The 57,671-nt window shown below is 61.1% G+C and carries 44 protein-coding genes and 5 pseudogenes (1 of these 49 running past the window's edge); 25 read left to right on the forward strand and 24 right to left on the reverse strand.

Going from position 1 to position 57,671, the window contains the following annotated elements; translation table 11 throughout:
- Positions 1 to 21 precede the first annotated feature (21 nt).
- Positions 22 to 177 (forward strand): hypothetical protein, encoded by a 156-nt coding sequence (locus ACFWAY_RS21875; RefSeq protein WP_378512176.1) that lies wholly within the window; start codon positions 22 to 24, stop codon positions 175 to 177.
- 386 nt (positions 178 to 563) lie between these two features.
- Positions 564 to 806 (forward strand): annotated as a pseudogene (locus tag ACFWAY_RS21880) (SDR family mycofactocin-dependent oxidoreductase); the annotation flags it as partial.
- A 321-nt stretch (positions 807 to 1,127) separates the two neighbouring features.
- Here ACFWAY_RS21880 and ACFWAY_RS21885 read toward each other — a convergent pair.
- Both ACFWAY_RS21885 and ACFWAY_RS21890 read right to left on the reverse strand, forming a co-directional pair.
- Positions 1,128 to 1,295 (reverse strand): hypothetical protein, encoded by a 168-nt coding sequence (locus ACFWAY_RS21885; RefSeq protein ID WP_378512098.1) that lies wholly within the window; start codon positions 1,293 to 1,295, stop codon positions 1,128 to 1,130.
- A 414-nt stretch (positions 1,296 to 1,709) separates the two neighbouring features.
- Positions 1,710 to 2,783: an alkene reductase gene (locus tag ACFWAY_RS21890; RefSeq protein ID WP_378512099.1), complete on the reverse strand. Its 1,074-nt coding sequence runs from the start codon at positions 2,781 to 2,783 to the stop codon at positions 1,710 to 1,712.
- Positions 2,784 to 3,664: 881 nt separating this feature from the next.
- Here ACFWAY_RS21890 and ACFWAY_RS21895 point away from each other — a divergent pair.
- Complete coding sequence (locus ACFWAY_RS21895) at positions 3,665 to 3,868, forward strand: SDR family NAD(P)-dependent oxidoreductase (protein WP_378512100.1); 204 nt, start codon at positions 3,665 to 3,667, stop codon at positions 3,866 to 3,868.
- Positions 3,869 to 5,184: 1,316 nt separating this feature from the next.
- On the opposite strand, the gene ACFWAY_RS21900 is transcribed toward ACFWAY_RS21895, so the two are convergent.
- The 3 genes from ACFWAY_RS21900 to ACFWAY_RS21910 form a co-directional block, all read right to left on the reverse strand.
- Complete coding sequence (locus ACFWAY_RS21900; protein ID WP_378512101.1) at positions 5,185 to 5,457, reverse strand: DUF3263 domain-containing protein; 273 nt, start codon at positions 5,455 to 5,457, stop codon at positions 5,185 to 5,187.
- A gap of 157 nt (positions 5,458 to 5,614) precedes the next feature.
- On the reverse strand, positions 5,615 to 6,202 hold the full coding sequence (locus ACFWAY_RS21905; protein ID WP_378512102.1) for a hypothetical protein: 588 nt from the start codon (positions 6,200 to 6,202) through the stop codon (positions 5,615 to 5,617).
- Positions 6,203 to 6,777: 575 nt separating this feature from the next.
- Entirely contained in the window at positions 6,778 to 7,851 is a 1,074-nt protein-coding gene (locus ACFWAY_RS21910; protein WP_378512103.1) for a carbon-nitrogen hydrolase family protein, read from the reverse strand.
- A gap of 857 nt (positions 7,852 to 8,708) precedes the next feature.
- On the opposite strand from ACFWAY_RS21910, the gene ACFWAY_RS21915 reads away from it, so the two are divergent.
- On the forward strand, positions 8,709 to 10,178 hold the full coding sequence (locus ACFWAY_RS21915) for an APC family permease (RefSeq protein WP_378512104.1): 1,470 nt from the start codon (positions 8,709 to 8,711) through the stop codon (positions 10,176 to 10,178).
- Positions 10,179 to 10,492: 314 nt separating this feature from the next.
- Here the strand turns inward: ACFWAY_RS21915 and ACFWAY_RS21920 are convergent.
- From ACFWAY_RS21920 to ACFWAY_RS21930, 3 pseudogenes are all read right to left on the reverse strand, one after another.
- Positions 10,493 to 11,094, reverse strand: a pseudogene (locus ACFWAY_RS21920) (transposase); the annotation flags it as partial.
- A gap of 40 nt (positions 11,095 to 11,134) precedes the next feature.
- Positions 11,135 to 11,470 (reverse strand): annotated as a pseudogene (locus ACFWAY_RS21925) (transposase); the annotation flags it as partial.
- 91 nt (positions 11,471 to 11,561) lie between these two features.
- Positions 11,562 to 11,990 (reverse strand): annotated as a pseudogene (locus tag ACFWAY_RS21930) (transposase); the annotation flags it as partial.
- A 170-nt stretch (positions 11,991 to 12,160) separates the two neighbouring features.
- Here ACFWAY_RS21930 and ACFWAY_RS21935 point away from each other — a divergent pair.
- The 3 genes from ACFWAY_RS21935 (at position 12,161) to ACFWAY_RS21945 (ending at position 15,441) form a co-directional block, all read left to right on the forward strand.
- The gene (locus ACFWAY_RS21935; RefSeq protein WP_378512105.1) at positions 12,161 to 13,453 is read left to right on the forward strand and encodes a cytochrome P450; all 1,293 of its coding nucleotides are present in this window, start codon (positions 12,161 to 12,163) and stop codon (positions 13,451 to 13,453) included.
- Entirely contained in the window at positions 13,450 to 13,656 is a 207-nt protein-coding gene (locus ACFWAY_RS21940; RefSeq protein ID WP_378512106.1) for a ferredoxin, read from the forward strand. Before ACFWAY_RS21935 ends, ACFWAY_RS21940 begins: the two co-directional genes overlap by 4 nt.
- 99 nt (positions 13,657 to 13,755) lie before the next feature.
- Positions 13,756 to 15,441 carry an FAD-dependent oxidoreductase gene (locus tag ACFWAY_RS21945; protein WP_378512107.1) on the forward strand — a complete coding sequence of 562 codons (1,686 nt, stop codon included), beginning with the start codon at positions 13,756 to 13,758 and terminating at the stop codon, positions 15,439 to 15,441.
- Positions 15,442 to 17,664: 2,223 nt separating this feature from the next.
- On the opposite strand, the gene ACFWAY_RS21950 is transcribed toward ACFWAY_RS21945, so the two are convergent.
- Entirely contained in the window at positions 17,665 to 17,853 is a 189-nt protein-coding gene (locus ACFWAY_RS21950) for a GMC oxidoreductase (protein ID WP_378512177.1), read from the reverse strand.
- 789 nt (positions 17,854 to 18,642) lie between these two features.
- Between ACFWAY_RS21950 and ACFWAY_RS21955 the strand changes: the two genes are divergently transcribed.
- Both ACFWAY_RS21955 and ACFWAY_RS21960 read left to right on the forward strand, forming a co-directional pair.
- Positions 18,643 to 19,062 (forward strand): HIT family protein, encoded by a 420-nt coding sequence (locus ACFWAY_RS21955; RefSeq protein WP_378512108.1) that lies wholly within the window; start codon positions 18,643 to 18,645, stop codon positions 19,060 to 19,062.
- A 750-nt stretch (positions 19,063 to 19,812) separates the two neighbouring features.
- Positions 19,813 to 20,331 carry a TetR/AcrR family transcriptional regulator gene (locus tag ACFWAY_RS21960; RefSeq protein WP_378512109.1) on the forward strand — a complete coding sequence of 173 codons (519 nt, stop codon included), beginning with the start codon at positions 19,813 to 19,815 and terminating at the stop codon, positions 20,329 to 20,331.
- A gap of 281 nt (positions 20,332 to 20,612) precedes the next feature.
- Here the strand turns inward: ACFWAY_RS21960 and ACFWAY_RS21965 are convergent, their stop codons facing one another.
- From ACFWAY_RS21965 to ACFWAY_RS21975, 3 genes are all read right to left on the reverse strand, one after another.
- Positions 20,613 to 22,265, reverse strand: a complete 1,653-nt coding sequence (locus ACFWAY_RS21965; protein ID WP_378512178.1) for an AMP-binding protein — start codon at positions 22,263 to 22,265, stop codon at positions 20,613 to 20,615.
- A gap of 51 nt (positions 22,266 to 22,316) precedes the next feature.
- A complete protein-coding gene (locus ACFWAY_RS21970) occupies positions 22,317 to 22,934 on the reverse strand; it encodes a LysR family transcriptional regulator (RefSeq protein WP_378512110.1) in 618 nt (205 codons plus the stop codon).
- 304 nt (positions 22,935 to 23,238) lie between these two features.
- A complete protein-coding gene (locus ACFWAY_RS21975; RefSeq protein ID WP_378512111.1) occupies positions 23,239 to 24,705 on the reverse strand; it encodes an NAD-dependent succinate-semialdehyde dehydrogenase in 1,467 nt (488 codons plus the stop codon).
- 453 nt (positions 24,706 to 25,158) lie between these two features.
- Between ACFWAY_RS21975 and ACFWAY_RS21980 the strand changes: the two genes are divergently transcribed.
- From ACFWAY_RS21980 to ACFWAY_RS22025, 10 genes are all read left to right on the forward strand, one after another.
- On the forward strand, positions 25,159 to 25,722 hold the full coding sequence (locus tag ACFWAY_RS21980) for a MaoC family dehydratase N-terminal domain-containing protein (protein WP_378512112.1): 564 nt from the start codon (positions 25,159 to 25,161) through the stop codon (positions 25,720 to 25,722).
- Positions 25,723 to 25,739: 17 nt separating this feature from the next.
- Positions 25,740 to 26,213 (forward strand): MaoC/PaaZ C-terminal domain-containing protein, encoded by a 474-nt coding sequence (locus ACFWAY_RS21985; RefSeq protein ID WP_378512113.1) that lies wholly within the window; start codon positions 25,740 to 25,742, stop codon positions 26,211 to 26,213.
- A 748-nt stretch (positions 26,214 to 26,961) separates the two neighbouring features.
- Positions 26,962 to 29,115 (forward strand): acetate--CoA ligase family protein, encoded by a 2,154-nt coding sequence (locus tag ACFWAY_RS21990; protein WP_378512114.1) that lies wholly within the window; start codon positions 26,962 to 26,964, stop codon positions 29,113 to 29,115.
- A 103-nt stretch (positions 29,116 to 29,218) separates the two neighbouring features.
- Positions 29,219 to 30,205, forward strand: coding sequence for an acyl-CoA dehydrogenase family protein (locus tag ACFWAY_RS21995; protein WP_378512115.1), 987 nt, complete (start codon positions 29,219 to 29,221; stop codon positions 30,203 to 30,205).
- A 1-nt stretch (position 30,206) separates the two neighbouring features.
- A complete protein-coding gene (locus tag ACFWAY_RS22000; protein ID WP_378512116.1) occupies positions 30,207 to 31,349 on the forward strand; it encodes an acyl-CoA dehydrogenase family protein in 1,143 nt (380 codons plus the stop codon).
- A gap of 59 nt (positions 31,350 to 31,408) precedes the next feature.
- The gene (locus ACFWAY_RS22005) at positions 31,409 to 32,326 is read left to right on the forward strand and encodes a VOC family protein (protein WP_378512117.1); all 918 of its coding nucleotides are present in this window, start codon (positions 31,409 to 31,411) and stop codon (positions 32,324 to 32,326) included.
- A gap of 111 nt (positions 32,327 to 32,437) precedes the next feature.
- Positions 32,438 to 33,880: an MFS transporter gene (locus tag ACFWAY_RS22010; RefSeq protein WP_378512118.1), complete on the forward strand. Its 1,443-nt coding sequence runs from the start codon at positions 32,438 to 32,440 to the stop codon at positions 33,878 to 33,880.
- 4 nt (positions 33,881 to 33,884) lie between these two features.
- Positions 33,885 to 34,754: a 3-hydroxyacyl-CoA dehydrogenase family protein gene (locus ACFWAY_RS22015; RefSeq protein WP_378512119.1), complete on the forward strand. Its 870-nt coding sequence runs from the start codon at positions 33,885 to 33,887 to the stop codon at positions 34,752 to 34,754.
- Entirely contained in the window at positions 34,751 to 36,217 is a 1,467-nt protein-coding gene (locus ACFWAY_RS22020; RefSeq protein WP_378512120.1) for a carboxyl transferase domain-containing protein, read from the forward strand. The genes ACFWAY_RS22015 and ACFWAY_RS22020 overlap by 4 nt, the downstream gene beginning before the upstream one ends.
- Positions 36,217 to 37,455: an NAD(P)/FAD-dependent oxidoreductase gene (locus ACFWAY_RS22025; RefSeq protein WP_378512121.1), complete on the forward strand. Its 1,239-nt coding sequence runs from the start codon at positions 36,217 to 36,219 to the stop codon at positions 37,453 to 37,455. The genes ACFWAY_RS22020 and ACFWAY_RS22025 overlap by 1 nt, the downstream gene beginning before the upstream one ends.
- 474 nt (positions 37,456 to 37,929) lie before the next feature.
- Here the strand turns inward: ACFWAY_RS22025 and ACFWAY_RS22030 are convergent, their stop codons facing one another.
- The 8 genes and pseudogenes from ACFWAY_RS22030 to hxlB all read right to left on the reverse strand — a co-directional run bounded on the left by ACFWAY_RS22030 (position 37,930) and on the right by hxlB (position 48,332).
- Positions 37,930 to 39,507 (reverse strand): GMC family oxidoreductase, encoded by a 1,578-nt coding sequence (locus ACFWAY_RS22030; RefSeq protein ID WP_378512122.1) that lies wholly within the window; start codon positions 39,505 to 39,507, stop codon positions 37,930 to 37,932.
- Between the two features lie 227 nt (positions 39,508 to 39,734).
- Complete coding sequence (locus ACFWAY_RS22035; protein WP_378512179.1) at positions 39,735 to 43,007, reverse strand: protein kinase; 3,273 nt, start codon at positions 43,005 to 43,007, stop codon at positions 39,735 to 39,737.
- 427 nt (positions 43,008 to 43,434) lie between these two features.
- Positions 43,435 to 43,816 (reverse strand): annotated as a pseudogene (locus ACFWAY_RS22040) (chlorite dismutase family protein); the annotation flags it as partial.
- 106 nt (positions 43,817 to 43,922) lie between these two features.
- The gene (locus ACFWAY_RS22045) at positions 43,923 to 44,129 is read right to left on the reverse strand and encodes a hypothetical protein (RefSeq protein WP_378512182.1); all 207 of its coding nucleotides are present in this window, start codon (positions 44,127 to 44,129) and stop codon (positions 43,923 to 43,925) included.
- Positions 44,130 to 44,305: 176 nt separating this feature from the next.
- Entirely contained in the window at positions 44,306 to 45,985 is a 1,680-nt protein-coding gene (gene pgi / locus ACFWAY_RS22050; RefSeq protein WP_378512123.1) for a glucose-6-phosphate isomerase, read from the reverse strand.
- Positions 45,986 to 45,988: 3 nt separating this feature from the next.
- Positions 45,989 to 46,888 (reverse strand): phosphogluconate dehydrogenase (NAD(+)-dependent, decarboxylating), encoded by a 900-nt coding sequence (gnd, locus tag ACFWAY_RS22055; RefSeq protein WP_378512124.1) that lies wholly within the window; start codon positions 46,886 to 46,888, stop codon positions 45,989 to 45,991.
- A 184-nt stretch (positions 46,889 to 47,072) separates the two neighbouring features.
- Positions 47,073 to 47,702: a 3-hexulose-6-phosphate synthase gene (gene hxlA / locus ACFWAY_RS22060; protein WP_378512125.1), complete on the reverse strand. Its 630-nt coding sequence runs from the start codon at positions 47,700 to 47,702 to the stop codon at positions 47,073 to 47,075.
- 48 nt (positions 47,703 to 47,750) lie between these two features.
- Positions 47,751 to 48,332, reverse strand: coding sequence for a 6-phospho-3-hexuloisomerase (gene hxlB / locus ACFWAY_RS22065; protein ID WP_378512126.1), 582 nt, complete (start codon positions 48,330 to 48,332; stop codon positions 47,751 to 47,753).
- 189 nt (positions 48,333 to 48,521) lie between these two features.
- On the opposite strand from hxlB, the gene ACFWAY_RS22070 reads away from it, so the two are divergent.
- A complete protein-coding gene (locus ACFWAY_RS22070; RefSeq protein ID WP_378512180.1) occupies positions 48,522 to 49,763 on the forward strand; it encodes a LuxR C-terminal-related transcriptional regulator in 1,242 nt (413 codons plus the stop codon).
- A gap of 16 nt (positions 49,764 to 49,779) precedes the next feature.
- Here ACFWAY_RS22070 and zwf read toward each other — a convergent pair whose 3' ends face one another.
- Together zwf and ACFWAY_RS22080 are read right to left on the reverse strand one after the other, a co-directional pair.
- Positions 49,780 to 51,321 carry a glucose-6-phosphate dehydrogenase gene (gene zwf / locus ACFWAY_RS22075; protein WP_378512181.1) on the reverse strand — a complete coding sequence of 514 codons (1,542 nt, stop codon included), beginning with the start codon at positions 51,319 to 51,321 and terminating at the stop codon, positions 49,780 to 49,782.
- A 698-nt stretch (positions 51,322 to 52,019) separates the two neighbouring features.
- Entirely contained in the window at positions 52,020 to 52,319 is a 300-nt protein-coding gene (locus ACFWAY_RS22080) for a hypothetical protein (protein ID WP_378512127.1), read from the reverse strand.
- Positions 52,320 to 53,388: 1,069 nt separating this feature from the next.
- Between ACFWAY_RS22080 and ACFWAY_RS22085 the strand changes: the two genes are divergently transcribed.
- The 4 genes from ACFWAY_RS22085 (at position 53,389) to ACFWAY_RS22100 (ending at position 55,373) form a co-directional block, all read left to right on the forward strand.
- Positions 53,389 to 53,601 carry a hypothetical protein gene (locus ACFWAY_RS22085; protein ID WP_378512128.1) on the forward strand — a complete coding sequence of 71 codons (213 nt, stop codon included), beginning with the start codon at positions 53,389 to 53,391 and terminating at the stop codon, positions 53,599 to 53,601.
- Between the two features lie 160 nt (positions 53,602 to 53,761).
- Positions 53,762 to 54,202, forward strand: a complete 441-nt coding sequence (locus tag ACFWAY_RS22090) for a hypothetical protein (protein ID WP_378512129.1) — start codon at positions 53,762 to 53,764, stop codon at positions 54,200 to 54,202.
- 224 nt (positions 54,203 to 54,426) lie between these two features.
- Complete coding sequence (locus tag ACFWAY_RS22095) at positions 54,427 to 55,002, forward strand: DUF2510 domain-containing protein (RefSeq protein ID WP_378512130.1); 576 nt, start codon at positions 54,427 to 54,429, stop codon at positions 55,000 to 55,002.
- An 8-nt stretch (positions 55,003 to 55,010) separates the two neighbouring features.
- The gene (locus ACFWAY_RS22100) at positions 55,011 to 55,373 is read left to right on the forward strand and encodes a hypothetical protein (protein WP_378512131.1); all 363 of its coding nucleotides are present in this window, start codon (positions 55,011 to 55,013) and stop codon (positions 55,371 to 55,373) included.
- A 146-nt stretch (positions 55,374 to 55,519) separates the two neighbouring features.
- Here ACFWAY_RS22100 and ACFWAY_RS22105 read toward each other — a convergent pair whose 3' ends face one another.
- A complete protein-coding gene (locus tag ACFWAY_RS22105; RefSeq protein WP_378512132.1) occupies positions 55,520 to 56,257 on the reverse strand; it encodes a hypothetical protein in 738 nt (245 codons plus the stop codon).
- 126 nt (positions 56,258 to 56,383) lie between these two features.
- Complete coding sequence (locus ACFWAY_RS22110; protein ID WP_378512133.1) at positions 56,384 to 56,758, reverse strand: VOC family protein; 375 nt, start codon at positions 56,756 to 56,758, stop codon at positions 56,384 to 56,386.
- A 348-nt stretch (positions 56,759 to 57,106) separates the two neighbouring features.
- On the opposite strand from ACFWAY_RS22110, the gene ACFWAY_RS22115 reads away from it, so the two are divergent.
- On the forward strand, positions 57,107 to 57,671 hold the 5' portion of the coding sequence (locus ACFWAY_RS22115) for an Lrp/AsnC family transcriptional regulator (protein WP_378512134.1). 422 nt of this gene lie beyond the right edge of the window; 565 of the gene's 987 nt are visible here — the first part of the coding sequence; its start codon is at positions 57,107 to 57,109; its stop codon lies off the right edge, out of view.

The following is a 57,671-nucleotide window of genomic DNA, read 5'->3' on the forward strand; positions in this document are numbered from 1 at the left end:
GCCAAGGAGACCGGCGCCGACATCCTCGATGCCAAACTGCAGACGTACTCGATTTTGGCGCAGGGTGCGCACGTGTCGTCCTGGTACAAACCCGGAGGCCCCAAGTCCCTCGACAAGGTCGTCAAGGCCTACATCACGATGGCGTTGCGGCAGCTCGGTGTCGCAAACGCCGGCTGACCTGCCCCTCTCTCCCCGTTCGGCCCGCACCTATGGCACCCAATCCGGGGTGCGGGATGGCAACTCTGGTGACACCACTCAACGAATCCCCGGAGGCGATGGTCTCCGGGGATCGACTGTGCGCTGCGCAATGCATCCCTGCGATATCGCCCAATGTTTGGGTAATGTCTTGGCGGAAAATGCTTCCCGCCTCGGATCGATGACTCAGCGAAGGTCTTGTGCCGCGGCGCTGCACGCTGGGAGGGACCCTCATTCTCACTCGACGCACCTGGTCGACATTTGCAGCCGTGCATATCACACCCCAATTAAACAAACGCACGTACGTTTGTTGGTCCACTACTCCGCCGACATCGGCAGGGACGTACATCGAGAGATTGGGAAACTCAATGAGCCGTTTGGAGGGCAAGGTCGCCCTGATCACCGGGGCCGCACGTGGCCAGGGGCGGTCGCACGCACTGGGACTGGCCAGGGAAGGCGCTGACATCATCGCAATCGACATCGCAGACCAGATCGATAGTGTTCCGTACCCGATGGCCTCGCTCGATGACCTGAAGGAAACGGCGCGGCTGGTCGAGGAGCTGGGCCGCCGAGTGGTCATCGCCCAGGGCGAGGTGCGTAACGTGCAGCAGCCGGACGTGCACGGGAATGGTGATGCCCATCGCACGCCGGCTGACGATCCGTCAGGTGCTCGCCGTGCGTCCGTCCGAAGATCCGCCGGCCCGCAGTAGTCGACGTCCTCGGGGCGCTCCCCACCGGCCCCAAGCGGTAGTCGTCCGCCGACGTCGGTGGAGGTGTCCCGACGTCGCGGCCAGCGCCCTGGGGTATGGAATCCGTGGAAACCGCAGTCGTGGTTCGCGGTCCGCCGTCGTTGACCGCTGTCGCGTTGAAAAAAGAGATCCCGGACCGTCACTGACGGTCCGGGATCGAAGGGGCAGGCGGAAGGTGCGCCGTCAGAGAGACATTCCGCCGACGATGGGCAGAACCACGCCGGTGGTCCAGTCGTCTTCGAGCGCGAAGCGGGCGATCCACCTGGCGGCGTCGACGGGGTCGCCGCCACGGCGCAGCGGGATCATGGCCGCGCGCTCACGCAGTAGTTTCGACTTTTGCTCGGTGCTCATCCCCGCCGTCCGGTAGATCGCGGTGGGGGTCGAGGAGGGACGACGGAATTGACCCGGACACCGCGCCACAGCCGCCTTGGAGGCCGCGTAAGGCAGAAATGCTGACCCAGGGCTCCTGATACACCATTTGCCGCCCCCGCATCCGCGCAGCAGGCACAAACCGACAGTGTCCGCGTGCTGGGACGATCGTGTTGTCCAGGAGCACTTCACGCGCCGGTCTGGTTTTCCTCGAGGTGCGAGAGAAGTCCGAAATGCTGGGACATCCCGTACCTCACCTTCACGTCGATGGCGAGCTCAACTAACCGTGCGTCACTGCACACACCGAGCGGCGTGTACGACCACCGGCGGGGCCGGCTTCCCGCGCAACCCGCGCAGCCGGTCGGAAGATTTCCAGCCCGGCTCCGCCGTCTCGCGCTAGCCGACGGCGCTGTCCGACCACTCCGGGTAGTCGATGTAACCCTTGTCACCGCCCGAGTAGAAGGTGTCGAGATCGGGCATGGTCAGTTCGAGGCCATCGCGCATGCGACGCACCAAGTCCGGATTGGAGATGAAGTACCGGCCGAATGCGATCAGGTCGCCGCCGCGCGCCAACCACCGATCGGCATTCGCCTTGTCGACGAAGTCTGCACTTCCGACGATTGCAGGATTCACGATCAGTGGGCCAATCCAGATTTCCCGGATCCGATCGTTGATATCCTCCGATGCAGTCTCGAGAATGTGGAGGTACGCCAATCCCAGCGGATTCAGGGAGCTGAGAAGCGTCGCGTAGAGGCTTTCAGGATCGCTTTCGTTCATGTCGTGGAACTTTCCGCCGGGAGAGAACCTGATCCCCACCCGGTCGGCGCCGATGGCAGCGCTGACGGCGGTAGCGACCTCGACCGCGAAGCGTGCCCGGTTTTCGTTGGAGCCGCCGTACCGGTCCGTGCGCTGATTGCTGCTGTCCGACAGGAACTGCTGGATCAGGTAGCCGTTGGCGCCGTGGATCTCGACACCGTCGAAGCCGGCGGCGATCGCGCGCTCGGCCGACGCGACAAACACGTTGACCTGCTCCTGAATCTGCTCGACGGTCATCTCCACTGGAGTGACGAACGCCAGCCGACCACCCGAGTTGAAGATGGTGCCCTGGGCGGCGATGGGCGAGGCTCCGAGTGGCTGCATTCCGTTGATCTCCGGGTGCCCCACGCGTCCACCGTGCATGAGCTGGGCGAAGATCCGACCGCCGGCATCGTGAACAGCCTGCGTGATCGGGCGCCAGGCTGCCTCCTGCTCGTCGTTGTAGAGACCGGGAATGTTCGGCTCGGACTGTCCCTGCTTCGACGGCGAGATGCCCTCGCTCACGATGAGCCCCGCGCTGGCGCGTTGCGCGTAGTAGAGCGCGGCACTCCCGGATGGCAGTCCCGTCTCGGAGGCGCGAACCCGCGTCATGGGTGCCATGACTACTCGATTCGTCAGCTCGAGTGAACCCAATTTGTATGTCTCGAACAACATGACCTGAGGTCTCCTTACTGTGGGGATGTTTGTCCGCCGGGTCGTTGCCCGGCTCGCATCGGCACCGCGCGAAGCCCGTCGGATGGCTCGTAGTCGATTGCGGTATCGGTGCTGTCTGTCTCGCATTGAATCGGTGCTGCACTCGTCGGCCGAGCCCGAGAGCTCAGCAGCCACATCGGCGCCACGAGCTCCGGCGTTGTGCTTGTCGTGGCCTCTTCGAGTTCTTGTAGGACGAATCGATGAGCGCCGCTGGTGCTCACGTGAGGTTGATGTCTCGATTGAATTCTTCTGCTGACACCGAGGGCGATCGATCTCTGATCGAAGTCCCCCTCCAAAGCAACAAACGTACGTACGTTCATAAGTATTAGTGTGAGGTTGCCATGTGTCAACCCTCACAGGGCAGCGCACGGTCGACCCGTGTCAAAGGCTGTGGCGACAAGGTGCGATCCGGCTGCCTCGGGAAGTTCCGCGTGGTGCGCCGGTGCGATCGGCCGACTGTGGGGAATCGGCAGTGCTGTGAGTGGAAAGGGTCTGCGGGCGGGCGGGCGGGCCGTCGTCGGCAGTTCGTTCTTGGCGCCAAGGCTCTTGCGCCACCGCAAACCGTGATATACGCTCCATGCGACAAACGAGCGTTTGTAGGCGCGTCGACACGTTCCTTACACGTACCAGTCGTCCTGACGCATCGTTCGCATCGTCGAACGCCTGGGTCGTGGTCAATGGCGCTGGATTCTTGAGACCCGCATTGTTCGAGGACCTTACGGTGGCAAACATCGAGGGAATCAGCGACGTGCACCTCCAAGCCGCGTTCTTTGTGACGCAGCCGGCTTGGCGGGTGGTGAAGCGCAACGGCTATGCAAGGGTGATCTTGACTAGGGTCGAGCGTGGGCATGCTCGGGCAGGGCGCCAACAGCAATTATTGTGCGGCCAAGGGCGGAATCTTCGGGCTGACTCGCGCACTTGCGCTGGAAGGAACGTACCGCGGCATTGAAGTCTATCTCGTATTTCCTTATGCTCCAACGATAACCGTTACGGATAGCCCCATCCGGTATCAACGCGCAGCGGGATCGGTTCGGCTGCACCTATGACGGCAGACTCGCGGAGCGACGGACGGCGGAGTCTTTGGCACCGTTGGTCACCTACCTGGGCAGCCGGCAGTGCGCCTTGACGGTGAAATCTTCTCTGCGTGTGCCGGGGGAGGGTACACCGGGGTCGTCGTGGGAATCGACGGGGTGGATGGCACGCGATGTCGAATGTGATTCCCCAGTATGATCTCCGAGCATTTTGCCGAGATCAGAAGTACTGAATCATTCAGCGAACCCGCGAGCATGTTTGCCGAGTTCGCAGCGGTCTCTCGCGCACTGTAGGTCAACATTCAGAACCAGGCGGCTCGATACCCGCAGCAAACGTCGAGCGTGAGCCGGCCTCGCCCTTCGCAGTCGGCAGCAGCTTCACCACACTCACCGTGGCTGCGTCGCTGCACTGATTCATTTTCACGCGGCGCGACCTGTAGCGGCTCAGAGGATTGAGTGCTGGTTGCAGACAGAACGATGACAAGTCACACCCACCCGCTCCGAATCCGGCTCGAATCCCACGTCAATAGGTATCCGGCAACACCCTCGAGTTGCTCGCGCAGCGCGGAGTTCGACAGTCGGAACTGCCGTAGTTCACGGATCCCGGACTCACGGGCGACTCGGTTTGATCGATCGTCACAGCGCTGCTGGGGCGTCGCGGCCTGGTTGGGCTCAGTGGCGAACTACCGGGTGTCGTCGCACTGGAGCGACCCTGTCGTTCCTGACGGTAGCTCTCCGTCGAGCACATGATTGAGGTGCCCTCGTCGGCCATATCACTTGTAGCCTGGCCGCTAAGGCCGCTCACGAGGGCCGTCCACCGAGGCATAGTTCGGGGCTGGTCCCAGAGTTCAACACAAGGTCGGTGGCCAACACCGCTCCGCGACTGCACTCGACTGGACGAGCAATTACTCTTCGGAGGCGCGCCTCTGTGCGCGTGAGATCGGTGTTCGTTCTGGCAGCGAGAGGTATCTGGACGCATCACCACTATCGATCTTTACGTTGACGACCAGTGCTGACTGACGGTTGCGACGGAGAATTAGCCGCGCATGTCTACCCGCCGGCGTAGTGCTGCCCCGCCGACTATCTTGGCATTCTGAAGCAATGATCGGATGCGGCGTCGGGCGCGTTCAGCCGTTCCAACCGAAACACCTCCCACTATTGCACCCGACGGTCCGCCCGAAGCCGCTGTTCTGGGGAGAAATGACACAGATGCAAGCGACTGCGCTGCAGAGGATGATGCCTGATGCGTTCTTGATTGCGTCGAACCGTGCGCGCGGTCCGTTCGGTTTGACGCTGCCCAGTCTGCGAGATTTGTTGGTGTTCTATGCAATCTAGTCTCCGTGGTGCTGTGCCCCATTTATTGCCGCACGTGGGAGCTCGGTGTGCTCTAGTTGTAGCTTGGAATGCTTGTTTCGGTGGTCGACGAATCGCTTTTCGGAGGGGGATAGGAAGCCCGGGCCTGAAGCTTCGACGATCCGCGCAAGCTTCCAGTAGAAGCGCGATGGAGTCATGCCAAATTTCACCAGGATGTCTTCACTTCTTGGCCCGCCGTAAGGTATCCATAGGCGAGCGAAGTCGACGATGTCCTTGTCTTCCAAATTCATTTGGTCCTCACAATCGTGGTGTCAATCGGCGTTAGCGTCAAGGCTTCGAAGGCTGAAGGCGGTGGGTTCGTTCTTATCCACCCTGAGTCTTCGGCTGCAATCTCTACAATCGACCTGCCTTGTTGTGTCGAGTGGTGGGATCGCTGGATTGACTTCGTTAGGATCCTGGCGTTTCTTCCGCAGCGGTCGGTGCATTGATTGCGTTGAAGAACTGAATGCCGCTTGCGATCGCGACGGGACCGCCGATAAGGATCGTTCCGACGACTGCACCGATCGCGCCTCCGGCCGCGCCAGTGACCAGACAGCCACCGAGGAACCCGGGGACCGCGAGTGTGCCGATCGTCGGAATACCGACCGCGGACCCAATCAGGGCACCTCCTGCAATACAGCCGATTCCCGCGCCGATCGCGGTGCCGATGAGACTCCCGAGCCCCATTCCGAGCGCGACTTCAGTGCCGAAATTGATCACAGCCCCGCTGAACTCCAAGGATTGGACGTCGATAGCGACCTGGCTCAGCTGAAGCTCCGGGTACCTCGATATTGTTGCGGAGCTAGGGTCTGTCGCGGGTGTCAGCGTTGCCGAGTTGCCGTCGATCAGTGCGGCAATGGGCCAGTCCCGTCCATCGCGCTGGTAGGTCAGAGGGAAGCCGGCAACAAGGTTCCCGGACGGGTCCAGGACCTGGAACTGATCTCCCTGCGTCGTCAGTGTTCCGACGTCGGTGGTCAGTACAATAGATCGATCCACAACACTGGCCGAATAGTGGATACCCGGCAAGACTTCAGTACTGCGGGTCGCACTGCTAGGTGCGTCGACCCGGACGGGAGTCGCAACTGCTGGCCCGCTCGTGATCGCACAGGTGGCAACGAGCAGTGCCGATGTCGCGGCAAGTTGTCTGATTCTCATGGGTCGATCTCCCTCATTGGAGTGCGTGGTGCTCTGTGTGCTTGGGATCACTTCTCCGCGATTGAGCCAAGATCCGCACCAAGGGTCGTGTAATCGACATCCACGTTGCCGCGATGAAGTTCGCATTGCCACTGCTGCGTGAGTTGGTGCTTCACGGTGCCTACAAGCCCTCACAGACGGTCCGACGGCGCGAATTATTCACCGTGGCCCGTGGCCCTATAGCTCGGACGCGGGAGTTGATACGTGAACCTGCTGTCGCGGCATGAGGGAATGAAGCCTGTGAGATAGGTCGTTCAGAAGTGCACTAATGACTCTCCACCCACTGGTGGTCTGCCCATCGCACCCCGTGCCGTCGGGGGGCATACCTCGAAGCAGACGAGGTATGCCGCTGACGGCACGGGGTGCGATGGGCAGATCTACACCGTGTTGTCTGCCCGTTCATAGTTCGGCGCCGGCTTTTCATTGGTCTCTCTAGCAGGTGCCGAGATCGGGAAGACAGGCGTTCCCTCGTCATGCCATAGTGGCTTACGGTCAACGTGAAGTTGGAAGACCTCCGGTCGAGAGTAGTGGCCACCGGAGTCAACCGAAACCTTGAGTAGATCGATATCAGCGAGATCGATCTCTGCCACAAGCAGTTTGTCTTCAACGCCCTTGTAGGGTCCCGCCACGTAGGAACTAAAAGGCGAGACGATCAGCGATTGGCCGCCTCCGAGAGCGAGACTCTTCTGCGGTCCAAGGTTGGTTTCGAGCCATTCCAGACAAGTCTCGTCGACGGAATTGCCCGCGCTGATCACAAAGCTCTGTGTGCTGACGGCGTGGGCCCTGACCATCACGTCGATTTGCATATCAACGAGCGATTCGGGCGCGGCGTTGTCATCGCCTTCCCATGCCGCGTTTCCCAGCGAGGCCAGACCAGGCCAAGAGGCGGCGTGGATCTGCTCACCCTGCGTTGCGAGCGACTGACGTGCAGGACTCATCGTGTGTTCCCAGCAGATAAGACCGCCGATGCGTCCGAGATTGGAGTCGTAGACGTTTAGCGTCGCGCCACCGCCCTGTCCCCAGATTGTTCGTTCGCCAAAGGTAGGCTGCAACTTGCGATGTACTCCGAGCAGGGTTCCATCATTGTCGATGAATACCTGGCTATTGAAGAGGGTGTGCGTGCCTCGCAGCCGTTCACAGATACCGAGAACTACAGAGGTACCGGCTTTAGCTGCTGCAATCTGAACACGCTGAATCTCAGGGCCGGGAACTTCGATGGCAGCTTTCGCGTAGAGTGCGTCTGCTCCCATCTGTTCGATAAGTGGGTAGAGATTGATCCAGTACGGATACCCGGGAACGAAGGTTTCTGGGAACACGAGCAGTTCGACGTTCTGGTCAGCAGCTTCACCGATCAACGCCACAACCTTATCGATGGTCGCTTCGGTGTTCATAAAGACCGGAGCGGCGTGGACCGCCGCCACGATCCGCTTTGTTGAAACCGCAACTGGCACAGTAGTTTCCTTCCACTCAGGTAACAATTGCCCACAAGATTTGTCGCGCTGGACTGGAGATGCCCCGGAGGGGCACTATCGGCTGTGAAGCGAACGAGCGCCAACCAGGCCCGGAGCTCTCGATCTGAGTGCAATGCGTACATTCGAACGCATCGCAAACGGTAGGAGCGACCGCCAAAGGTGTCAAGGATCCGGCGCCACTCATCGCCAAATCGAGTAAAACGCTGTGTTCCCAGGTCGGTGCCGGAATTGTTCATGACCTCATCACGTCGGCGGCAGCAAAATTTCAGCCAGTACACCGTCACTCCCGTGAGCCTTGGTGCCCATCGGTCAGGACTCGGCCTCAGCTCGTTCGAGGTGCGAGTACCCCTCCTGGCTGGCGCCAAAGTCTGGATCCGACTCGATTCACAGCCAATCGAGATAATTCGCCCACTGCCGGTGGCCTGGCTAACCGGATACCTTCATCATGTGGTGAACATTAGGTTGAGGCACCCACCAGACACTGAGAAGGTCGGAGTATTTCGGATCAACTAACCGTAACGACACCCGACAGCTCAGAATATGCAGCGCGTGAAACCATACTGGGTCGCTTGATAACGGAGTGCTACACACTCGGACGGCGTGGGGAGGCACGGTCCCGATCGGGTCCCACATCGTCGAAACCTGCCAGCCTCCAGCGTACCTGACAGACGCTCGCATGACCGGCTCCGGTCCAGCAGGCTTCGTACCCAATGTTCCATTGAATTGGCTACCCCCGTGCCGACTACTCCTGGCGGGAAAACTAGATCAGCTGCTGCATCCAGACTAGCGACATCTCGCGCACCAATCTTGAAACAAGTTGATGGGCATAGAGAGGAATGAAACTTGTGAGCAAAGAAGAGCTGTCTAAGACCCCGCAGGTAGCGGTCAGCCTGAGCGGGACGCTGGAACGTGAACATTTAAGTCTGGCCAAGGTGACGTTGCTGGGACTCGCTGGCTTACAGCTGGCACCGAGCATCTCTGTGATTGGGGCAATCTTAATTATCTACTCCGGCAACGGTGCCTGGCTGTCATTGCTGATCGCACTGACGAGTGCGCTGTGTTTGAGCGCAGCAGTCAATGTGTTCGCTCGTCGCTACGTGGTTACCGGCTCGTTGATGTCTTATGTCGGGTTTGCGCTGGGGAACCGCGCACGTCGACTCACTGCCGCCTCTTATCTGGTCGGATACGTCGTTGCCGTCGCAGCAGGTATCGCGGCCATCGTCGTGTTCACTAGTAGTTTTCTCGTGAGTGTTGGATTCGACTTCGGCGCAGGTGGTGTGGTTCAGTCGGCTACTGCAGTTGTGGTTGCTTTCGCTGCCGGCGGACTGGCCTATCGTGGGCTCGATACCTCCATCAGGGTGACTGCGTTTCTATTCCTGCTTTGCCTGCCATTCGTCGCGGTGGTCATCGTAGCGGCGGCGTGGAAGGGAGGTATCAGCCTTGTTCCCCAGTTCAGGTTGCAGGATACGACGCCTGCGGGAGTAATCGGCGGCGCTGTAGTCGCGATGTCAGCCTTTGTCGGTTTCGACGGGCTCGCGACCCTCGCGGCCGAAACCAAGGAACCCAAGCGCACTGTGCCTCGCTTGATTTTGCTGGTCCTCGGAATCGTTGGCGTGGTCTATATCGTCGCAGCGTTGGTCCAGGTCGGTCCGCTGTCCGCAGAGCTGGATCAAATAACTGCAGGAGTGTCACCAACTGCGGTCATGGCGGCGATTGGCGGAGTTTCCTTCCTGCAGAAACCGACTGACCTTCTCCTTGCCGGCGCAACCTTCGCTGGGTTGGTTGCTCTCATGAACTACGGTTCTCGCATCATCGCAACTGCAGCCGCGGACGGACTTCTCCCACGACGCGCCGCACGCATACATCCGCGGTTCCATTCCCCCACGGGCGCGACGATCATACTTACTGTCGCCGCTACAGCGGTCCTCGTGCTACTTCAAGTAGTCGCGAGCGCATCACCGCTCGAGTCATCGACATACCTGTACATCTTGTTCTCGTACTATTGGGTTCTGCCATATGTTCTGATCGCGATCGGAGCGATCGTGATACTAGTGCGAGAGGGACGCCGCAACGTGCTCGTTCCCGGCGTCATCGTTGTCGGGGCAGCGACATTCGTCGTCCTCTTCGTGTATGGCATTGCGAATAGTTCGGGCGGAGTCCTTGGCGCGCTACCGTACGTTGCGATCGGCACAACTGTCTTGTTGTTTGGCGTTCTCTCGTTTGCCGACCGCGGAAGAGCGTCGGATGAGCTGCCGGGGGACGTTGACGGCGACAGACGTTCCGAACTCTCACTCGCCGACGACTGATCGATGGCGGTCCACCGTTGGAGGCATTGCACCGCCTCGCCGTCAAGGATCATGTGCGAACTGCGGATGGCGGCGACGTCGAACACGCTGCGGAGATGACCTTTGACGGCTACGTGTCGAACCCATACATGTCAGCACGCACGACTAGTCTGGCGTGTCCATAGGTCACGACCGAATCTACCGGTGGCTGCGTGGAGATGCCTGCTTGATCGTCTCCCGGCTCATACTCGCGGATCAACCCAGCCGTGAGAGATGCGGGGTGCCGTAAGAAGTCCTCTCTTGGAGTACCTGTTCGGGGGTCCCTATTGTTCCTGTCATGCTGCTGTGGTGAGCGGTGCCCGGCAGAGTTCCTTGTTCTTCAGCATGGCGTTGAGAACGTCGCAGCGGCGTCGGGCGAGGCAGATCAGAGCCGCGTCATGTATCTTCTTCTCGTCCCGTTTTGTCGTAGTAGGCGCGACTGGTGGGGTCGTGGAGGGCGGCGAAGGCGGACAGGAACGGGGCACGTCCCAAGTTTCTTGTTCCCGGATCGGGCCGGGTGCTCACCACGGATCGAAGAGCCCGATTTGGGGGTGACCGGTGCGATGCCGGCGTAGGCCGCCAGATGAGCGGCGGAGCCGTCGCCGACCTCGATCAGGATCCGAGCTGCTGCCGAAGACGCCGATGCCGGCCGTCGAGGTCAGGACTGGGGAAAGAGGGTGGTCATCGAGCGCCCTCTCCACGTCCTCGGCGACCGCTTTCCGTTGCTGAAGAGTCTCTTTCAGGGTGTCGGCGAGTTTGGGGAGGATGGTCTCGGCGGCCTGGGTACCGGGCACAACCACGGTCTGCTCGTCGAGGGCGGCACGGATGTCGGAGGCCAGTCGGGTGCCCATGCGGGTGCGTGCTTGACTGCCATCGCGGTGAGTTTGCGCTTGCCGGCGGAACTCTCTATTCAGCCGATCCTGTGGATCGTTGCTCCAGATCTGCCGCCAGATCTGTTTCGAAAGCCCAGTGAAGGCGAGGAGATCGGCCCGCGCAGCGTCGGAGTAATCGGAAACCTTCGGTAGCTTGCTCCAGCAATGCACCGATTTCTCGATCATATTGGGCATGAACCGAATCAGCGTCCGGCTGGTCGGCAGCAGGGTCCTGGCCTGCCCCTGCGAGCGGGTGGTACCCCCAGGCCACGAACTCTTCGGGGTCCGGGCCATCAGGTTGGTGGCGTGCTGGGGTACGGCACCGCTGCCAGGTCGCCCCGGGCGGGTGGCACCGACCTCCGACGCGAGGCCAACGTGCGCGTCGGAGGTCACCAACCGCACTCCGGACAGACCGCGGGCGACCAGCGACCGGAAGAACGCCAGCCAGTCGGCGCCGTCCTTCGGACGAGGCCACGTCCAGGCCCAGTACCTCCGGGTAGCCCTCGGCGTTCACGCCGACCGCGACCAACGCGTGCACGTTCACCACCCAGCAGTTCTCCCCGACCTTGAGGAAGAGGGTGTCGGCGGCGAAGAACGTGTACGGTCCCGCATCCAATGGTCGGCTCCGGAACGCCTCCACCTGGGAGTCGAGGTCCTTGGCTATCGCTCTGACCTGTGACTTCGACAGGGAGGTGATGCCGAGCGAGTCGACGAGCTTCTCCGTCTGCCGCGTCGAGAAGTCGAGCAGATAGCAGGTGGCGGCCACCGAGGTCGGGGCTCGTTCGGCGCGCTTGCTGCGCTGCAGCGACCAACCCGGAAAGTACGAACCCGACCGGAGCCTCTTCGATTGCGATGTCGAGAGTGCCGGGGGGCGAAGTCCCGGTGGCGGTGCCCGTACTCGCTCGCTAGGACCGAGTTTCATCAGACAGGTGAATGGGGTAGTACCCAGACTGATTCGTTGCTCCCGTGCGGAGTACGAGTAGTGACCACTCTTACGCAATTTGATGGTAAGTCAGTGCAATCGTTGACAGGTACCTGAGCTAACCCATAGCGTCGTCGATGCGTTCAGATGTACGCATAGAGAGGGATTGGATGAATATGCCACAGACTTACCGCACGCCCACGGCGTCTGAGATTGACCTCTCGGATCCACAGCTGTGGCAGAGCCCCCGCGCTACTCAGCACGAAGTCTTTGCCGTGTTGAGGAACGAACTACCGATCTCAAGGCACAAGCCACCAACGCCGTGGGCGCCTGCCGAGTACCCTCCCGGCCCCTACTGGGCGGTTACTCGCCATGAGGACATTCAGGCGATCACCAGTGATGTGGCGACGTTCAGCAACGAGCGTGGCACCGCGTTCGCGATGGACGGCGTACCGTTGATCAACAACCAGCTCCAAGATGGATTCCTAGCGAGTGACCCTCCGCGTCATTCCAAGATGCGCCGGATAGTGTCGAAGGCCTTCACTCCCAAGGTCATGAAGAACATCGAGGGTTGGATCGAGGAGCAGGCTCGCGGTGTCGTCAGTGCTGTAGCCGATCGAGGAGAGTGCGACTTCCATCATGAGATCAGCGCACCCTTCTCTTTTGGAGTCATCTGCGACATGGTCGGGGCGCCAGTAGCGGACCGTGCGTGGATCGCCAGAACCGGCAATCTTATGGGTTTCAGCGGCGATATCGAGTATCAACCGTCCACCTACGTAACGGAACTGGTTGAGAGTGTCGTGACCCTGTCTGCCTTTGGCGCCGACCTCTCGCGCTCGCGGCGGAAGTCAGGCGGCGGCGACGACTTGCTGGGGTCTCTGATCGAGGCAGAAGTCGATGGTGAACGTCTGTCGGACGAAGAGATCGGTTCCCTCTTTTATCTGCTGCTTTCTGCGGGAACGGAGACTACAGCTGCGACAGCAGCGCATGGTATGCATGCGCTGACTACCTTTCCCGACGAGCGCCGGCGCTGGCAGTCCAACTTTGAGGGCCTCTCACGCACCGCCGTTGAGGAGATCCTTCGGTGGGGCTCCGCAGTACAGGCGTTTCGGCGTACTGCCGTCACCGACACGACAATCGGTGGGCAAGAGATCGCGGCTGGCGACACGGTTTGTCTGTTCTTCGTCTCGTCCAACTTCGACGAGACCGTGTTCGACGATCCGCTACGATTCGACCTGGGACGGAAGGACAATCCGCATCACACCTTTGGGGCGCGGGGGATCCACTACTGTCTGGGAAATGTGCTGTCCCGCACCGAGTTGAAGATCTTGTACCGCGAGTTGTTCCAACAGCTACCTGATCTTCGGATGACCGGGGATCCTGTGCTTCTGGATTCTCCAGTGTTTGCTACGTTCCGCTCGGCGCCCTGCGCGTTCACCCCCGTCAAGGCAGGGGCGAAATGAACGAACGGACAGATCTCGTAGGGATCGCAATCGACGGCAACAGGTGCGTTGGGATGGGCATCTGCGAGATGCTAGCACCCGACGCTGCCGTCATCGAGGATGATGGAATCGCCTACCCCACTGGCTCGGAAGTTCAGTCTTCGCTCGCGAAAGACATGCGTGACAACTGTCCGAGTGGCGCCATCTCCATCCTATCGGACTAGTCGTGATGGTTTCGGTCCTGCACACGGTGCGCTGGGGAGTTTACGCAATCTGCGGGCGGGGTGGCTTCGCGTTTGAATTCAGGGACAAGTGAGTAGAGAATGGCCTATGTAATAACACAAGCATGCTGCAATGATGCGTCTTGCGTCAGCGTGTGCCCAGTAAACTGTATTCACCCCACCCCCGATGAGGCTCCGTTCATGCGAACGGAGATGCTGTATATCGATCCAGAAGCCTGCATCGACTGCTCCCAATGCGTCTACGCGTGCCCGGTTGACGCGATCCGATCAGAAGACGACCTCGACGATGAGACGATGCCGTACTTGGAAATCAATGCGGCATACTACGAGAAGCATCCCATCGAACTTGGCACTCCTCTGAAGCGTCCCGCGAAGAAGAACTTCGACTATACGACCTTGCGTGTCGCCATCGTCGGGTCTGGCCCTGCCGCAAGCTATGCCGCGATAGAACTTTTGGGCCACCGCGGAGTCCAGGTCAACATGTTCGAGCGTCTCTTGACCCCCTACGGTCTTGTCAGGTTTGGCGTTGCCCCCGATCATCCCGGCACGAAAGCAGTGACCGAGGTGTTTCAGTTGTTGGGGGATGAGCCTGGATTTCGCTTGAATCTTGGCATCGAGGTTGGCAAGCACCTGACCCACGACGAACTACTTGCACATCATCACGCAGTAATTTATGCAGTTGGAGCGCCTGGGGATAGGCGCCTTGGGGTCGAGGGGGAAGATCTTCCTGGATCCCACGCTGCGACGGAATTTGTTGCTTGGTACAACGGTCACCCCGACTTCGCAGATCGCCGGTTCGACCTGTCACACGAACGAGCGGTTATCGTCGGGAATGGAAACGTCGCGCTCGACGTCGCCCGTATCTTGGTGACCGATCCAGACGAACTCCATCGGACCGACATGGCAGATCATGCAGTCGAGGCCCTGCGAAAGAGCAAGGTTCGCGAAGTGGTCGTGTTGGGACGACGCGGTCCGGCGCAAGCTGCATATACTAACCCTGAGTTCATCGCGCTCACGAATCTTGATGGCGTCGATATTGTTATCGATCCAGCAGATGCGGAACTCGATGAGCACAGTAGAGCACTAATCGACTCTGATGCTATCGAACCGTCGGTACGTATAAAGGCTGAACTTGCCGAGAGCGTCGCGGCAACTTCAACGACCGGAAAAGCTAAGCGAATTGTGTTCCGCTATATGGCATCTCCCGTCGCTGTGGTCGGAGACGAATGTGTCAACGGTCTGCGGATAGCGCGAAACACGCTCAGCGCGGGGCCGGCCGGGATGCTACTTGCCACCCCCGGCAGCGAAACCGAGATCGTCGAAACAGGTTTGGTACTGAGATCCATCGGCTACCGCGGCAATGCCACAGTGGACCTACCCTTCGACGACTCTCTCGGCATCATTCCTAATGAGGGAGGGCGTGTGGTCGACCCGGCAACTGGAGCCGCATTGAAGGGCGTGTACACCGCCGGCTGGATCAAGCGCGGCCCCTCGGGTGTGATCGGTACAAACAAAAAATGCGCGTCCGACACTGTCGCACGAATTCTGGAAGACTTCGAGAACAGCAGGCTCGACGTGCCGATCTCCAGCGCTGAGGATCTCGAGGCCATCGTTACCACACGGAATCCGGACGTTCTCAACTTTGCGGGATGGACCAAGATTGACGTGGCCGAGAAGGCGAACGGTGAGCTGAGAGGCCGTCCACGCCTCAAGTTCACTGACATCGAGAGCATGCTGGCGGCCGCTCGTGCGAACGCGTCTGACTGAGCCGGTCCGGAACGACCACTTCACGCCAAGATTCAGAGCGCCAACCGTCGCCGATCGTACCTACCTCGTGAGCATGCCACCGCATTGCCGGACTCAACGGGGTTCATCGCGACAAGGACGAGTGCGTTGTCTCACGGAGACGACCTCACTGAGAAGAGGAACCGGCGAAGCTGAGAGGGCTTCGCTTGTGACGAAGGCGATCAGAAGATAGTGATCACCTTCGTCACCTGAAGGGACGCCGCAATCACTGTGAATCCTGGTGCTGCAGAAACGCACACCCGCACTGCGATATCCACAGCCTGTTCCACGCCAACAGCACAACGCACAGAATCATCTGGCGACCTCTGTGTTTGCGGTGCGCCCGAGCCTGCATCGAAGGTGGAGAGACACATTCACATGCTCGCGACATATCAGACAGGCGCGGACTCGACCCGAAACGACTGTTCGGCTCCAACTGCAGACTGCAGGAGCCTCTGAGGTTGGCTGTTCCTATACCACTCAATCAGCTCGCGAGTAGAGACTTCTCCTAGCAGAACTCACGGTTTGGCACGACAGCGCCACCTTCACCGGCAAAGCTTGAGTCATGCCGAGTTCAGGCCCCCTGATCGAAGGAGCTAATTTCCCCGATCGCCCTCGAAGGAAGTCTTAGTGTTCGTACAAGGCGATCAGTTGGCCGAGCGTCGAAGGTGTCAGTTCGTGTGCCAGCCCGGCGTATCAGATCTCATGTATCTACGACGAGGATTCTGGGTGATCGTTCCGAATCTTCCCGCACAAGGCATAGTGCGATTACCGCGCTGGGGGAGTAGAATTCATCCGTGCCAGAGGTTGTGTTTATCCGACCGAAGGCACCTCCGACCGGCGAATCCCCGTCACCCTCACGACTTTCTGATCGGGTGAGCCAACAGGAAGTGGGAGGAGCCCCACCAGATAGCACCGCGGCACGATTGGCGGCGTGCTGCGTGAAGGCCAGGTTCAAAGAGTGGACGTGGATCTAGAATGCATCTGAGGGGCGGCGTGGCGCCGGTCAGTGGCGGCGGTCAGGACTGTGCATCCTGGCCGCCGCACCCAGATCCTGATCGAAACTGGATGCGAAGGGAATTCGCGCTAAGTAGCGCTCGCTGATCTTGGTCTGAGGGGCCTGTCCAGAAGGTCAGTCACAACCGCATGGGGCGAGAGGGTGGGGAACGCGGACCTCCACTGCGACACGGGTCCGTACTCGTGGAACTCGTCGACCCACCAGCCGGACGGCTGTTCGCTCCCCGGAGAGGTCACATACTGCCCGTGCGGTCGTCTCGACAGCAGTACTTCGTCTTATGGCACAACCATGGACAGCGCGAACTCGTATCGCGTGGGATTGAGATGGAGACAACTTACTTACTGCAACTCCGTGATGACAGCACGAGCGCCGTCGAAATTTCGCCTCTCGATCGCCAGATTTGAGGTCGTGTGAGGGCTATGGGGTGCGTCGATCTATCCATCCATCGAAGGTCGGGAAGCCGCGTCGATGTTCAGAATCCATGCCGTATTCTCGTCCAACGACCCGACGCACCCCTCTTGGCAGCACCAGATCGCCGTGAGCTTGAGGGTGCTACGGCACCTGTCGATCGGAAAGCAAATAGAGGCAGTCGCTGAGGATACTGGGGATAAGTGAAAGTGCAGTTAAGTTCGACGTCGCGGGTATTTTGGGTAAGCTCGACGTATTGTCATGCGGCGAAGCCGGTTCGGTGGGAGCGAAGTGGGGATCAAAGAGAGTTCCACACTTTTCAGTGATGTCACGACGCTCACAACGCTTCTGCGCAAGATTCGAGCGTCTGCGAGAGCAGACGTTCGCGCACGCTGTTTCTTCAGAGATCTACTGCGATGACGAACCTCCCGATCTCAATGTGAAAGCGGGGTAACGCACTCGGTGCCGGCCTCGCTACTGGAGTTTTCGGAAATCGAGGCTGTGGCTGTTGTGTCCGCTTTCGATCCGAAGTCGCGTCAGGGTTGCCGCCGGTGATATCGATTGGCTCTTCATGAGGTCGACTGTCGCCGAACAGTGATTCCCGGAATCTGCGGTTTCCATCGGGTTGAGCAGTCCTGGCCTGGTGTCGGACGGCTGTCGCGTTCGCGCCAGGCCAGGACTTTCGCACTTTGCGATGACTATCGCTAGAAGGGCGACCCTCGCGTGAGATCTGCCCTGCTCACGAACTTTGCCCTAAGGGTCCTGATGGTGCACCGGGGCTAGCTGCAGTCTTGGAGGGTGAAGTCGGCTGCCGGCCATCCCAGCGCCATCGTCGGAGCGGCGTTGCCAGCTGATGGGATGCTTGGGAACACGGATGCGTCGACGACTCGGAGTCCTTCGACGCCTAGAACTCTGAGCCGTGAATCGACTAGGTCCTCGGCTCCAGGCCCCATTGCACATGCCCCAATCGCGTCAGCTAGTGGGCCCGCTGTTCATCGAGTGTTCGATCATTTGTTCCGGCGTTTGGACGCCAGGGCCTGGGTACTCCTGTTCCTCCACCAGATCCGCGATCGGAGGCGTGGGCACCGGTCAGAATGCCGACGGTAGCTTTCTTATCATAGTCGGGTTCCGGTAATGTGCGTCAATTATTGGCGGGCTCTCCGGGAGGGAACCGCTGATATGGATGGAACTTGTCGTCGTAGGCTCCAGGATGTATCCCCTCAGTCCGGCCGTCTTCGCTACCTTCATTTCTTCTTCGTCGGCAGCTTCAAGATTGTTGTAGTCCGGAGGTAGTGCATGTAAAGTATCTGATTTGAATCAGGCCCCCATATTTTAACAACAGTGCTTTATTTGATGGGTCTTCTGGAAGCCTATTAGCAAGCACGCATACAGCACTCCTGCGCCTGCAATAGTGTAGTCGTGACTCATCTCTCGTCCCTTGTCCTCTGGTATTCCCGGATACTTCAACAGTAGTGCAGGTCACATCCTTACTTATTCTCCCGACGGCGCATGACTAACGAAATCCCTTGATTAATGAGGGTCGTGACAAAGCCGCAGATTAACTGAAACTCGTGATCAGTTACGAGCAACGAATGCCTTACAATCAGGACGGTTGAAGCTGAGGGAGTGCTGTTTTTGCGTATCCGTTCGCAGACACTCTCCTGCCCTGATGCGCTGCACGCGGGCCCGTTCAGGCGTTTGTGACCCAGCGAACCGGCTCCACCGAAACTGCCAACGCGCGACCCCGAGGAAAACTGATGGACGAGTGCATCTTCTGCAACTTCACTGACGACGAGGTCGTCTTCTACTCTGATGACCTGTGCTACGGCGCGATCAGCTTGGATCCGGTCAACAAGCATCACCTCTTGGTCATCCCCCGCGAACATCACGTCAACTTCATCGACGTGCCCGACGATTTGGCTGCCCATGTCTTCCTGGTCGCTAAACGCCTGTCGCGGGCACTCCGAGAGGTCACAGCGCCGATCTCAGTCCACCACATCTCGAACGACGATCTGGTGGGGGACTACAACAAGGTGCAGCACTACAAGTTTCATGTGATTCCGCGCTACCCGGAGAACGGGGTCATGATGTCGGCGGAGCGTGGTAACGACACCCTCGAGCAGCGCGCAGGCTACGCAGCCGATATCGCGCGACAGTTGGCTGCTTTCGTCGACTGAATGTCGACACACCCGCCCGAATCATCAGGCTGCTGAGTAGGTACTGACCTGGTTGGGGCGGTTTGTGTAGTCGGCGCAAAAAGGTTCCGAGCGGCGGTGGCCTTGATTGAGTGCGTGCCGCCTGCCGCGTACAGCTCGTAAAGTCCAGGAGGTATCCATGCCACTACTGGTTGCACATGCCATTCTCGCACTCGTGACCCTGCTGAGGCCTGGTGGCTGGCTAGCGCTCGTCCAACGCGGCTTCATCGACGTTGTGGTCGCTCGGAGTAACGCACGTTGGCTGGCCATGTGTGTACACGATCCATACTGGACGGAATCGGACGAGGATCGTCGCGACCTGGTCATCTGATCGGGGTGTTTAATGCACTCGGCGGGGACGGTTCACCTATCAGCTCCTGCGCTATCCGGCAGAGGGTGCTTTGGGGTCCGCGGCGGGCAGGAAAGCTGCACACCGCTGGGCCATGATGCGCACTGTTAGTGACAGGGCTGAGACGGGGGGAGGGGCGAACTTCGCGCCCCTGGCCTGCTCAATGCGTGTGAAGTCCCAACTGGAGCAAGTTGAGGGCGACGACCCGGATCCGCTGATTGATTCGCAGTCAGCCGAGTAGTCGCTGTGGGACTACTGCGGTTCACAAATGCCAATGCGTATGGGGGTAAGATTTGCTAACCATGGCGAATCCAGCATCTGAGAACGAAGGGTCGACCGCACCAACTGCTGCGCGGCGTCGCCGATTCGATCCGGACCGTAGAGTGAGAATTGTTCGCGCTGCGGTTGATGTCGTTGCGGATATCGGCGTCGAAAGGCTTACTCTGCGGGCGGTTGCTGCAGTGGCGGACGTTCCATTGGGGTCGATGACCTATCACTTCTCGAACGTCGAGGATCTCCTTGCTAGTGCGCTGGAAATGGCAGCGGAGGAGAGCACGACGATGTGGCGCCAATGGGGAGAGACACTCGCCGACGGCGCAGATCTCGCGGAAGAGCTTGCAGTCTTTCTCAACCGACTTACGTCGGGTCAATCCCGACGCAAGTCCGCTGTTGAGCTGGATCTCTATCTCGCGTCGAGGCGTCGGCCTCATCTGCGTGCTGCCAGCAAGTCGTGGGCCAGGATCGCGTACGTGACACTCTCTAACCACACGGACCCAGACACGGCGAGAGCTCTTTCGCTCGTCGTTGACGGATTGGTCCTCGAAGCCCTCGCCAGTGATCGCCCACTGAAGCGCGACGAGTGCTTGCCAATGTTGCGCCGTCAGTTCCACGAAATGAAATGAGCAGCCGCAGGCCGGTCGGATCCTCTGTGGGGACCGGTCGGATCCTCTGTGGGGAATTGTCGGTTGTGCGTGACGGTCGTCTCCTATCAGAGAGACCGGGTCGGTCGTGATCGACCTGATGGTCGAGCAAGGAGTGGACTGGCATCTCGATCTGCCCCGAAAGCCGTTCACGGCTCGGGTTCTCTCCAAGGAGAGTCAGTGGGCGGCTCGCGGTTCAATATTGGCCGAAGGCGAGCCGCCCATGTCTGCTCGGGTACCCGACGGTCCCGACAAGGGTCATATCACTCGATGCCGTACCTGTCGACCAATTCCTTGATCGCCACCTTGCCAGTGGGCGTGCGAGGAAGGGACTCGACAATGAAAATTCTGCTTGGGACCATGTAACGGGGCATTGTCGTAATCGAGTACTCGGTGAGCGTATGCACCTCGAGGTTCTCGTGCCCTGGCCTCAATTCCACATATGCATGCACATCGTCGTCCTGCGTATCCGTCCGTGACGGCACCACCGCGCAGGCTGCAATGCTGGGATGTCCATCGAGAATCTCCACGATGGCATGTGTAGAAATGCTTGCGCCAAAGCGTTTGATGCGGTCACTCTTACGTCCCGAGTAGTACAGTCGGCCGTCGCTATCGACATGGCCCACGTCACCGGTATGGAACCAGAGATTCCGTTGCGCAGCGAGCGTAGCTTCGGGCATTCCGAGGTAGCCCTTGAACATGACGTCCGCCTCACGCGGGCGGAGAACAATCTCCCCTTCTTCACCCACGGGCAGCTCGTTATCATGGTCGTCGAAGATTCGAACTTCGTGAGTATCGAACGGCGTTCCTGCGCAGGCCTCAGGGAGCCGGTCTCCGAGCACCGGGAGAGCAACAGACCCGCCGTCGGTGGAGCTATAGCCTCCTCCGCGGAGGACCTGCCACCCAAACCGATTCTCGAATTCCTCGACATCAAAGTGAAATTGAGCTCCCCATACGAATCTGACCGAGTGATCACGGTCCATGTCGCTCGCCGGCATATCGTGCAGTGTCACGAGAAGCGAGCCCATTCCCTCGAACCAGGTCGCACCCGAGGCGCGAACTTCGTCCCAGAAGTGGGCGGCTTCGAAGCTAGGAACCGAGACAACGCTTCCACCAACAAGCATCATCGACAGAACGTCATAGTACGCGGCCGCTACATGGTGTAGCGGCCACATCGTGAAGACTCGATCGTCACTGGTGAGGCGACAGGGGGCGACCATGCTTTCGGCTGCGCGGACTGCATATCGGTGAGATAGCATGCACGCCTTCGGGGGACCCGTGGTACCGGACGTGAACCCAATCGCTTGGAGGTCCGTATCCCGAACGCGCCGGTCGGGGGCTTCGGGGGACCCGCTCATCAGATTGTCCAGGGTTTCGATCGGCATTGCTCCAAGCACGTCACGTGCGATTCCGACCTCGCCGTCTGTGACCACAATGCTGCGTAGGTGCGGTAGATCGTTTGCGACTTCGGCCAGTGCCGGAAGCAGTTCCGGCGACACAGCAAGAACCGAAGCCTTCGACAGGTTCAGAATGTGCCTCAGAGCGTCGCCGCGGAAGTCGGTGCCAATGGGGACCTCCACCGCGCCTAGCTTCTTGATCGCGTACGAAATCGTGAGGAAGTGCTGGCTGTCGTGCACCATCTGCGCCACGAAGTCACCCGATCCGACACCGATGGTGCGAAAGCCGTTGGCGGTGCGATTGCAAAGGATATCGAACTCGCGATAGGTGAGTTGGATACCTGCGCGCGGGAACGATAGGAACAGCTTGTTCGGGATCTCCTGCGCGCGTGCCTCGAGCAGCGACGCTAGATCGATGTTGAGCGTAATGGTCTTAACCCCTTCGAATCGGATGTGTGGCGACCGCTGTGAATCGGCTCTGCTGGCGACTCCGCCTGCGCGCAGGCATACGGGGAACAGCGAGGTACTGAGCTCGCGCTAGTTTGCGCGAGCTCAGTGCTTGTTCCCGCGCTAACTAGCGCGGGCTGCCGGATGTGTGAGGAGCGGGCGGATCTGTCGTTCCGGGATCGCGCTGCCAGCAAAGAGGTCGGCTGTTGCTCGTACGTCGGAGCCGTCTCCAACAAGGTGGGAGGACACGGTCCTCGCCCCAGGCGAAGGCGGTAGATCCCGTTGGGCATGGATCGGGGTTCGCACGGGACCCCGATCCAGTGACGCGCTTCGTCTCGCTTCCTCCACTGCGCAGTCGAGCTGATCGAAGAGACTCTGGACGTGCTTGTACAGGACCCCGCCCGCTGTCGTCAGTTCGACCTTGCGTGTCGTTCGGTCGAAAAGCTTGATGCCGAGCTGCTTCTCCAGGAGTCTGATCTGTGTGCTTAGCGCCTGCTGAGTTATATGCAAGCAGGCGGCTGCACGAGTGAAGTGCAGCTGCTCGGCTGTTGCGGCAAATGCGCGTAGATGGCGTACCTCTACATTTGTTGACATCGCTTGTCCAATCTCCCGTCGGATCACCGCACTGTTGGATCGGTTTCGGGCCGGAACAACGTGCGGACTCGACGAACCCTGTCTGCGTACGGACGGCGCCCTCAACGATCGTCGGTCGTACGCGTGGCGGTTCGTCGCGCCACGCATACGCCACTCTCCGCCGGCGACGGCGTCGGTATTGCTACGGATCTTCCTTCGTCTCGATCCAGATGACTAGAAGCCTGTCCGCGTTCGGGAGACGTGCACTCGGCCTAGGATGGTTATGTGTACATCTGAACGCATAGAAGGAAGGTAGGCCAGCTGAGAGCGTGTGTCAAGAGTCACAGCGATCCGCCGCTGCGCTTGCCGCGGCTCCGCGAGCAGGGAAGGGACGGCCCACCACCGTCTCGCGAAGCACTTCGATGCGAGATCGTCGAGAGATCGGCAGGGTTACCTCAGCGAACTCCGGCCGTTAATCGACGGCATCCCCCAGAACGTGGGCGACGAGCTTCACGTCAAGATACTCGTCGATACCTTGAGCTCCCCCTTCCCTGCCGACGCCACTCTCACCGAGACCACCGAATGGAGCGGCGGCAGCAGTCGGATTGATGTCGTTGATGCCGACGATTCCGAAGCGGAGCGCTTCCGAGACCCGGACTGCTCGTGCCAGATCCTTCGTGTAGACGTAGCTGGCCAAGCCGTACTCCGTGTCGTTTGCCATAGCGACAACCTCATCTTCGGTGTCAAATGCGATCACCGGAGCAATTGGGCCGAACGTCTCTTCGTTGTAAATCGACATCGCAGGGGAGACCCCGGTCAAGACTGTCGGAGCGAAGAAGTTGCCACCGTCGAGGCCATCTTCGCGCAGCCGCTCGCCGCCGATCGCAACTTGCGCACCCTTACCGACTGCGTCGGCGACTTGCTGCTCCATCTTGGTCACCGCGGTCATGTCGATGAGAGGCCCAATCGTTGACGATTCGTCGACACCGGAGCCGGGTCGCAACCGCCTTGCTCGATCGGTGAGGACGTTGACAAAGCGGCCAATGCTGCCTCTTTGGACGTAGATGCGGTTCGGGCTGATGCATGCCTGCCCGGTATTGAGGTATTTGGCTAACGCCGCTCCCTTCGCGGCGTGTTCGACGTCCGCGTCGTCGAACACGATGAAGGGCGCGTGCCCTCCTAGCTCGAGGGACACACGCTTCATGGATTCGCTGGCACGGCTCGCTAGCATCTTGCCGACGGCAGTGGATCCTGTGAAGGTGAGTTTGCGGATTGCACGCGATCGAAGGAACGCATCTCCTACCTCGGAGGGCCGGCTGGTGGTGATTAGGTTGACGACCCCAGGCGGCAGGTCTGCTTCGTCGAAGATGTCGAACACTGCGCGAGCACACAAGGGTGTTTGCTCGGCAGGTTTGACGACGATGGAACAGCCGGCCGCGATAGCGGGGGCAACCTTGCGTGTGATCATTGAGACTGGGTAGTTCCAGGGAGTGATTCCAGCCACCACCCCGATTGGCTGTCGAAGCACTGTCAAACGTTGATTCGTCCTGGAGGAGGGAATCGTACTGCCGTATATGCGCTTCGCCTCCTCTGCGAACCAGATGAGAAAATCAGCGGCATAACGGATTTCGTTGCGCGCTGCACGTAGCGGCTTCCCCTGCTCGAGACTCATCAGCAAAGCGAGGTCTTCGGAACGTTCCAGCATGAGCTCATGCATGCGGAGCAAAGCAGCCGCGCGGGTGTACGCATTCTGCGCACGCCAGTTCGGGAACGCATCTGAAGCGGCCGCGATGGCGCGCTCAGTCTCGGCTGTCCCCGCATCAGCTGCTACGCCGATGACTTGCCCTGAGCTTGGATCCGTCACCTCGAAGGAGGCTCCTCTGTCTGCCTCCACCCACTTGCCGTTGATGTAAAGCGTTGCTGTGCTGTAGGTATCCATCGAACGAAACTCCCTTAACTTGATTGAACGAGTCAGTTCCTCGAGCGCTGACCTTCGGCGCTGCAATGAGGATCTAGCGCGCGGTGCTCAAGAGCAAAGATTGCAGAGGCCAGGCCATGTCGATTCGTTTGACAACGAAGTTTGATAGTCATTGACCTTCGGTACCGCCTTATGGGTAGTACCGTAGGTTCGTCGATGTCGCTGGCGTCGGAGAACCCACCTCGCTACGACCCGCCGGTTTTGAGGCATCGCCGCCAGGCGCCGCTACGACAGCTCGCCGCGGGGCATGCGGGGATCAGCACCAGGGGGAGGCGTCATACGCCACTGACGAGGTGGCCCGGATGCGGTACGGCCGGGCCGTCCGGTGCCGTCTTCAACCACTGTGGGCATTGACAACAAACTTTGATACTGATGGATATGTGAACCCGTTGCGCGTGATCCTGTGATTCTGCGGTGGTGCAGGCACAGGTGCAAGACGTGAGAACGGAAATGATACGAATGGTCACCAGCTACGTAACTCCCGAGATGGAGGGGGCCGTGGGGCAGGTCTACGAGCGCTTGGTCTCGTTTCCTGTCAGTGAGTCCGACATTCGGAGGTGGGCTATCGCCGTCTATTACCCGGACCCTCCTCCTCGCCAGTTCTGGGATGGTGAATTCGCGGCCGGCACTCGGCACGGCGGAATTGTCGCACCCCACGAATTCAATCCCTTTGCCTGGATGACAGCCGTCCCGGAGCGAAGACCGGCTCTCATTGACGCGGAGGCAATCCATCAGTCAGAGACACTGCTCGGCATCGAGCCGCCTCCGCTCAACCAGGGACTCAACGGTGGGCTCGAAGTCGAGTACCACAAACGGATTCGGCCAGGTGATGTCATCACCAGCGAGGCCAAGCTCGTGTCGTACAACGAACGCGAGGGCAAACTCGGACACATGCTGATCAGCCGCACCGAGGCAACCTGGACCAATCAGCGGGCCGAACTGGTCAAACGGTCCTACTTCACACTGATCCGGTACTGAAGACAGGACATGCTGCAATGACTGAGAATACGAAGTCCGACGATCTTGTCGTCGGGTATGAGCTCCCGGCCTTTTCCCGCACAACTGATCTGGGAAATTGGAATCGGTTTGCCGCCGTGAACGATGAATTCGTGCACATGCACATGGACGACGACGCTGGTAGGGCAGCCGGCTATCCTGCGGCATTCGGCATGGGCAACCTGCAGTGGGCATACCTGCACAGTGCACTGCGCGAATGGCTCGGCGACAACGGCGAAATACGCTCCTTGTCATGCCAATTCCGGTCTCCCAACCTCAAGGGTCAAACGGTGACTGCCAGGGCATCCGTGACAGACATCGAGAGAACGTCCGAAGAAACAATCGTTTCGCTCGACATATGGACGGAAACCGAGGAAGGCCTGCAGCTCGCCCCCGGCAGGTCCGTTGTGGTGCTATCGGACGATGGTCACTTCCACCAGTCGCAGAGAAGCGAACGATGCGTGACGGGCTGATCACGAGTCCGACGCTACCGATTTGCTTCGAGATCCCTAACATCGCAACGGGTTGAGCGCAGTCCCCACTGGGCTGGCCCAAAGACGGCCGTACGACGGTCACACCAACAATCGTGATGAACGGGTGGCCGGCTGACGGACGACTGTCGAAACGGCGCCGGATGGACCGGGGAACAGGTCTTTCCGCAACTGGCCGAAACACGCGATCTGTCCAGTGAGTTCCGGGACCTCAGGATCTGGAGGACCACCTCGAAATGCCTGGACCGATCGCGAGTCAGGGTGTGACCGCCTGCGGCTTCTTGAGTTGCCGGCGACCGAGTCCGGTATCGGTGGTGAACCCACGCGTCGGTGAGTACGGAACTTTCGAGACTGATGCTTGACACCCAGCTCGAGGGGGCTTACCTTTCATCTATGCGTTCAGATGTACACATCGATTGATCGTCATAAGTTATGCCGGAAGAACGGCAGTTCCTCAGATGGCGCGGCACACATAGGCGAAGCCTGGTACTACGTGGCCGCAGCAGAGAAGCGATGTGAAAGACCAGTTTCGCCCCATTAGCCAAGTCAGCCGGAGACAAACCTGTTCACGGATGAGATGGCGCCCCAAGAAAATCAAGAACCGGAATTCAAAGGCGCGGCGCAATTGATGCGGTCGTACCTCAACGGATCTTGACGCGGGTGGAGATGCGTCTGCAGATGCCTGAGGCACCCGAGATGAGCGTGCCTCCGAACACTAGGAGCAAGTACCGTGGCAGAATTCGAGCTCGACATCCGACGGCTCATGCTACCTGATTCCGTCGCCGTCGTCGGAGCCAGCAAGAATGGCATGGGTGCATGGCTTTTCGATCAGTTGGTTGACTGGAAGTTCCCGGGACCGATCTATCCGGTTAATCCCAAGTACACCACACTGAGAGGACTCCCGTGCTACCCGAGCCTGGCAGATCTCCCAGATCCGCCGGATCTGGTTGCGATGGCCGTCTCCGCCTCACGTGTCAACGACACGCTTGAGCAGGCTGCGGAGGCGGGCGCCGGCGCGGCAGTCGTCGTCGCCTCCGGATTCGGTGAGATCGGCGGCGAGGGCTTGCTTCTCGAACAGAAGATCAAGGCGACGGCCGATCGTCTCGGAATCGTAATGAATGGCCCGAACAACTACGGCGTGGCCAGTCTCCACGAGCGCAAGATCATTACAGCGGGACCTATGCCCTCGACGATGCAGGCCGGAGATATCGCGCTCGTCTTCGCCAGCGGCGCGCTGACCAACAGCGTGGGTGATGCGTTCGTATCGCGGGGGGTGGGCCTCAGCCACGTCATCACCATCGGCAACGAGGCTCAGGTCGGGCTCGCCGATTACATCTCCTACCTGGCCACAAACGAGCACGCCAAGGTGATCGCCTGTTTCGTAGAGGGTTTCAGAGACCCCGCCGCTTTCGAGCGGTCCGCTCGACTCGTGGCGAAGAACGGCAAGCGCCTCGTTCTAGTCAAGACAGGCCGCTCCGAACTCTCACGGCGCGCAGCACTGGCACATACCGGTGCCCTCGTCGGAGCCGACAGCGCAGTCGACGCATGGCTCCGCAAGCTCGGCGTCGCGCGAGTCAAAGATCTCGACGAACTGGTCGAAACCGCCATCCTCCTCGGCCGCTACCCGCAATTCGAAGCAGGAAATATTGGCCTCGCTTCCATCTCCGGCGGCGGAAGTGGCATCTTGGCCGACGTAGCCGCAGACACCGGACTGCAACTGGAAGCGTTCAGCGATGAAACCACAACCAAATTGCAGGGCTGCCTGCCAGATGCAGCAACCCCCAACAACCCCCTCGACGTAACGACGTTCGGTCTGGCCGAAGACTCCCGATACAACATTCTGCGCACGCTCTGTGAGGACCCGGACTTGACCTTGGTCAGTTGGGCCTTCCATTCGCCGACCGTGGCGGACGACCTCAACAGGGGAATCTATGCCAGCATGATCGAGTCACTGGGGAAGGCCTCAAAATCTGGCGTTGACAAGTCAGCCGTGGCCTTCAGCATGGTCGGCGGGACAATGGATCCAGCTTTTGTCAAGATCGCCCGCGACTACGACTTGCCGCTCCTGCAGGGTGCGCGGAACGCGCTGGCCGCGTTCGCCGCGGCCCAAAATTCCAGCCGGTGGATCAAATGGTTGGCCGACTCCGATGACATCGCCGGCCCCGCTCCGGAAGGGCTACTCGACGCGTTTCGCGCAAAGCCAGGGACAGTCGTCTCGGAGCGTGCAATGACCGAACTGCTCGGCACAGTCGGTCTGCCGGTTACGCGTCAGGGACTTGCCCGTGATGAGAACGAAGCCGCGCGAGTGTTCGCCGACCTCGGTGGTGTGCCGGTCGCGCTGAAGGTCGATTCAGCTGACGTTCCCCATAAAGCAGCAGTGGGAGGGGTCGCTCTGGGCGTCACCACCGAAGCCGCAGTTAGAGCTGCATACCGGGAAATCATGACTGCGGTACAGAAGTCTGTGCCACTGGCAAAGATCGATGGTGTTCTCGTACAGGAGATGGCAGCGGACGGCATCGACGTGTTCCTGGGCTGCACCATCGAACCAGGTATCGGCCCGATTCTAGCCCTCGGTCAGGGAGGCGTCCTCGTCGAAGCGCTGGACAACATCTCAACGGCGCTGGCGCCGCTGGCACCAGAAGAAGCACGGGCCTTCGTGGAGAGCAGCCCGGCGGCAACAATCCTGCGCGCCCGGCGGGGAGGAACAGCCGGCGACTTGAACGCGCTTATCGACGTAGTCGAGAAGATCTCACACCTTGCTTGGTGGTTGCGCGACGATCTCGACGAATTCGATGTCAACCCGGTGCGGGTATTCCCCGAGGGCCAGGGCGCTCGGATTCTCGACGCATTGGCAGCCAAGAAGTCAGGCGGTCAACCGTCATGAATCGAGCCTTCCACAACTACGGGACATCGCTGCACCACATCGTTGAAGAGGAGATTCACCCATGTTGGCTGTTCTAACAGAGGAGCAGGACGCCCTGCTGGACGTGGCGCAGCGGATCGCCGATACAGTCGCGCTGCGTAACCCATCCGACCTAGGCGACGTCGACCGCGCAGGCGGCTGGAAGAGGCTCGCGGAGGTGGGCGTGCTGGGCCTTCGGGCCCGAGAGGACGGCCTCCCGCTTGCCTCCGGCACCGAGGTACGCCTCGTCGTCGAGGCACTAGCTGAGGCATTGGCGCCTGTTCCCTTCGTGGGTGCGTCATTGGCCGTGGAACTACTCAGTCTCGCCGGCGCGCCGGAGAAACTCGTCGACGATATCGCAGCCGGGACGGTTCGCTGTGGGCTAGGGATGCGCGCGGACTTGTCCTCGCTGGCAAATCCACACGATGGCGACCTGGTCGGCTGGGACGTTGACGGAGCTGATCTTGTCGTCGCGCTCGGCCTTGGTGGCGAGACGATCGAGGTTCTCACTGTTCCTGTCGACATCACATCCGTGATCCCGTCACCATTGGACACCACCCGCTCGATTGCACAACTGTCTTGGGACGGTGCCGAGACAGTGGGTGAGCTGTCGGCCGAAGACCTGATGCGTTGGGAAGCGCTGGCATTGACCACCGTCAGCGCTGACGCGGTGGGAGCAATGCGCCAAACGCTCGCCAATGCCGTGGCGTATTCGAAAGAACGGATCGCCTACGGTGTGCCGATCGGATCGTTCCAGGCCCTGCAACATCTGATGGTCGACGCGTATGTGAACACCCAGCCTGCCATCAGCTTGACGGCGTACGCCGCGTGGGCGGTGGACGCCCTGGAGCCGGCCGAGGCGCTATTGGCAGCACGCAGCGCCAAGGCGTACTCGGCCCGCATCGGGCTCGAGGTCACCGAAGCCGCCATGCAGGTGTTCGGAGGCGTCGGTGTCACGAGCGAGCACATCGCACACCTCTTCACACGGCGCGTCTTGGCCGACCGACACCTCTTCGGCTCTGAGGACACGCACTTTGCACTGATTGCCGACTCACGCTTGGTGGTGAACTGACATGGATTACCTCGACAGCCCAGAAGAAGCCGAATTCCGCACAAGGCTCAGGAAGTGGCTCGCGGACAGCAACGTGCCCGATTGGCGGAAAGCGTCGAGCATCGAGGAGGCACGACCTCTTATCCGGCAGTGGACCAGTGCGCTGAATGATGCCGGCTACCTGGCACTCACCTGGCCCGTCGCAGAAGGCGGACAAGGACTGTCCCCGGTATACAACATGATCCTCAACCAGGAGATCGGTGCAGCGGAATGCCCCGAGTACCCCGGAACGATCAACATCTTCGCTCGGATGATCTCGATCCACGGGACCGACGAACAACGCGAGAAGTTCCTGCCCGCAACGTTTAACGGAGACATCATCTGGTGTCAGGGATTCTCCGAGCCCGATGCCGGATCCGACCTCGCGAATATGAGTACGAGCGCGGTCAGACACGGCGACACATGGGTCGTCAATGGCCAGAAGCTGTGGACGACCTACGCGGTGTACTCAGACTGGTGCTTCCTGCTGGCAAGGACCAGCTCGGAGGGTCCAAAACACCGTGGCATCTCGGCATTCTTGGTGCCACTGGATACACTCGGTGTCCAGGTCCGGGCCGTGCACCTTGCCAACGACGACCCGGAAACCGGCGAGGTGTTCTGGGACAACGTGGAGATTCCCGACAAGTACATGCTCGGCAATCCCGGAGACGGGTGGAAGATCGCAATGTCCACCTTCACGTATGAGCGCAACCCGGCCGAGACCCATGTCATGTCGGAGCTTCGGGCCTGGCTCCGCGAGGCAGAGCGGTTGGCAGCAACGCACGGCGTCCTCGACGACCCCGTGATTCGCCGTCGCCTCGCGGACATGTACACCCGAATCGAGGGCCTGCAGTACGTAGGACTCGAGCAGGTGTCCGCACGTGTCAAGGCCGCGATCGCTCAGCCCGGAGAGGAGAGCTCCGTCGGAAAGCTTCTCTGGACCTATGCAGGGCAGCAATTGCAGCACCTGATTCTGGACATCGTCGGCGCACGCACCGTGGTCGACACTCGGATCGACCCGATGCACGACTACGTGTGGTCCCGAGTTCTCAGCGTGCTCGGTGGTACCGCCCAGATTCAGAAGAACATCCTTGCATGGCGAGTCCTGGGATTGCCTCGGGCGTAGTTGCTTCCGCGCTTGCATCCCAATCAAATAGACAGGACTACCAGTATGGAGAAGAGCAAATGCGTAAGCCTGTAGAAACCAAGAGTCCCTTTGGTGTCGGCATGATGATGCGGGTCGCCCACATCACCGAGGATGTCGGGGCGATGGTCGAGTGGTACGGGCGAGTGTTCGGCGCTTTGCCGGGTATGGGGTATCCGGATCCGGACTACCTCGAACCCGAAGACAGGTACATGACCACAGTCCATATCGCCGACCTGTGCATCGAAATCATCGCTCCTGCAAAGCCAGTCAATACACAGCTGCCCGTCGGCAAGTTCTTCAGCAAACACGGCAGTCGACTTCACTCGGTGGGTTATCAAGTCGACGATCCGATCGGTTTGGCCAAGCACTTCGTGAATGAGGGCGTCCAGATCGCTATGCCAGGAGGCGTACCGATCGACGAAATGGACCCGGAACACATGTACGTTTTTCCTCGCCCGAAAGATGTTGCTGGAATTGCCTGCGAGTTAGGCGACTCAGAATCCTTCGTCGAAGGCAAAGATCCTCGATACATCGACACCTGGACCGAGTTCGCTCGAAGCTGGGACGACCACCCCACCACAGTGACAGGCCTGGGTCACATCACCTTCGCCGTGACTGATCTCGCCGAGGCGACAGAGGTACTGCGGACGAAGTTCCTTGCCGAGATCGTAGAGGAGGGAACGAGAGAGGAACTCGGTTACCGCTACACGCTTGCACGACTTGGGGACACCTTGCTCGAAGTTGCAGAGCCCACCGCGGCGGGAACCCACCTTCACGACGAGCTCACCCAGACCGGGGCGAGGATCTACGGCATTACGCTGCAGGTCCGTGATCTCGACAAGCTCACAGAACACCTGAGCGACCAGGGGATTCGAACTACTCGGCACTCGCCTGACTATGTGACAGCTGAACCCGCCGACTGCAACAACGTTCCCTTCGTATTCACATCCAACTAGCCCTTCGAATTGAAGGCTCTGGGGTGAATTCTCGGCAGGTCGATGAGCCGATCCTCTCAGGTGCCGTCATCGGCGGTACATTGCCAAACCTCAGTTTCTAGGAGAACCACGATGTCGGAGCAGACCGAGCCGAGACCAGAAATGTCCAATTATGTTCGGCAATCTTCGGATGCGGAATCCGCGGATGCCTTTCCGACTGCGTCGGCCGCGGAACGACGAAGAGGAATACTCGCCGCAGGCGCCGGCAACTTCATCGAGTACTACGATTACTTGGTCTACGGGACGTTCGCAACGGTCATCGCCGCGGTCTTCTTCCCGCAGGAGAGCGATGTCGCCGCTCTGCTGTATACCTTCGCCATCTTCGGAGTTTCGTTTGTCGCACGACCAATCGGCGCCGTCATATTTGGGCATCTAGCGGACAGGGTGGGCCGCAAGTCGTCGCTTGCATGGTCAGTCTTCGCGATGGTGGCAGCGACGTTGGTCATGGGCTTGGCGCCGAGCTACGCGAGTGTCGGCGTCACCGGCTCTCTCATCTTGTTCATCGGGCGGTTTGTACAAGGAATCGCGTTCGGTGGCGAATTTGGTAGCGCGGCGTCCTACATCGTCGAGATCGCTCCGCGGAATCGTCGCGGTCTGTACGGCTCCATTCAACTGTTCTCCGGCGGACTGGGAACGTTGGCAGGCGTCGGCATCGGAGTCGTACTGACCGCGACACTTCCCACCGAGGCAGTGAACTCGTGGGGATGGCGGCTCGCCTTCCTCATCGGTGTCCCGCTAGGCCTGATCGGGCTCTATCTGCGCCGGCGGTTGGAGGAAACACCCGAATATTCGCGCGTCATGGACGAGAACAAGGTGGAGAGATCCCCGATTCTTTCCCTACTTCGTTTCCACAGATCGCGCGTATTGGTCGCGGCCGGTGCAGTAATGGGTTTCGCCGCTTCCGCTTACATTCTAGTGTCCTACATTCCGAGCTACCTGACCAAGACGGTGGGTCTGGAGTATGGAACCTCGTTGAAGATACTCTTCGCCGGGCTCGTACTGTACGTGCTTTGCATTCCCCTCGTCGGATTGCTTTCAGACGTCTGGGGCCGTCGAGTAATCGGACTGTTGGGCAACGCAGTTTACCTCCTCAGTATCATTCCTGCCTTCCTGCTCATGAACAGCGGGAGCACCTGGTTGGCGACGATGGGGTGCCTTCTGATTGCATTCGCACAGGCCTGTCTAGGTGGAGCGATTCCAGCTCTACTAGTCGAGATGTTTCCCAGCAGCGTTCGGGCAAGCGGCGTGTCCATGGGGTACAGCACGTCGGTCGCGCTGTTTGGAGGTACTGCGCCGCTGATCGGAACCGCATTGGTTGCCAGCACCGGCAATGGCATCGCCGTGTCCTATTACGTGATCGTCTGCATCGCGGTGTCTATTGCGGTCATCGCGTCGCAAACTGTTCGCCGCTCGGAGTCTGGCGGTAGGACGACAAAACCAAAGCACACCAAGCAGTCTCAAGCGCATTCCGATGCACGGGTCAGCGATCCTATTGAATCTAGCGAAGGGAACTAAGAAGATGAACTTCAAGCGCGTAGGAGTCATCGGTGGCGGAACTATGGGCGCAGGGATCGCCCAGGTTGCGGCACACAGTGGGCGGGAAGTGATCCTGGTTGAAATGGACCAAGACCGAGCCGCAGTGGCGCGGCGCCGCGTGGAGGACGGACTTGCGCGATGGGTCGCGCGCGGGCGCATCACCCCTCAGGACACCGAAGTGGCACTGAGCCGGATCACCACGGCGACCTCGCTCGAAGACCTGGCCGACGTCGACCTGGTCGTCGAGGCATTGTTCGAGGACGTGGCCCTTAAGACCCAGGTGTTCGCGGACCTGGATCGGCTGTGCAGGCCCGATACCATCCTCGCCTCCAACACCTCGACCATCCCTCTGGTGATCTTGGCAGCGGCAACTAACCGACCCGAGAAGGTCGCGGGGATGCACTTCTTCAACCCGGTGCCGGCAATGAAGCTGGTCGAAGTCATTCGGACGCCGGTATCATCCGACGACGTTGTCGCGTCCCTGAAGGACTTCGCCGATGAACTCGGGAAGTCCCCGGTCATTGTCAACGACGTACCGGGATTTGTCGGCAACCTGCTGATCGTTCCTTTCCTGCTGGATGCAGTGCGTGCACTCGAGCGCGGCGTAGCCACCAAGGAAGCCATCGACAGTGTGATCCAGCTCGGGTTCAACCATCCGATGGGCCCCTTCGCCCTCTCCGACCTTATCGGGCTCGACATCGTTCAGGACATGGCGGAATCGATGTATGAGGAGTACAAGGACCAGAAGTACTTTCCGCCTCCGCTTCTCAAGCAGCTCGTGCGGATGGGCCGACTCGGACGTAAGACCGGCGAGGGCTTCTACAAGTACGACACGCAAGGCTCCCAGCAATGACCGCGCCTGCCACCACAGCGCTCTTCTGGCGGTTCACTGAATTGTGGGATGAAGATCTTTGGTCGACAGACCCCCTGACGTTTCCAGGATATGCCTCGGTGCTCGCCGACCTCCCCGAAGAGTCCGTGCGAACTGGGCTCGCCGAAGTGGGTGGCACACAAGTCGTACTCATCGAGCATCGGTTCGAGTCTTTGGGCGGAACGATGGGTTCGGTCGCGGGTGAGAAAGTAGTCCGCGCCTTCGACCGGGCCACCTCACGCGGCCTACCCGTTGTCGCGGTGATCCGCACGGGTGGCGCGCGTATGCAAGAGGGCATGGTTTCACTCATCCAGATGGCAAGGACCACTGATGCGGTGGTTCGGCACTCACGGGCGGGGCTGCTATCCCTCGGAGTCCTGCGATCACCCACAACGGGGGGAGTCTTCGCGTCATGGGCATCCCTACTTGATCTGCGCATCGTCGAAGCAGGCTCGACCATCGGGTTCGGTGGTCCGAGGGTGGTACAGCAGGTAACCGGCCAGGCCCCCCCGGACACCTCTCACACAGCTGAGTCAGCCTTCAGATCTGGCCTTGTGGATGCGATTGTGTCATCGCCGGCCGAGATCTCGGAATGGATATCGAGTGCATTGGGGGAGTCCAGTTCACCGTTGGCTCTCCCTGAGGATCGCGCAACTCCGGCACATTCATCGCTCTCCCACTCGGCGACAGCGATGGACCGCGTGCGCCATGCACGATCACAGACGCGTGCATCAGGCCTCGAATGGGCGGCCGCTCTCACGTCGTCGTGGATCGATATTCGTGGATCAGCCGAGGTTGTACGCGCGGGTCTCGCGAAAATAGCAGGGCGCCAGGTAGTCGTTATCGCTATGGATCGCCACGTCCGAAGCTCTCGACCGGCTCTATTGCAGCCAGGGGACTTTCGCCTTGCGCAGAGGGCCGTCCGCCTCGCCGGGCATCTCGGACTTCCAGTCCTCACACTCGTCGACACCAACGGAGCGAATCCCGGTCCGTTCGCGGAGGCCGACGGGATCGCTGGCGAGATCGCGCGACTGTTCAGTGCATTCTCCGAAACGGCCGTCCCGACGGTGTCCCTATGTGTAGGGGAGGGTGGCAGCGGAGGTGCGATGGCCTTCTGCCACACCGATCGGTTCCTCATGCTCTCGGATGCAATCTTCAGCGTGATCAGTCCGGAAGGCGCCGCCACCATCCTCACCCGCGATGCGGACAACGCTCCCACAATCGCGGAACACCTCCGATTGATAGCCTCCGACATACTCCAGCTCGGTGTAGTCGACGGAATCGTGGACGCTCGGCTGGACCGGGAGGGCGCAATCGCGGCAGTCTCAGAGGCTTTGCAGGCTGCCAACGCCGGCGACAGATCACGCCGAACGGAAACACTGATGCATAACCTCTTCACCACGAGGGACCGCAGCTCGTACCAGTCCGATGACAGGTGCGGTTGATGAGCCGTGTGGTGGTGGTCGGGTCGTCCGTGGGTGGCGTGCGCACCGCGTTGTCGCTGCGGGCGTCAGGTTTTGACGGAGACGTGGTCTTGGTGGGGGAGGAGGCAGTGCTGCCGTACGACAAGCCGCCGCTTTCGAAGGGTGTGCTCAGCGGAAACAGCCCGGCGGCGAGAATGTCACTGTTGACCGAGGAGGATGCCCGCGAGGCAGGCATCGAATTGGTTCTCGGCAAGTGCGCTGTTCACCTTGATGTGCCTGGCCGCGAGGTGGCCCTGGCGGGTGGTGACCGGTTGTCGTTCGACGATGTGGTGGTGGCGACGGGCGCACGGGCCCGCCCATCGCCGTGGGGCCAGCCGGAGGGCGTGCATGTGTTGCGTTCACTCGCCGACGCAGCAGGCCTGCGGGCTGACCTTCTGCGGGGTGGTCATGTTGTGATTGTCGGCGGGGGATTCATTGGTGCTGAGGTTGCCTCTACTGCCCATGCCTTGGGGCTGCCGGTGACGGTGGTCGACCCTCAGGAGATCCCGCTGAGTCGGGTTCTCAACCCTGAGGTCGGCCGCTTATTCACGGGGTTGTATGAGCAGAAAGGCATTTCCACCCGATTCGGCGTCAGCGTGGAGGGGATTGATGGCAGTCGTGGAGCACTGCGGATCCGGTTGTCGGATGGGACGGATCTGGACGCTGCCATAGTGGTCGTAGGTATCGGCGCCATTCCAAATGATGGGTGGTTAGCGTCGTCGGGTCTGCGCGTCGAGGACGGTCTGGTGTGCGATGAGTTCAGTCGCGCAGTCGGAGCGCCGCGGGTACATGCAGTTGGCGATGTTGCGCGTTGGTTCCACCCAGTGCAGCGGACATATATTCGAGCGGAGCATTGGACCAACGCCGTCAAACAAGCAGGGTGCGTGGCCCACAACATCATTCATTCGGATCAGTTGCGGGCGTACTCACCGTTAGAGTACGTATGGAGCGATCAGTTCGATTGGAAGATTCAGATCGCCGGACGTACCGGGGGCGCCCTCGAGCACTGTGTAGTCGATGGCCCGGAGCCGGATCGGTCTTTCGCGGTCCTCTACGGCGATGCGGAGGGTCGTCTTTGTGGAGTCGTCGTGGTGAACTGGGCCCGCGCGTTGGTCGAGTGCCGCCGCACGCTCAGCGGTGACAGCGCATCGGTCGCAGCAATGCGAGAGAGAGTCGCATCACTGGTGAACAAGCCGTCTTCTCAACGTCAGCCGACCTAGCTTGTTCTTCCATGTTCGGTACAACCGATCAAACACGTGTGGAATCGGGCAAAGTCCATTGGACGCAGAACCATCCGGAAACCAGTGGCCAATCTCGCGCAGTTCGCTGTAACGTCGCTGCTCCGCTTGCCGGCGCGGTCTCATCTAACAGGAGCGGGTGCAGCCACGGAGCGCTCGTGCGACGCGTCCGTCGACCATACCGACAGTGCGCGTATGCACGGGGCACACCTATAAGCGATCTGGTGCTGTGTCGCGAGCGGATTGAGCTGGAAGGCGCTCGCCGACTTCCGTCGTGGACCTGGAGCCGGCGCGCGACACAAAGCGGTGTGCACACGTGATGCGCAGCGCCTCGACAGTGGGGCGCTGCGCATCAACACACGGGAGGACGGGGCCGCGATCCAAGGATCGAGATTCGGACCATCCGGGGGGACCATGTGATCGCCTCGGTAGCCCCGTCGGCGTCTAAACCTTGAACTATGCGTCTTCCATGATGAAGTCAGATCCTCGCCATGCGACCGCCATAGTCGGCGCCATGGTGCCGCCGCCAGGATTGCTGGCCAACACGGATGAGTCCACGACACGCAAACTATCCACACCACGGACACGCAGCCGAGAATCAACGACGTCGTCATCGTTGGGGCCCATGGCACATGCCCCAACTGCATTGGCGGAAGGTCCGCTGTTCCATGAGTGCTCAATAATCTGATCCGCCGTCTGCACACCCGGCCCCGGGAACTCTTCCTCCTTGATCAGATCTGCTATCGGTCCCTGGCTGAGAAGCGCACGCACTCCCGTGAGAATGCCGATTGTGGCCTTCCTGTCATGCTCGGTTTCCAGGAATCGCGCGTCAATCGTTGGTTCGTCCTCTGGACGCGACCCTCTGATATGGATCGAACTGGGAGTCGTCGGGTGCAGCATGTAGCCGGTAAACAAAAAACCGGGCCCTCTGGCGACCTTGTGGCCTCCTGAGGCGAGATCGAGAGACAGAGGAGTAAACAGTCCTGTCACATCCGGTTCCGCAAGATCGGGAGAGGATTTATAGAAGGTTGTGATGTCATACCCCCCATTTGCGATCACACCTTTTCGGGTAAGGACATACTTGGCGCCCGTAACAGCTTGCCGCGGAATAGTTGATAACAGGCGATTATATCCCAAATTATCCTTCAGCTTGAATTGCATCTGGACAAGACGCTGTTCCAGAACTCTTTCGCCCACATTGGGGCTGTCGACCCGGACGTCCACCCCGGCGCTAGCCAGGATACTGGGGTTCCCGATCCCTGATCTTTCCAACAGTAGTGCACTCTCGATGGAGCCTAGGGAAACAATAACTTCTTTCTGGGCGTAATACTCTTTCAGCACACCCTTCCTGCTGGTCCGTACCCCCACAACGCGGGTTCCATCAAAGATGAGGGATCCGACTCTAGTTCGGTTAACGCACGTCAGGTTCGGGCGTTTAAGGGCGGGTCGTAAGAATGCCTTCGCTGAACTGACGCGAAAACCGTTCTTTATCGTGGTCGGCGTGTAACCAATACGCTCATTATCGTGTTCATTGATATCGTGCGCCCGTTCCCAGCCAAGCTTCTGGGCTGATGCGATCAGTGCTTCATTGGTTCGCTCTCCACTTGCGTCAGTCACCGAAACTGGCAGCGCCCCTCCGACGCCCCGCGTGGCGGATGCGCCGAGTTGATGATCCTCGATGCTTCGAAAAGCGGGCAGCATTTCTGCCCAACCCCAACCTTTGTTTCCAGCTTCCTCAATGGCGTTATAGTACGAGGCTGTTCCACGAATGTAATGCATTCCGTTGATCGCAGTCGAACCACCGACAGCTTTGCCGCGGGTCCAATGCTCCCCCGAGGGAAGGGTGGGATATTGATAAGCGTACCGCTCCCCCTCTGTGGTAAAAGCGAAACACTTCGGTATGTGAAACAACGGATTCATGTCAGTTCCACCATATTCGAGCAAGAGAACATCCTTGGACGGATCTTTCGATAGCCTATTGGCCACCACGCAGCCCGCGGTTCCCGCTCCCACAATTATGTAGTCGTAACTCATAGCATCTCCCGTACATTTTCGAAAGGGTGGAGTTTTCATGAACTCTAGCCTTGTGGTCATCGGGAGTCGATGCCCGGCCGGGAATAATTTCTTGCGATTTACTGTTTTTAGTGATGAATTTATTGCACCCTCGCACGGAACACGCAGTAGGCGAGTCTGAACCCGCGCAATAGCCACAAATTGGACAACGATGGATCCATGCCCGGTGGTAAAGGGAGCGTTCGGTCCTAGGCGTCACGCCGCTGTTTCTGCTCGACAACCCAGGCGGCGATCTGTGCGCGAGAGGTGAAACCCAACTTGGTCAGGACGTGCTCGACGTGTCCCTGCGCGGTGCGTTGAGCAATCACCAGTCGGGCGGCGATCGCCCGATTGGTTAGACCTTCGGCGACCAAATCCGCGACCTCCTGCTCACGCTTGGTCAGGTTGGTAGCAGTATCGCTTGGGGCGGTCGCATTCGGAGTCTGCTCACCGAGCGCATACGAGACAGCAGCGTCAAGCCCGAAGTCATTTCCTTCTCGACTGGCTGATGCGAATGCCTTCTGTCCCAGTATCCGGCGACTCGTCTGGATACACTCGTCGTGGTAAACGAGCAGGTGGGGAAGAAATGTAGGCGAACTACCGACGGAATTGCCAAGGACTTCAGCGGCGCCCATCAGGACAGCAGCTCGTTGTACGTCGTCTAGCCTGCTGGCGATCCAGGCCAGCGACTCGAGGCACATAGCGGCGCCCACGGGATCGTCCACTAACCTCGCCAGTCGCACCAATGCCTGATTTAGCAGTTCCCGTGCACGTGTGAGGTCGCCCTGTCGCCACAACAGGACGGCCATGGCCCACTGCGTGTAGGCCCGGCCCACCGACTCGCCGCGCGACTCCGTGATCGTCAGAACCTGGCCATAGTGGTCCATCGCCTGTCCAGCATCCCCCAGCAATTCATAGGACATTCCAATCAGCGTGAGCGTCTCGACCTGTAAGGCGGTATTGCCCTGCCGCCGGAATTCGGCCTGCGACTTTTCGAGAAGTGAGCAAGCGCGCGCCAGTTCTCCCTGGTAGAACGAGAGGAGGCCGGCGGCGTGGTCACTGAAAGCGTTAGCCACCGAGTCAGTCGTTCCCTCCGTCAGCGCTCGCCCCGCCCTCACCAGCTGCTCCGCGGCCCCGAGGTCTCCCTGCAGCTCGGCCAAAGCGCTGTCCGCGTGCAAGGCCTTGACCCGGTCGACGATCGGCTGTGTGACCTCGTCTTTCAGGAGGCGGTCGAGCCAGTGCCGCCCTTCGCTGTACAGTCCGCGGGAACTCCAGAACAAGTACATCGATGCCGCGATCCGAAGTCCGATTCCCGGATTGTCGGAAACGCAGAACTCCAGCGCTTCACGTAGATTCGGCTGTTCCCGGTCGATCCGCGCGATCCACTCGAGTTGTCGCGAGCTGATCCATTCTGCCTCGGCATCGAGTACCAACTGCTGATACCAGTCCCGGTGGCGCCGACGCAGTTCCTGATATGCACCGCTGTGCTGTGCCTTCTCGCGCCCGTAGTCACGCAGTGTCTCGAGCAGCCGGAACCGCACCACCCCTCCGTGTTCCTCTCGGATGAGAATGGATTTGTCCACCAGAGAGGTCAGCGTGTCGAGCGTATCCTCGGGTGCCAGGTCGTAGCCGCATACCTGTTCTGCCGCATCGAGTTCGACGGTGCCGGCGAACACTGCCAACCGTGACCAGACCAGCTGCTCCTGCGACGTGCACAACTCGTGGCTCCAGTCGATGCTTAACCGCAGGGTCTGCTGCCGCGTCGGTGCACGCCTACTCCCGTGGGTCAGCAGTGCATAATTGTCGGCCAGCCGCCGCAGGATCTGCTCGGGCGACATCGCCCGCAGCCGTGCAGCCGCCAGTTCGATCGGCAGTGGCAAACCGTCCAACCGGTGACAGATCCGCGCCACTGCAATCCTGTTGTCGTCTGTGAGGCTGAACGTCGAAACGGCAGCGGCCGCGCGTTCGGCGAACAACGTCACGGCGTCGTAGCTGGGTAATCCTTGCAGGGAGGGCTCGCGGTCGGGATCGGGGACCGTCAGTGGAGGAACACGCAGTACCGCTTCTCCGCCGATCCCGAAGGCCTCACGGCTGGTCGCGAGGATTCTCAGTCCCGGGCAGGCCTGCAGCAGCATCTCGGACAGCGCCGCCACCGCATCCACCACCTGCTCACAATTGTCGAGGACCAGCAACACCTCGCGCGCACCCAGGAACTCAAGCAGGATCTCGTCGGGCAGCCGCGCCGATTTTCGTAACCCGAGCACGTCCGCCACCACGTTCATCAACAACGACTCGTCAGTCAACTCTCCCAATTGAACGAGCCACACTCCGTCGGCGAAACCCCGTTGTGCTACGGTCGCGACGCGTAAGGCGAGCCTCGTCTTTCCCACGCCCCCAATTCCCGTCAGCGTCACAAGCCGGGAGGCTGTCAGCTGATTCCTCACCTCGGTCAGCTCCCGGCGGCGACCAATGAAACTGGTCAGCTCGAGAGGCAGATTCCCCTTCGTGCCGGCGGGCCCTGTCATGGGACGCCGTTGCCGCGACATCGGTGTTCGGTCGTGCGGCTCAGCTCCCCGTTCGGCATGGATCGCCATCTCGTCGACAAGAAACCCGTGTCGGAGTTGGGCCTCGCGCAGTTCGTCACCGAGCATTGACGCAGTGGACTGCCGGTCTTTCGGGTGCCCGGTCATCGCGCGTTCGATGATGGCGCACACGTCGTCGGCGATACCTTCCTCCCTCAGGTCAGGAGCGGTCTGCGTGGTGATGCGGACGAATTGAGCCACCAACTGCTCCCCGCTGCGGCGTTCGAACGCGGCATGACCCGTTATTGCGCAGAATAGGGTGGCGCCGAGCCCGTAAATGTCCGACGCAGCGCTCGGGGACTCACCGGATAGGACCTCAGGCGCGGTGAATGCCGGAGAGCCTGTGACGGTGCCGGTGGCAGTCTCGAACCCGCCTGCGATGTGCGCGATGCCGAAATCGGTGAGGGCCGCCTCACCGTAATCCGTGAGCAGGATGTTCGCGGGTTTGACGTCCCGATGAAGAACTCCGAACAGGTGCGCGCTTTCCAGCGCGCCTGCCAGCTTCACGCCAAGCCGGAGTGCCTCTTCCAACGGCAACGGACCGTGACGGCGGATCCTCGCATCGAGGGAATCTTGTGCATAATATTGCATCACAATGAATGGGCGACCGCTGTCGGTGGAACCGACCTGCAGAACGTTGACTATATTCGGGTGCCCCGTCAATCGGCCCATCGCGCGTTGTTCCCGGAAGAAGCGCTCGAGGTTCTCCTCGTTCAGATCGGCGGTGAGGATCTTCACCGCCACTGTACGGTCTAGAGCAGACTGACGGCAGCGGTACACGACGCCGAAACCGCCGCGCCCGATCTCCTTGGCGCCCTCGAAGCCGGCGACTTCCAGTTCCGCCGGGACCGAAGGTCTCATCTCGTCGCGCTGCGTCTCAAAAGGATCAACATCAGCCATCATCCACCGGCGATTCATCCGACTAATACATCTCTTGCGTCGTGTCACCGCCCTGACAGCGACGCTGCTTCAGGATATCGCTCCTCGGCAGGCTGCCAGCGGAACTCGTCCGCCCTTTCTCAGGGCTCACCGTGGGCACTCCTCACGTCATTATTCATTCGGGATCGGGTCTCGAGCACATTTCCCGGAAGCAGCGGTCCCCCTGTTCGACGCGCAGGCTCTCTAGTTCTGCTTCCAGACACCGAGGACAGGCTCGCGTTCCGGCCGCTTCCGCGGCCCGCTGGCACACCAGCGGGCCTGAGCCAGCCCTCCCCGTATCGGCGACAGGGTGAAGGCCGTCGAGTCAGAACAGGCTACGGTCGGCTGGGCGTATCGGGCGGTGTTGTCCCGGTTGGCTTCGCCTTGGCTGCGAAAGCGGGGCGCACCGGTGGGGTGCGGCCGAGGTCGCGCGCATGAGGTCGACAAGTGCGGTACAGCTCGGGCGCCTCGAACGCGAGAATCCACTCGTAGTCGCCGAGTGCGAACGATGGCACGGTGTTGGCGCGGACGTCCTTGTACGTGCGCGCCGCCATGCCGTGGTCGGCGAGCATCTTGCGCCGCTCGTCGTCGGGCAGCAGGTACCACTCGTAGGAGCGGACGAACGGGTACACGCAGATGTAGTTGCCCGGGTCCTCACCGGCCAGGAACGCCGGAATGTGGCTCTTGTTGAATTCGGCGGGACGGTGGCACGCGACGTTGCTCCACACGGGCTTGCTCGCGCGGCCCAGTGCGGTGGTGCGGCGGAAGTCGGCGTAAGTGGCATCGGGAGCTGGCATGACCAGCCCTTCGCCGATGAAACCCGCACCAGGACCGCAGGTTCGGTTGCGTTCTCGTCGTGTCCGCGTCGTGGTCGTGGGTGACGTGGACGGCGAGCGCCTAGGCCAGCCACTCCCAGCCCAGCCGGTGGCGGCGGTCGAAGACGCCGTGTCGGTGACCCGCGATAAGGAACAGGGTGACCCACAGCAGCAGATCGGTGTTCGGCAGTCTCATCTCAATGCCGTCGTGGCGGCGGAACACAGTAGTGGTGGGTCCGACCGAGAGTGCGATGCCGCCGTGCTGGCCGCCGCCCTCATTTTTCGGCACTCCGGGACCTCCGCGATCTGCGCGCCACCGAGGCCCGTCGGCGTATCCGCGAGGAGGTGCCGTCCTTCACCGGACCACGGGTGGGTGTGGAGAAGCTGATCACGGCTCTGCCGTGTTCAGCAGAACCCCGTGTAGGCCGTTCGGTCTGCCGCCCGCCACACAGCGCAGAGGGGCACTTAGGGAAGATCATTGCTGTCGGCGCCGTGTGCATGCACCCATTGGTACCAACGGACCATCGAATCAGTCGAAGAGTCGAGATACGAAGGCAGCGAACCATTTCGGGAGGAGATGGTTGGCTCCAACTCGAGCGCCTGGGCCTTTCCGAGTTCGACACCCCATTGGTCGAACGAGTCGATGCCGTAGATGATCCCTTCGACGAATACTTGGTGTTCATATAGAGCGATCAGCTGGCCGAGCACCGATGGGGTCAGTCGCGGGGCCAAGATTGTGGTCGAGGGTTGGTTGCCGGGCATCGTCTTGTGGGCGATCAGATCGGGGGCGGTGTTTTCCAGTGCGAGCTCGTCGGGTGTCTTCCCGAAGGCGAGAACCCGCGATTGCGCGAACAGGTTGCTCATCAAGATGTTGTGCATGCTGCCTGCGCCGTCCGCCGCCGGAAGGTCGTGGGTGGATTCGGCGAAGCCGATGAAATCCGCTGGTACCAACCGTGTTCCCTGATGCAGCAGTTGGTAGAAGGCGTGCTGACCGTTGGTTCCCGGTTCGCCCCAGAAGACAGCGCCGGTCGCGGTTCCGGTGGGGCTTCCGTCGACCCGTACCGACTTGCCATTTGATTCCATGGTGAGTTGCTGCAGGTAGGCGGGGAACCGGCTGAGATCGTTCGAGTACGGAAGGATCGCTCGGGTCTCGGCACCGAAGAAGTTCGAATACCACACTCCCAGCAGTGCGAGAATGGCCGGCGCATTGTCCTCGAGTGGTGTGTCCGCAAAATGCCGGTCGATGGTGTGGAATCCGCTCAAGAACTCCTCGAAGGAGTCTTTGCCGATTGCGACCATGACGGCGAGGCCGACCGCGGAACCCACTGAGTACCTGCCACCGACCCAGTCCCAGAACCCGAACATGTTCTCGGTATCGATCCCGAACGCCGTGACCCGTTCGGCGTTGGTGGAGACGGCGACGAAATGGCGAGCGACCGCCTGCTCGCCCAACGCGGAGGTCACCCACCGCCTCGCAGCGGTGGCGTTGGTGAGGGTTTCGAGGGTGGAGAAGGTTTTCGACGCGACGATGAACAGGGTGGTCGCTGGATCGAGGTCTGTAAGGGTGGCCACCAGGTCGGACGGATCGACGTTGGAGACGAACCGGACCGTGATACCCGAGTCCGCGTAGTGCCGCAACGCGCGATACACCATGTGTGGTCCGAGGTCCGAGCCGCCGATCCCGATGTTGACCACTGTCGTGATCGGGCGGCCGGTGGCTCCTAGCCACTCACCGCTGCGGAGCCGGTCGGAGAAGTCGCCCATGCGGGCCAGGACGCGGTGCACATCGGCGACCACGTCCTGGCCGTCTACCCGCAGTGCGGCATGGGCGGGTAGACGGAGGGCGGTATGTAGGACGGCGCGGTCCTCGGAGGTGTTGATCCGTTCTCCCCGAAGCATTGCGTCGCGCCGCTCCTCCACACCCGCGGTGCGGGCGAGTTCGATCAGCAGTGCCAGGGTGTGGCGTGAAACGCGGTGTTTGCTGTAGTCGATGTACAGCTCACCCGCTGTGAGGGTGAGTTCGCGACCGCGTTCGGGGTCTGTGACGAACAGTTCACGGATCGTCGGAGCCGAGGTTTCATCGCGATGGGCCTGCAGTTTCTGCCAGGCTGAGGTGGCCGTGATGTCTGAGTGCTGTGCGGTCATCGTCTAGCCGATCGCGGCGGGTTCGGCCAGGCGGACCGCGTGGCCGCCGAACTGTTTGCGCAGCGCCGAGACGGCCTTCATCGCGGGGGAGTCGTCCTGCCGGGAGGCGAACCGGGCGAACAATGCCGCCGAGATGACCGGGACCGGAACGGCGTGGGCGATCGCCTCTTCGACTGTCCAGCGTCCCTCGCCGGAGTCTTCGGTGTATCCGGAGATGTTTCCGAGTGCGGGGTCGTCGGTCAAGGCGTCGACGAGCAGGTCGAGGAGCCAGGAGCGCACGACGGTGCCGTCGGACCAGGCGCGCATGACCGCGGGCACGTCGATGATCGAGTCTTCGGCGGCGAGGAGTTCGTATCCCTCGGCGTAGGCCTGCATCAACCCGTACTCGATTCCGTTGTGCACCATCTTCGCGTAGTGACCTGCTCCGGTGGGGCCTGCGTGCACGAAGGAGTCACGACGATCGCCGAGCGGACGCAGTGCATCGAAAACCGGCATCAGTCGTTCGATGTCGCGGGCGTCCCCGCCCGCCATGAGTGCGTAGCCACGCTCGCGGCCCCACACTCCCCCCGAGACTCCGCAGTCGATGTAGCCGATTCCTCGCTCCGCGAGAACATCGGCGTTGACCTGGTCGTCCGAGAAGCGCGAGTTGCCGCCGTCGACAACAAGATCTCCCGGTTCGAGAATGCGGGAGAGTTGCCCGATGACGTTGCGGGTCGTGTCGCCGGCGGGCACCATCACCCACACCACTCGCGGCGTCGCCAACGACGACACCAATGCGTCCAAGGTCGGGACGTCGCTCGTGGTGGAGTTCGGGTCGAATCCGATCGCGTCGTGGCCGCGCTGACGCAGTCGTGCCTGCATGTTCGATCCCATCCGGCCGAGGCCAACAAATCCCAATTGCATTGTCTTACTGCTCCATCTCTATAGAAAGAAGTGCGGGCGTTTTCCCGTGTCCGCGGAACTTTCTGGGGCCGAAAGGGGAACCGACCGGCCAGTTGCACAGGACGCAGGCGAACTGCGGGCATGCGGATGGGTGAAGGCCCTGAACTGGTTGGTGTTCAGGGCCTTCACTGTCAACGATGTTGTGCTACTTGGTCAGTGCGTCCTTGAGCGCCTTCGCGGCAGCAGCGGGGTCCTCGGCGCTGTAGATGGCGCCACCGGCGACGGCGACGTCCGCACCGGCGTCACGGACGGCGGCGATGGTGTCGACCTTCACGCCACCGGCGATCGAGAACGGCACACCGGCGATCTTGCCGTCGTCGAGCAGGGTCTGAATGGAGTAGCCGGGCTGGGCCTGCTCGTCGAGGCCGGCGTGGATCTCGACGAACGCGACACCGAGCTTGGCGATCTCACGGGCCCGCTCGACACGGTTCTCGACGCCGATCAGGTCGGCGACGACCTTCTTGCCGTGCTTCTGTCCCGCCTCGACGGCACCCTTGATGGTGGCATCACCGGCGGCGCCGAGGACGGTGACCAGGTCCGCGCCGGCGGAGAAGGCCAGGTCGGCCTCGAGGAAGCCGGCGTCGGCGGTCTTGAGGTCGGCGAAGACCTCCTTGTCCGGGTGCGCGGCCTTGATCGCGCTGATGGCGCTGAGGCCGGCGCTCTTGATCAGCGGGGTGCCGAGTTCGATGATGTCGACGTACGGGGCCACCTTGTTGGTCAGGGCCAGCGCGTCGGCGGTGGTGAGCAGATCGACTGCAACCTGCAGCTTCGTCATATGTTTTTCTCCTGTTTCGTTGTTCGGTCGATATGGCTGACGGTGGCGTCAGCCGATGTTGGCGTGGCGTTCCCAGAGCCGCTCGGCGGTCTGGTCTTGTGCACTCCACAGCGACTGGAACAGCGCGTCGAACGCGAGAAGTACGGACTGTTCGAACAGGCTGCCCGCGTACTGGCGGGTGATCGACGCGGTGTGGTCCTGCTTGTCCGCTGCCGGGAGCACCAGCACCTCGTCGGCGCGCCGGGCGAGGGGCGAGTCCGGCACGGTGGTGACCGCCAGTACCGAGGCACCGACCTTCTTCGCGGTATCGGCAGCCCCGACGACCGAGGCGGTGGTGCCCGACCCGGAGACGGCGATCAGCAGATCGCCGCCACCGACCGCGGGTGCCGTGACCTCACCGGCCACGTGCACACGGAGCCCGAGGTGCATCAGACGCATCGCGGTCATCTGTGTGGCCAGGCCGCTGCGCCCGTTGCCGATCACGAACACGGCACGAGCCGAGGTGATCAACGAGCCCGCATGGTCCCAGTGCTCACCGGCCACTGAATTGAGCAGACGCTGATTCTCCTCGAGCACGATGCGGCGCGCGTCACTGAACCCCGTCCTGGTCTGCTCGGCGGTCGCGGTCATGGTTCTCCTCGGTGGTAGTCCGTTGTCTACTCGACAAGGCTGCGGCCGGACTGCGACTTCGGCACCCCGCCGGTTGAGGAGTTCGTTCTGGCCGATTGGCCAGTGCCCACTTCGTGTCGACCGGCTTACGGTGGGCAGGTGGTAGGCGTGGAAGAACCCGTTGAGTCACAAGCAGCCGCATGGGTCGACATGCGGGCAGTGATCGCTGGGCCATTGCCAGAGATCGCGCACCGCTTCTCAAAGTTCCTGCAGAACACGACGCCGCATCAAGCTCTCGTGATCTTCACCCGCGAATGCACAGGAAGGCCGCGCAAGGTTGCTGGTTCACCGCGGATCGTCGAGCGGGTCACCCTCGACGAACTCGACGCCGTGAAGCAGTCCGTCACGATCGGTGGGGTGTTCGACGGCGACGCAGTCATCGCCGGTATCCGGCGGAAGGTGTGGGCGGTCCGCGACAACAGCGACAGCCTGCTTGTCCTCGTACCACGCAATTCAGAGCACGACACCCCGAAGCCCGCCCGACTCAGCGCGATGTTCGGGATCGTCGCGACCTCCATCCAGCAACAGGTGGCACAGGCCAGCCCCGACTACCTGGCCGAATCACGAGCCGCATCGAGCGAACGAGCACGCACGATCACCGAACTCACCGAGCTGCACGAGGCCACCCTGGCCTCGATCCTCGGTACCCTCCGCTCGAACGACCTCGATGACCGCCGGTCGCGCATCACCGCCAGCGAGACCGCCTCCGCAGCCCTCATCGCACTGCGTTCGGCAGGTACCGCAGACCGGGCACTGTCCGAGGAAGCCGTCACCACAGCGTTCGCCCGACTCCAAGGCGAACTCCGACCCCTGCTGCGACACCAGGACGTGACCGTTGACTACGTGGAGCCGCCCGCAGACGGCCGAGCCCTCCCCGGTGAAATCGCGCATGCCGCAAGGGCAATGGTTCGAGCCATCGTGCTGGCCTTCGCCGACCAAACCGTGCTCACCCGACTCCGGATCGCCTGGGACTGCGACGGATCCAACGTGCTAATCGAAGTCCGGGATCAAGGAGCCGGCAAGATCGATCGACACGCACTCACGAGGCAACTGTCCGGTCGCATGAGTACCCTCCGCGGCCACATCGATGTCGAGTCGATCGACGGCTGGGGCAGCCGGGTCGCCCTGACGATTCCACTCGACCCACCAGCAGCACGACCCGGCGAACAACTCCTATCGACATTGAATCCACGCGAACTCGAAGTACTCGCCCACCTCGCGGTGGGCAAGCGGAACAAGGCAATCGCTGCCGAACTTGGTATCAGCGAAAGCACCATCAAATTCCACGTCGCCGCCGTGTTGAAGAAACTCGCTGTCGCCAATCGCGGCGAGGCAGGAGCAATCGGCATCCAAGCCGGAATCATGGCACACGAGACGCCCCGACCGGCCTGAGTGCAACACCCTCGATTCACAACGGCCGCCACGCCCTACCTGTGCGGGTGACGATGGAGGCGGCCGAAATCGGTCCGGTGCTACCGGATTGGTATGCGTCGGGGCGCCCCTGCTCGGCCCAGAACGCGATGACAGGATCGATAATCGCCCACGACGCGTCCACCTCGGCCTGCGACGGGAACAGTGAGGCGTCACCGCGAAGGACATCGAGGATCAGTCGCTCATAGGCCTCGGGTGAGGATCCGCCGAACGAGTCAGCAAAAGACATGTTCAGATCCACATCCTGGATTCGCATCCCATCTCCGGGTGTCTTCGCACCGATCGTCAACGAGATTCCGTCGTTGGGCTGCACCCGCACCACCAGCACATTCTGGGGTGGCGGGCCGGCCTCGGCGGAGCCAGTCAAATGGTGCGGCGCAGCGAAGGTCACGGCAACTTCCGTGGTTCTCTTGGTCAGGCGTTTACCCGCGCGGAGATAGAACGGAACCCCGGCCCAGCGTCGATTCGCTATCTGTGCGGTGATGGACGCATACGTTTCGGTGGTCGAGCAAGGATCGAATCCGTCCTCGTCGAGTAGACCCGGTAGGTATGTCTCACCTCGGACGGTAGCCGAGTACTGACCACGCGCGGTGGTGTCGGCCAACGGACCCACCGCTGACGTGGCAGAGAGGACCTTCACCTTCTCCGCGGACAGACTCGCCGCATCGACGCCAACCGGCTCCTCCATGGCAATGAGGGCCAACAACTGCAGCAGATGATTCTGAATGACGTCCCGGGCCGCACCGACCCCGTCGTAGTAGCCGGCTCGCCCTTCGACACCGATGTCCTCGGCCATGGTGATCTGTACGTTGTCGATGTGGCGGTGGTTCCACAGCGGCTCGAACAACCCGTTCGCGAATCGCAGCGCCAGGATGTTCTGGACCGTCTCCTTGCCGAGATAATGGTCGACTCGGAACACCGATTCCGCACCGAAAACCTTGTCGACGGTGGCGCCCAATGCCCGCGAGCTGGCCAGGTCGTTGCCGAACGGCTTCTCCAGCACAATGCGCCGCCATCCACGGCGGTCCTGGTTGAGGCCCACGGCGTTCAGCTGAGCGCACACCAGGGAGAAGTGTGCCGGGGAGATCGACATGTAAAACGAGTGGCCGACGGCGGAGTGAAGCACATCCAGTTGTGCCAGTGTGTGTTTCAGGTCTTCAAACGCCTCACGGTCGTCAAACGTGCCCCGGACATAGCGGAAGTTTCGTGCCAACTGGTTCCACGTGTCGATCCGGAAGGAAGTGCGCGCGCCGGCAACCATCGCGGCCCGGATGGTCTCGATGACGCGGTCAGGTTCGTGTCGGCCGAAGCCGACCAGCGAAAAGCCGGGCGGGAGGAGGCCCCGGTTGGCCAGGTCGTAGATTGCCGGGAGCAGCTTCCTACGGGACAGGTCGCCGGTGATGCCGAAGATTACCATCGACGACGACGGCACGACCCCGGCGGCATGACCGAGAGCATCCGCCATGACGGTTTGTCCGCCGACTGGGTCAATCGTGACCGGATCGGTTACTTGAGACATGCTCACGTGTGTTCTCCCCATTTAAGCTGGAACTTCGAACCACCATCCGACCGTCCGCCGATGGGTGCGGCTCTCAGTGTTGCCGTGCGTCCTCGCCGACACACCTGGCTGAGTGGGGGAATTTACCTGGTCGACCGGCGGGTACTGAATGCGTCACGTGGGAGACCTGGGTATCAAGTCGGTCAATACCGATGAGCACGGCGATTGTTGGTTTCGGAATTGTTCATGATCGTCGGCACGGTGTGCAGGTGCAGGAGGACCGCACGGTGATTCCGGGGGTATTCCAGCCATCAACATAACGTTAGGTTGCGGCTGTCATCGAACAGTGGCGGTGCAGTTCCGCGATCTCACGGCGGGGCGAGCGTCTGATGTGCGCCAGCGGTTACTCGCCGGCGCTGTCGCAATCCGATTGTGGGCGTTTCTGTGAGGTCCGTGACACCGTACGTTGTCGCGCGGAGGGAGATTCCGGTGACTGGCCGCCACCGGACAACCGAGTAGGCACCCGCATGTCTGCCTTCGAGGACGTGTTGTTCGGGGGGCCCGTAGTCGACGGCGTGTCTGACGAATATTCGGGTGACCGGTACGGGCAGATAGTCGGCTTTGGGTGTGGATTCGGCCGCTGACCCCGGGGATCCGCACCGCGCGGCCGATCTCCCATTCCATTCGCCGGTGGCGCTGTCGATGAATACCTTGTCGATTTAGGTGATTTCGTCGATGCTGTCGATGAACTTGCGTACGGAGGTGACGATTTCTGGGTCGTCGATGATGATGATGACGGCGAAGGTGAAGTTTTCGGATGCGTTTGCCGATCCGATCACCGCCCGCTTGTTGGTGGCGATTACCTTCGCGTGCAGGGTCGGGGAGGCGTCCGGGTCCCGACCTTTGTCGAGGGGGTGGGCGAGTGTGGTGGGGGAGGTGGCGTGCGCGCGGATTGCGCCCTTGGAGCCGTTGACGATCAGGACGCCGGGCTGAGCATCGCGACTCCTTGGGCGGGCCATTCTGAATGTGGGGGAATTTGTGTCACATAGTCGATGGTTGAATCATGTTCGAATCCCTGGCAGTGGTCGTTGTGGCGCGGATAGTCTCAGCACGCACCGATCCCGACCCTCCCAGTGTTTGGTTGGTGTAGAGACCCTGCCTTCCCACGAAGGTTGGCGGGGTTTCGCTTGCCGCGTCCGCGATGAGGGCGATACGCGGCACGGGACCCCGCCGGCAAGACCCCTGAATTGTTCTCAGCTGGTGGGGTCCTCTTCATCCGCGTCCCGCCTGTCAGATCCGGGCGGGTTTCGCCCCTCCTGCAGGCAGGACTTCGGGTCGAGTGTGACGTAGTCACGACCACCAACTTTCAACGATCTCTTGTGGTACGGGCGTGCCATATGGTGTAGTTGCCACGCCTCCAAGCTAGGGGTATCCCCCTCAATGAGGGGTGGAGGATTCTTCCTGGCAACAGGTGGCAAAGCCCGTCAGCTCTCACGTCCCAGTAGGGGCTGGCGGGTTTCCGGATCGACGAACGCCACGATCCGTCCATGCAGAGTGTCGAGGGGACCCATGACCCACAGTCGAGGAGCGCGCCACTGGTTCGCGCCCGTAGCGTTGATCGGCGTTGGCGCCGTCGCCGGCATCTGTGCCAGCAGGTTCGACTGGTGGCATCCAGGCGAGAAGTTCTGGGCGGGTCTCGTGTCGTTTGCGTGAATGATCTTGCGGTACTGAACTCGCCGCAAATCGCCGCGAGAACCGACCACGACCTTGGCAGATTCGGTGCCCCGGCCGAGTCGCCAACTGACGTCCGGCCCCGCCCTCAAACTTGGAAGGCGGGGCACCCTGCGATTCGGACTGCGCGCTGCAGGGCTTCGCGCGGACCGTCACGTCTGGTAGGCCGTGGCCGTTACGCTATGCCGTCCGCGGTCTTCGGGTTCCACCTCGGCCGCCCGGTTGTTTCAAAGCAACCGGCCAGACAATCATCTCGGCGATATCGATCGTGTCGAAGGTGACGCCGTGATGTCCGAGGTCGGACGTGCCCTGTCCGGATCCCGTGCAAGTGCACTGTGCTGCGGTTGAATAGGTGGTATGGAGTCGACCGCGGTTGAGCAGCTGTGGCAGGTGTTGTCGGATTCCGGGTTGGCGTTGGTGTGCGTCCGCGAGCCGCAGTGCCCGGGGGTGGATCTGATGTCGGTTGGGGACGAGGCGGTGGGGGAGCTGACCTGGCCGGCTCGGGAAGCTGAGGAGATCGCTGAGCAGTACCGCTGCGGCAACGCCAATAGCGGCACGCCGGTGCCGTGACGGCCCTGGAGCCGATCGGGCGGAGCGAGACGCTTACTCGGCCCGTTGAATGACTTCCTCAGGAAACCGTGCCCTCGGATCGGGTGCTCGGGGTGTGTGCGGAGCGGTTACACCGCGGTGGTGATGGCTCCGGTCGGGAGGGTGAGCTCAGGGTTCCGGGATGCGGGGTGAACCGTGTCCCGAGGCGCCCGAGGCGCCCGAGGCGCCCGAGGCGCGCGGATGTATCGATGTTCTCAGAATGCGCAGTCCCGGCAGATCAGCTGCTCACAGCCGAATCGCGATCGCCGACGCAACGACCGGCGCGGATGTCCCACCGCTGCGCGCGAGTTTTACGATCGCCCTCACCACCGCCCGCGATCTGGTGGTACTCGCGTCAGGCGTGATCGCCGGCACGACCATCGATCTGGTCGGAAAGATTGGCCGCGCAGTCCTGGCCGAACTCAATCCCGAACGCCGAGCACGTGATTGCCCCCGCGTGGTCAAACGAGCGATCTCCAAACACCGCGCCAAAGGCGCCATCGACCGCACCAACTATGCCACGGTCAACATTGCCATCAACGTTCTCAAACCGCCCGATTGGACAGACAGCTCAAACCCTTAACTGCGCGGCATTGGGGCTAATGGAGGACCCACCGGCGTCTGACAGGTCGGCGGGCCACAGCACAGATCGAGGAGAACTCCCAACGTGACCGCTCCGACACCCCGCCCGGATGGCACCAGGACCCGGCAGATGCGAACCTGCTGCGCTACTGGGACGGAACGCAGTGGACCGAGCAGACCCAGCCAAAGCCGTCCCAGACACCCACTCCACGGAAGAAGGGCGGCGTGGGGAAGGTCCTGCTGATTCTGGCGGCGGTGCTGGTAGTCATGGGAATTCTCGGTGCGGTCTTCGGTGGTGGTGACAAGAAGGACGACAAGCCGGCGGCCGCGGCGGCGACAACGACCGCCACCACGACACAGATCACCACGACACGGCCTCCAACGACGTCGGCGGCACCCTCGTCGACCACTCCACCGGTCGCGGCCGCACCGACCACGACGCAGGCCCCAGCGTCGCGACCCGCGGTTCCGGCTTCTGACCCGCGCTGCGCCCCGGCGAACGAAACGCTCGTGGCCCTCGTCGAGTCAGGGTTCTCCGCGTCCGGCCTTTCGCTCATCAACGGCACAGTGATCGACTCCGGCCCCTACACGTTCCTGGGCGGCACCACCGTCGACACGACCGGCAAGATGAAGAATCGCTCCGATGTCTGGGTGATCTCGAACGGCGCCGTCTACTCCTCGACCGGCGGCGCCCGCAACACCACCACCTGGCCCAAGGCCAGCGCCACCCCCCTGAAAATCTACCCCGGTGACGAGATCGTCCAGGCGCTCGACACCTGCGTCGTCAACCTGACGCGGTGAGCAGAGCCATGACATCGGAGAGCGATCCCACCACACTGCCTGACACCTTGTGGCACTACACGACCGCCGCGGGCTTCCTCGGAATCCTCGGCAATGCAATGACGCTCCCGCCGGACAACGAGGCCGGGGATGTCACGACCGCGTCGTCCGACGGGTTCACCGTTTCGGGATCGGACTTCCAGGCGGTGTTTCGCGCAACTGCAATCGAGTACCTCAACGACCATCAGGAACTCATCCACGGGTTGCAATTCCTCAAACAACCCATCATGGACTACGCCGAGTTGGAAGCAATCAACTACGGGCCGACCGACCGGCACGAGATCGCCAACCCCGCGGACAACCCGAGGACCCGCCTACGTAGTCGCTGGTAACCCCGCGCGGCTGGGTTTGCGTTCGTGGACCAGCACTTCTCCCGATAGACAAATTAACGGGCATCGATCTGTCCTAGGCTCGAAGTGGTAATCGGTACTTACCGAATCAAGGAGTCCGCATTTAGCTCGCACGAGAGCCAAATACGTTATCCCGCTGCCAGTTCCGTCGGAGGTGCGGTGATGGCGTCGTAGAACTGGAAGGCACTCGCGACAGCGACAGGGCCACCCACGATGATGGTTCCTGCGACGGCGCCGATTGCACCTGCGGCGGCGCCGGTGACCAGGCAACCTCCGAGAAATCCGGGGACCGCGAGCGTGCCGATGCTCGGAACCGCAACGGCCGAACCGATGAGTGCTCCTCCTGCGATGCAGCCAATTCCGGCGCCGATAGCTGTGCCGATAAGGCTGCCGAGCGTGACACCGAGGGCGACTTCGGTGCCGAAGTTGATCAGCGCGAGGCTGAATTCCGGCGACTGCACGTCGAGTGCTACGTTCGTCAGTGGGAGGGCCGTATCATTCAACGGGGTCGCTGATGCGGGGTTGGTACTCGGTGTCAGTGTTGCGGTGTTGCCGTTGATTTGAGCGGCGATGGGCCATTCCTTGTTGTCGCGTTGGTATGTCAGGGGTACGCCTGCAACGAGGTTTCCGGCGGCGTCGAGGACCTGGAACTGATTGTCCTGTGTCGTCAGCGTGCCGGCATCCGTGGTGAGGACCACCGAGTGATCGACGATGCTGGCTTGGTAATGAATGCCCGGCAGGATGTCGGTTTGTACGTGGGAGTCGGAGGGAGGCTCGACGCCTGGGGCGGCGTGGACAGTGCCTGCCGCGACGAACGTCGTGGTGAGTGCGAGTGCGACTGTAGTGGTCAGGTAAGCGATCTTCACGGTGGATTCCATCTTTCAGCGGGGTGTGGAGAAGCGTCAGTTCGCCGAACGAGAAGTCCCGAACGGGGATCGCAGGGTTTGCGCCGGGGCCTGCTCCGGCGACGTCCGAGTCCGGGCGCAGGAGATTCAGTGAGGTCCGTAGACGATGATCGTGTTGCCCCAAGGGTCCTGTGCTACTGCTCGTATCTCGTGAGGTCCTTGCGCGGGTTCTCGGAGCACCCTTCCCCCTGCTTCTACGAGTGCGCCGAGGGTGGCCTTGACGTCCGAGACTTTGAATGAGGCGGCTGGGGTTCCCCGGGTGAGGTCCTCTTCCGGGCCGGCCAGGGCGAGTACGGTTCCGCCGGCGTCCAGTGCGGCGTATCGGTCGCCGTCTACGAAGCGGGGTGCGAGGCCAAGCGCGTCGCGATAGAACTCCACTGCCGACTGGACGTCAGCCACCGGATGTAATACGTTGCCGATCTTCGACGGCGTAGTTTCGTTGTCGGGGTTCGACTTCAGCATGTTGTGTTCCTCTTGATAGTCCAGGGTGGCGGCCTCATGACGCGCTGGGTGTTGCTCAGGGTGGGCTGCCGTTGCCGCTTCGGTCGATATTGGTCGCACGCGGGAAGAGTTGTTCTCAGGTGCGGCGATCCGGGGGAGGGAGGCGGTGGTCCACGCGCCGCCTTCGTTTCATTCTTCGAAACGGTGTTTCTGTCGTTGGTACGGCGAGTGTAGAGTTGCCAGGGTGCCGTTGACAAGTACTGTTTCGAACCCGCGCCGACTCGCTCTTACGTCAGCGCCCACAGCAGGGCATAGTCGGGTTGCGAGGCGTTCATCCATGTCACCGCTTCGCCCTGTAGCGTCCGAACAATGACGATCTCCAACTCGCGAGCGCTGGTTGAGGCCCCCAGGCTGTCGGATCTCGATCGCAAGATCATTGACTGCCTCAAGGTCGACGGGCGGATGTCTTTTCGTCAGGTCGCCCGTGAGACGGGTGCCTCGGAAAAATCGGTACGCCGCCGCTATCAAGAGCTGCAGTCCGATGACGTCGTGGAGATCGCGTGCTTCATCCACCCCAGCTGGACCCCCCAACATGGGTGGGCCGTTGTCGGTGTCGTCGTCGATCCGGGGGGCTCGGTCATCGCGGCGGCGAATACGCTGGCAGCGATGAGCGAGGTCGACTACGTGGCAATCGTGGCGGGCCGATTCGATATCTTCGCCGAGATCGTCTGCGAGACTCGCGATCAGCTACTCGAGTTCCTCGACGGTCCGCTCAGGCGTAGCGGAAACTTGAGCCGAATCCATGTGTATCCGTACCTGGAACGTTTCTACGATGAACGAGCGGGTCCGGGGTTGTTCGGGCCGTCCCCGGAGACGACCGAACTGTCCGCCATCGATGTCAAGATCGTGCAGGAGTTGTCGATCGATGGGCGGG

Source organism: Rhodococcus sp. NPDC059968 (assembly GCF_042738615.1).
Lineage (GTDB): Bacteria > Actinomycetota > Actinomycetes > Mycobacteriales > Mycobacteriaceae > Rhodococcus_F.

Excerpts from the sequence above, each read along its gene's own strand:
- ACFWAY_RS21975 (WP_378512111.1), bottom strand. The coding sequence starts at position 24,705 with ATGGATACCTACAGCACAGCAACGCTTTACATCAACGGCAAGTGGGTG.
- hxlA (WP_378512125.1), bottom strand. The coding sequence starts at position 47,702 with ATGACGAAGCTGCAGGTTGCAGTCGATCTGCTCACCACCGCCGACGCG.
- ACFWAY_RS21935 (WP_378512105.1), top strand. The coding sequence starts at position 12,161 with ATGAATATGCCACAGACTTACCGCACGCCCACGGCGTCTGAGATTGAC.
- ACFWAY_RS22010 (WP_378512118.1), top strand. The coding sequence starts at position 32,438 with ATGTCGGAGCAGACCGAGCCGAGACCAGAAATGTCCAATTATGTTCGG.
- ACFWAY_RS22020 (WP_378512120.1), top strand. The coding sequence starts at position 34,751 with ATGACCGCGCCTGCCACCACAGCGCTCTTCTGGCGGTTCACTGAATTG.
- ACFWAY_RS21955 (WP_378512108.1), top strand. The coding sequence starts at position 18,643 with ATGGACGAGTGCATCTTCTGCAACTTCACTGACGACGAGGTCGTCTTC.
- ACFWAY_RS22000 (WP_378512116.1), top strand. The coding sequence starts at position 30,207 with ATGGATTACCTCGACAGCCCAGAAGAAGCCGAATTCCGCACAAGGCTC.
- ACFWAY_RS22015 (WP_378512119.1), top strand. The coding sequence starts at position 33,885 with ATGAACTTCAAGCGCGTAGGAGTCATCGGTGGCGGAACTATGGGCGCA.
- ACFWAY_RS22030 (WP_378512122.1), bottom strand. The coding sequence starts at position 39,507 with ATGAGTTACGACTACATAATTGTGGGAGCGGGAACCGCGGGCTGCGTG.
- ACFWAY_RS22005 (WP_378512117.1), top strand. The coding sequence starts at position 31,409 with ATGCGTAAGCCTGTAGAAACCAAGAGTCCCTTTGGTGTCGGCATGATG.
- hxlB (WP_378512126.1), bottom strand. The coding sequence starts at position 48,332 with ATGACCGCGACCGCCGAGCAGACCAGGACGGGGTTCAGTGACGCGCGC.
- ACFWAY_RS22090 (WP_378512129.1), top strand. The coding sequence starts at position 53,762 with ATGCGGGGTGAACCGTGTCCCGAGGCGCCCGAGGCGCCCGAGGCGCCC.
- ACFWAY_RS22100 (WP_378512131.1), top strand. The coding sequence starts at position 55,011 with ATGACATCGGAGAGCGATCCCACCACACTGCCTGACACCTTGTGGCAC.
- ACFWAY_RS22110 (WP_378512133.1), bottom strand. The coding sequence starts at position 56,758 with ATGCTGAAGTCGAACCCCGACAACGAAACTACGCCGTCGAAGATCGGC.
- ACFWAY_RS21985 (WP_378512113.1), top strand. The coding sequence starts at position 25,740 with ATGACTGAGAATACGAAGTCCGACGATCTTGTCGTCGGGTATGAGCTC.
- gnd (WP_378512124.1), bottom strand. The coding sequence starts at position 46,888 with ATGCAATTGGGATTTGTTGGCCTCGGCCGGATGGGATCGAACATGCAG.
- ACFWAY_RS22025 (WP_378512121.1), top strand. The coding sequence starts at position 36,217 with ATGAGCCGTGTGGTGGTGGTCGGGTCGTCCGTGGGTGGCGTGCGCACC.
- ACFWAY_RS22035 (WP_378512179.1), bottom strand. The coding sequence starts at position 43,007 with ATGGCTGATGTTGATCCTTTTGAGACGCAGCGCGACGAGATGAGACCT.
- ACFWAY_RS21900 (WP_378512101.1), bottom strand. The coding sequence starts at position 5,457 with ATGAATTTGGAAGACAAGGACATCGTCGACTTCGCTCGCCTATGGATA.
- ACFWAY_RS22085 (WP_378512128.1), top strand. The coding sequence starts at position 53,389 with ATGGAGTCGACCGCGGTTGAGCAGCTGTGGCAGGTGTTGTCGGATTCC.
- pgi (WP_378512123.1), bottom strand. The coding sequence starts at position 45,985 with ATGACCGCACAGCACTCAGACATCACGGCCACCTCAGCCTGGCAGAAA.
- ACFWAY_RS21885 (WP_378512098.1), bottom strand. The coding sequence starts at position 1,295 with ATGAGCACCGAGCAAAAGTCGAAACTACTGCGTGAGCGCGCGGCCATG.
- zwf (WP_378512181.1), bottom strand. The coding sequence starts at position 51,321 with ATGTCTCAAGTAACCGATCCGGTCACGATTGACCCAGTCGGCGGACAA.
- ACFWAY_RS21890 (WP_378512099.1), bottom strand. The coding sequence starts at position 2,783 with ATGTTGTTCGAGACATACAAATTGGGTTCACTCGAGCTGACGAATCGA.
- ACFWAY_RS22070 (WP_378512180.1), top strand. The coding sequence starts at position 48,522 with ATGCGGGCAGTGATCGCTGGGCCATTGCCAGAGATCGCGCACCGCTTC.
- ACFWAY_RS21970 (WP_378512110.1), bottom strand. The coding sequence starts at position 22,934 with ATGCGTGGCGCGACGAACCGCCACGCGTACGACCGACGATCGTTGAGG.
- ACFWAY_RS22080 (WP_378512127.1), bottom strand. The coding sequence starts at position 52,319 with ATGGCCCGCCCAAGGAGTCGCGATGCTCAGCCCGGCGTCCTGATCGTC.
- ACFWAY_RS21940 (WP_378512106.1), top strand. The coding sequence starts at position 13,450 with ATGAACGAACGGACAGATCTCGTAGGGATCGCAATCGACGGCAACAGG.
- ACFWAY_RS21915 (WP_378512104.1), top strand. The coding sequence starts at position 8,709 with ATGAAACTTGTGAGCAAAGAAGAGCTGTCTAAGACCCCGCAGGTAGCG.
- ACFWAY_RS21945 (WP_378512107.1), top strand. The coding sequence starts at position 13,756 with ATGGCCTATGTAATAACACAAGCATGCTGCAATGATGCGTCTTGCGTC.